The 55,926-nt window shown below is 71.4% G+C and carries 57 protein-coding genes and 1 pseudogene (2 of these 58 running past the window's edge); 37 read left to right on the top strand and 21 right to left on the bottom strand.

What is annotated here, in order from left to right:
• The 3 genes and pseudogenes from C2865_RS40815 to C2865_RS40050 all read right to left on the bottom strand — a co-directional run.
• Nucleotides 1–836, bottom strand: the 5' portion of a protein-coding gene (locus tag C2865_RS40815; protein ID WP_106399690.1) for a hotdog family protein. Its footprint begins 25 nt before the window's first position; the window shows 836 of its 861 coding nt (coding positions 1–836); it begins with the start codon at nt 834–836; its stop codon lies beyond the left edge, outside the window.
• A gap of 47 nt (nt 837–883) precedes the next feature.
• Nucleotides 884–2,038 carry an acyl-CoA dehydrogenase family protein gene (locus tag C2865_RS40055; protein WP_198653455.1) on the bottom strand — a complete coding sequence of 385 codons (1,155 nt, stop codon included), beginning with the start codon at nt 2,036–2,038 and terminating at the stop codon, nt 884–886.
• Between the two features lie 87 nt (nt 2,039–2,125).
• Nucleotides 2,126–3,109, bottom strand: a pseudogene (locus C2865_RS40050) (acyl-CoA dehydrogenase family protein); the annotation flags it as partial.
• Between the two features lie 427 nt (nt 3,110–3,536).
• Between C2865_RS40050 and C2865_RS18255 the strand changes: the two are divergent.
• Both C2865_RS18255 and C2865_RS40810 read left to right on the top strand, forming a co-directional pair.
• Nucleotides 3,537–4,118, top strand: coding sequence for a TetR family transcriptional regulator (locus C2865_RS18255; RefSeq protein ID WP_106399688.1), 582 nt, complete (start codon nt 3,537–3,539; stop codon nt 4,116–4,118).
• 16 nt (nt 4,119–4,134) lie between these two features.
• Entirely contained in the window at nt 4,135–4,422 is a 288-nt protein-coding gene (locus C2865_RS40810) for a DUF397 domain-containing protein (protein WP_232835686.1), read from the top strand.
• A gap of 6 nt (nt 4,423–4,428) precedes the next feature.
• On the opposite strand, the gene C2865_RS18245 is transcribed toward C2865_RS40810, so the two are convergent.
• The 5 genes from C2865_RS18245 to C2865_RS18225 all read right to left on the bottom strand — a co-directional run bounded on the left by C2865_RS18245 (nt 4,429) and on the right by C2865_RS18225 (nt 9,855).
• Nucleotides 4,429–5,358, bottom strand: coding sequence for an NAD-dependent epimerase/dehydratase family protein (locus C2865_RS18245; protein ID WP_106400048.1), 930 nt, complete (start codon nt 5,356–5,358; stop codon nt 4,429–4,431).
• A 67-nt stretch (nt 5,359–5,425) separates the two neighbouring features.
• Nucleotides 5,426–6,913 carry a class I adenylate-forming enzyme family protein gene (locus C2865_RS18240; RefSeq protein WP_106399687.1) on the bottom strand — a complete coding sequence of 496 codons (1,488 nt, stop codon included), beginning with the start codon at nt 6,911–6,913 and terminating at the stop codon, nt 5,426–5,428.
• Entirely contained in the window at nt 6,910–8,064 is a 1,155-nt protein-coding gene (locus tag C2865_RS18235) for a cytochrome P450 (protein ID WP_106399686.1), read from the bottom strand. Before C2865_RS18235 ends, C2865_RS18240 begins: the two co-directional genes overlap by 4 nt.
• Nucleotides 8,061–8,798: a glycosyltransferase family 2 protein gene (locus C2865_RS18230; RefSeq protein WP_269802726.1), complete on the bottom strand. Its 738-nt coding sequence runs from the start codon at nt 8,796–8,798 to the stop codon at nt 8,061–8,063. Before C2865_RS18230 ends, C2865_RS18235 begins: the two co-directional genes overlap by 4 nt.
• Before the next feature lie 73 nt (nt 8,799–8,871).
• A complete protein-coding gene (locus tag C2865_RS18225; protein WP_106399685.1) occupies nt 8,872–9,855 on the bottom strand; it encodes a 3-oxoacyl-ACP synthase III family protein in 984 nt (327 codons plus the stop codon).
• Between the two features lie 148 nt (nt 9,856–10,003).
• Between C2865_RS18225 and C2865_RS18220 the strand changes: the two genes are divergently transcribed.
• The 11 genes from C2865_RS18220 (at nt 10,004) to C2865_RS18170 (ending at nt 21,930) form a co-directional block, all read left to right on the top strand.
• Nucleotides 10,004–11,212 carry a cytochrome P450 gene (locus tag C2865_RS18220; protein ID WP_106399684.1) on the top strand — a complete coding sequence of 403 codons (1,209 nt, stop codon included), beginning with the start codon at nt 10,004–10,006 and terminating at the stop codon, nt 11,210–11,212.
• 49 nt (nt 11,213–11,261) lie between these two features.
• Entirely contained in the window at nt 11,262–12,416 is a 1,155-nt protein-coding gene (locus tag C2865_RS18215) for a steroid 3-ketoacyl-CoA thiolase (protein ID WP_106399683.1), read from the top strand.
• A gap of 136 nt (nt 12,417–12,552) precedes the next feature.
• Nucleotides 12,553–13,491, top strand: a complete 939-nt coding sequence (locus C2865_RS18210; protein ID WP_232835685.1) for an MBL fold metallo-hydrolase — start codon at nt 12,553–12,555, stop codon at nt 13,489–13,491.
• A gap of 225 nt (nt 13,492–13,716) precedes the next feature.
• Complete coding sequence (locus C2865_RS18205) at nt 13,717–14,955, top strand: cytochrome P450 (protein ID WP_106399682.1); 1,239 nt, start codon at nt 13,717–13,719, stop codon at nt 14,953–14,955.
• 218 nt (nt 14,956–15,173) lie between these two features.
• Nucleotides 15,174–16,418 (top strand): glycosyltransferase family 4 protein, encoded by a 1,245-nt coding sequence (locus C2865_RS18200; RefSeq protein ID WP_106399681.1) that lies wholly within the window; start codon nt 15,174–15,176, stop codon nt 16,416–16,418.
• Nucleotides 16,419–16,497: 79 nt separating this feature from the next.
• A complete protein-coding gene (locus tag C2865_RS18195) occupies nt 16,498–17,223 on the top strand; it encodes a class I SAM-dependent methyltransferase (RefSeq protein WP_106399680.1) in 726 nt (241 codons plus the stop codon).
• On the top strand, nt 17,213–18,298 hold the full coding sequence (locus C2865_RS18190) for a YyaL domain-containing protein (RefSeq protein WP_106399679.1): 1,086 nt from the start codon (nt 17,213–17,215) through the stop codon (nt 18,296–18,298). Before C2865_RS18195 ends, C2865_RS18190 begins: the two co-directional genes overlap by 11 nt.
• 161 nt (nt 18,299–18,459) lie before the next feature.
• Nucleotides 18,460–19,083, top strand: a complete 624-nt coding sequence (locus tag C2865_RS18185; protein ID WP_106399678.1) for a DUF998 domain-containing protein — start codon at nt 18,460–18,462, stop codon at nt 19,081–19,083.
• Complete coding sequence (locus C2865_RS18180) at nt 19,080–20,204, top strand: sensor histidine kinase (RefSeq protein ID WP_106399677.1); 1,125 nt, start codon at nt 19,080–19,082, stop codon at nt 20,202–20,204. The genes C2865_RS18185 and C2865_RS18180 overlap by 4 nt, the downstream gene beginning before the upstream one ends.
• Nucleotides 20,201–20,866 (top strand): response regulator, encoded by a 666-nt coding sequence (locus C2865_RS18175; protein ID WP_106399676.1) that lies wholly within the window; start codon nt 20,201–20,203, stop codon nt 20,864–20,866. Before C2865_RS18180 ends, C2865_RS18175 begins: the two co-directional genes overlap by 4 nt.
• 107 nt (nt 20,867–20,973) lie before the next feature.
• Nucleotides 20,974–21,930, top strand: a complete 957-nt coding sequence (locus C2865_RS18170; RefSeq protein WP_106399675.1) for an IS481 family transposase — start codon at nt 20,974–20,976, stop codon at nt 21,928–21,930.
• Here C2865_RS18170 and C2865_RS18165 read toward each other — a convergent pair.
• Entirely contained in the window at nt 21,927–22,595 is a 669-nt protein-coding gene (locus C2865_RS18165) for a class I SAM-dependent methyltransferase (protein ID WP_106399674.1), read from the bottom strand. The genes C2865_RS18170 and C2865_RS18165 overlap by 4 nt on opposite strands.
• Nucleotides 22,596–22,843: 248 nt before the next feature.
• Here C2865_RS18165 and C2865_RS18160 point away from each other — a divergent pair, with 248 nt between their 5' ends.
• Entirely contained in the window at nt 22,844–23,035 is a 192-nt protein-coding gene (locus C2865_RS18160) for a ferredoxin (RefSeq protein WP_106399673.1), read from the top strand.
• Nucleotides 23,036–23,100: 65 nt separating this feature from the next.
• Here the strand turns inward: C2865_RS18160 and C2865_RS18155 are convergent, their stop codons facing one another.
• Nucleotides 23,101–23,883 (bottom strand): enoyl-CoA hydratase/isomerase family protein, encoded by a 783-nt coding sequence (locus C2865_RS18155; RefSeq protein ID WP_106399672.1) that lies wholly within the window; start codon nt 23,881–23,883, stop codon nt 23,101–23,103.
• Between the two features lie 2 nt (nt 23,884–23,885).
• Complete coding sequence (locus C2865_RS18150) at nt 23,886–24,785, bottom strand: SDR family oxidoreductase (protein WP_106399671.1); 900 nt, start codon at nt 24,783–24,785, stop codon at nt 23,886–23,888.
• A 241-nt stretch (nt 24,786–25,026) separates the two neighbouring features.
• On the opposite strand from C2865_RS18150, the gene C2865_RS18145 reads away from it, so the two are divergent.
• From C2865_RS18145 to C2865_RS18135, 3 genes are all read left to right on the top strand, one after another.
• Nucleotides 25,027–26,088 carry an NAD(P)H-dependent amine dehydrogenase family protein gene (locus C2865_RS18145; protein ID WP_106399670.1) on the top strand — a complete coding sequence of 354 codons (1,062 nt, stop codon included), beginning with the start codon at nt 25,027–25,029 and terminating at the stop codon, nt 26,086–26,088.
• Nucleotides 26,089–26,296: 208 nt separating this feature from the next.
• On the top strand, nt 26,297–29,962 hold the full coding sequence (locus C2865_RS18140) for a multifunctional oxoglutarate decarboxylase/oxoglutarate dehydrogenase thiamine pyrophosphate-binding subunit/dihydrolipoyllysine-residue succinyltransferase subunit (protein ID WP_106399669.1): 3,666 nt from the start codon (nt 26,297–26,299) through the stop codon (nt 29,960–29,962).
• Nucleotides 29,963–30,051: 89 nt separating this feature from the next.
• Nucleotides 30,052–30,240, top strand: coding sequence for a DUF6104 family protein (locus C2865_RS18135; RefSeq protein ID WP_106399668.1), 189 nt, complete (start codon nt 30,052–30,054; stop codon nt 30,238–30,240).
• Between the two features lie 86 nt (nt 30,241–30,326).
• On the opposite strand, the gene C2865_RS18130 is transcribed toward C2865_RS18135, so the two are convergent.
• Nucleotides 30,327–31,376 carry a sulfotransferase family protein gene (locus tag C2865_RS18130; protein WP_106399667.1) on the bottom strand — a complete coding sequence of 350 codons (1,050 nt, stop codon included), beginning with the start codon at nt 31,374–31,376 and terminating at the stop codon, nt 30,327–30,329.
• A gap of 253 nt (nt 31,377–31,629) precedes the next feature.
• Between C2865_RS18130 and C2865_RS18125 the strand changes: the two genes are divergently transcribed.
• The 4 genes from C2865_RS18125 to C2865_RS18110 all read left to right on the top strand — a co-directional run bounded on the left by C2865_RS18125 (nt 31,630) and on the right by C2865_RS18110 (nt 35,711).
• Nucleotides 31,630–32,808 (top strand): NAD(P)-dependent malic enzyme, encoded by a 1,179-nt coding sequence (locus C2865_RS18125; RefSeq protein ID WP_232835683.1) that lies wholly within the window; start codon nt 31,630–31,632, stop codon nt 32,806–32,808.
• A 229-nt stretch (nt 32,809–33,037) separates the two neighbouring features.
• The gene (locus tag C2865_RS18120) at nt 33,038–34,114 is read left to right on the top strand and encodes a glycoside hydrolase family 26 protein (RefSeq protein WP_106399666.1); all 1,077 of its coding nucleotides are present in this window, start codon (nt 33,038–33,040) and stop codon (nt 34,112–34,114) included.
• Between the two features lie 27 nt (nt 34,115–34,141).
• Nucleotides 34,142–35,110 (top strand): zinc-binding dehydrogenase, encoded by a 969-nt coding sequence (locus C2865_RS18115; protein WP_106399665.1) that lies wholly within the window; start codon nt 34,142–34,144, stop codon nt 35,108–35,110.
• Nucleotides 35,111–35,204: 94 nt separating this feature from the next.
• On the top strand, nt 35,205–35,711 hold the full coding sequence (locus C2865_RS18110) for a CGNR zinc finger domain-containing protein (RefSeq protein WP_106399664.1): 507 nt from the start codon (nt 35,205–35,207) through the stop codon (nt 35,709–35,711).
• Here C2865_RS18110 and C2865_RS18105 read toward each other — a convergent pair.
• Entirely contained in the window at nt 35,669–36,007 is a 339-nt protein-coding gene (locus C2865_RS18105) for a S24 family peptidase (RefSeq protein ID WP_269802725.1), read from the bottom strand. The two genes, C2865_RS18110 and C2865_RS18105, sit on opposite strands and share 43 nt — an antisense overlap.
• A gap of 33 nt (nt 36,008–36,040) precedes the next feature.
• Here C2865_RS18105 and sodN point away from each other — a divergent pair, with 33 nt between their 5' ends.
• From sodN to C2865_RS18075, 6 genes are all read left to right on the top strand, one after another.
• Nucleotides 36,041–36,475, top strand: coding sequence for a superoxide dismutase, Ni (sodN, locus tag C2865_RS18100; protein WP_106399663.1), 435 nt, complete (start codon nt 36,041–36,043; stop codon nt 36,473–36,475).
• 147 nt (nt 36,476–36,622) lie between these two features.
• Entirely contained in the window at nt 36,623–37,066 is a 444-nt protein-coding gene (locus C2865_RS18095) for an RrF2 family transcriptional regulator (RefSeq protein ID WP_106399662.1), read from the top strand.
• Nucleotides 37,067–37,155: 89 nt separating this feature from the next.
• Entirely contained in the window at nt 37,156–38,346 is a 1,191-nt protein-coding gene (locus C2865_RS18090) for a globin domain-containing protein (protein ID WP_106399661.1), read from the top strand.
• Between the two features lie 43 nt (nt 38,347–38,389).
• Nucleotides 38,390–38,860, top strand: coding sequence for a GNAT family N-acetyltransferase (locus C2865_RS18085; RefSeq protein ID WP_106399660.1), 471 nt, complete (start codon nt 38,390–38,392; stop codon nt 38,858–38,860).
• A 73-nt stretch (nt 38,861–38,933) separates the two neighbouring features.
• The gene (locus C2865_RS18080; protein ID WP_408608322.1) at nt 38,934–39,362 is read left to right on the top strand and encodes an ATP-binding protein; all 429 of its coding nucleotides are present in this window, start codon (nt 38,934–38,936) and stop codon (nt 39,360–39,362) included.
• A gap of 119 nt (nt 39,363–39,481) precedes the next feature.
• Nucleotides 39,482–40,201 carry an RNA polymerase sigma factor SigF gene (locus C2865_RS18075; protein ID WP_232835721.1) on the top strand — a complete coding sequence of 240 codons (720 nt, stop codon included), beginning with the start codon at nt 39,482–39,484 and terminating at the stop codon, nt 40,199–40,201.
• A gap of 28 nt (nt 40,202–40,229) precedes the next feature.
• Here C2865_RS18075 and C2865_RS18070 read toward each other — a convergent pair whose 3' ends face one another.
• Nucleotides 40,230–40,637: a hypothetical protein gene (locus tag C2865_RS18070; protein WP_106399658.1), complete on the bottom strand. Its 408-nt coding sequence runs from the start codon at nt 40,635–40,637 to the stop codon at nt 40,230–40,232.
• Nucleotides 40,638–40,690: 53 nt separating this feature from the next.
• Between C2865_RS18070 and C2865_RS18065 the strand changes: the two genes are divergently transcribed.
• Complete coding sequence (locus tag C2865_RS18065; protein ID WP_332873378.1) at nt 40,691–41,620, top strand: diacylglycerol/lipid kinase family protein; 930 nt, start codon at nt 40,691–40,693, stop codon at nt 41,618–41,620.
• Nucleotides 41,621–41,908: 288 nt separating this feature from the next.
• Entirely contained in the window at nt 41,909–42,175 is a 267-nt protein-coding gene (locus C2865_RS18060) for a WhiB family transcriptional regulator (protein WP_106399656.1), read from the top strand.
• 196 nt (nt 42,176–42,371) lie between these two features.
• Here the strand turns inward: C2865_RS18060 and C2865_RS18055 are convergent, their stop codons facing one another.
• Nucleotides 42,372–43,910 carry a sensor histidine kinase gene (locus C2865_RS18055; protein WP_106399655.1) on the bottom strand — a complete coding sequence of 513 codons (1,539 nt, stop codon included), beginning with the start codon at nt 43,908–43,910 and terminating at the stop codon, nt 42,372–42,374.
• Nucleotides 43,911–43,951: 41 nt separating this feature from the next.
• On the opposite strand from C2865_RS18055, the gene C2865_RS18050 reads away from it, so the two are divergent.
• Nucleotides 43,952–45,100 carry an 8-amino-7-oxononanoate synthase gene (locus C2865_RS18050; RefSeq protein WP_106399654.1) on the top strand — a complete coding sequence of 383 codons (1,149 nt, stop codon included), beginning with the start codon at nt 43,952–43,954 and terminating at the stop codon, nt 45,098–45,100.
• A gap of 133 nt (nt 45,101–45,233) precedes the next feature.
• Nucleotides 45,234–45,956, top strand: coding sequence for a GntR family transcriptional regulator (locus C2865_RS18045; RefSeq protein ID WP_106400042.1), 723 nt, complete (start codon nt 45,234–45,236; stop codon nt 45,954–45,956).
• A gap of 133 nt (nt 45,957–46,089) precedes the next feature.
• On the opposite strand, the gene bioB is transcribed toward C2865_RS18045, so the two are convergent.
• From bioB to C2865_RS18025, 5 genes are all read right to left on the bottom strand, one after another.
• Nucleotides 46,090–47,085, bottom strand: a complete 996-nt coding sequence (gene bioB, locus C2865_RS18040; RefSeq protein WP_106399653.1) for a biotin synthase BioB — start codon at nt 47,083–47,085, stop codon at nt 46,090–46,092.
• Nucleotides 47,082–47,810, bottom strand: a complete 729-nt coding sequence (bioD, locus tag C2865_RS18035) for a dethiobiotin synthase (RefSeq protein WP_106399652.1) — start codon at nt 47,808–47,810, stop codon at nt 47,082–47,084. Before bioD ends, bioB begins: the two co-directional genes overlap by 4 nt.
• A gap of 82 nt (nt 47,811–47,892) precedes the next feature.
• Complete coding sequence (bsaP, locus tag C2865_RS40045; RefSeq protein ID WP_198653411.1) at nt 47,893–48,069, bottom strand: biotin synthase auxiliary protein BsaP; 177 nt, start codon at nt 48,067–48,069, stop codon at nt 47,893–47,895.
• Nucleotides 48,070–48,091: 22 nt separating this feature from the next.
• Nucleotides 48,092–48,304, bottom strand: a complete 213-nt coding sequence (locus C2865_RS18030) for a biotin/lipoyl-binding carrier protein (RefSeq protein ID WP_106399651.1) — start codon at nt 48,302–48,304, stop codon at nt 48,092–48,094.
• 157 nt (nt 48,305–48,461) lie between these two features.
• A complete protein-coding gene (locus C2865_RS18025) occupies nt 48,462–49,229 on the bottom strand; it encodes a class I SAM-dependent methyltransferase (protein WP_106399650.1) in 768 nt (255 codons plus the stop codon).
• Between the two features lie 273 nt (nt 49,230–49,502).
• On the opposite strand from C2865_RS18025, the gene C2865_RS18020 reads away from it, so the two are divergent.
• From C2865_RS18020 to C2865_RS17995, 6 genes are all read left to right on the top strand, one after another.
• Nucleotides 49,503–50,072 (top strand): sigma-70 family RNA polymerase sigma factor, encoded by a 570-nt coding sequence (locus C2865_RS18020; protein WP_232835720.1) that lies wholly within the window; start codon nt 49,503–49,505, stop codon nt 50,070–50,072.
• On the top strand, nt 50,069–50,350 hold the full coding sequence (gene rsrA / locus C2865_RS18015; protein WP_106399648.1) for a mycothiol system anti-sigma-R factor: 282 nt from the start codon (nt 50,069–50,071) through the stop codon (nt 50,348–50,350). Before C2865_RS18020 ends, rsrA begins: the two co-directional genes overlap by 4 nt.
• Nucleotides 50,351–50,360: 10 nt before the next feature.
• Nucleotides 50,361–51,275, top strand: a complete 915-nt coding sequence (locus tag C2865_RS18010) for an NAD-dependent epimerase/dehydratase family protein (protein ID WP_106399647.1) — start codon at nt 50,361–50,363, stop codon at nt 51,273–51,275.
• Nucleotides 51,276–51,555: 280 nt separating this feature from the next.
• Nucleotides 51,556–52,905 carry an HD-GYP domain-containing protein gene (locus C2865_RS18005; RefSeq protein WP_106399646.1) on the top strand — a complete coding sequence of 450 codons (1,350 nt, stop codon included), beginning with the start codon at nt 51,556–51,558 and terminating at the stop codon, nt 52,903–52,905.
• Nucleotides 52,899–54,197, top strand: coding sequence for an HD-GYP domain-containing protein (locus C2865_RS18000; RefSeq protein WP_106399645.1), 1,299 nt, complete (start codon nt 52,899–52,901; stop codon nt 54,195–54,197). Before C2865_RS18005 ends, C2865_RS18000 begins: the two co-directional genes overlap by 7 nt.
• A 138-nt stretch (nt 54,198–54,335) precedes the next feature.
• Nucleotides 54,336–54,986, top strand: coding sequence for a hypothetical protein (locus C2865_RS17995; protein WP_106399644.1), 651 nt, complete (start codon nt 54,336–54,338; stop codon nt 54,984–54,986).
• A 353-nt stretch (nt 54,987–55,339) separates the two neighbouring features.
• On the opposite strand, the gene C2865_RS17990 is transcribed toward C2865_RS17995, so the two are convergent.
• Nucleotides 55,340–55,926 carry the 3' portion of an SOS response-associated peptidase gene (locus C2865_RS17990; RefSeq protein WP_106399643.1) on the bottom strand. The gene runs 157 nt beyond the window's last position, so only the last 587 of its 744 coding nucleotides appear in the window; the start codon falls outside the window, past its right edge; its stop codon occupies nt 55,340–55,342.

Genomic DNA, 55,926 nt, shown 5'->3' with positions numbered 1-55,926 from the left:
ACATGGGTACCGAGACTGACCGTGCCGAGGACCTCGAGGGCGTCGCCGTCACGGGTGGCGGTCAGGGTGAGGGCGTCCCCGGCGTAGGCGGGGACGCCCAGGCGGATCTTGATGCCCGCGAGGACGGCGTCGGGACGGGCCTCGAGGGCGTAGCGCTGGATGAGGCCCATGGTGGTGAGGATGTTGAGGAAGATGTCCTGGGAGCCCTGGGCGCGGGCCAGGGCCACGTCGTGGTGGACGGGGGTGAAGTCGCGGGTGGCGATGGCGGTGGAGATGACGAACGTGGGGGTCAGCGGGATCGTCAGCGGCGGCCAGTCGCTCGCCGGGACGGGCGCGGCGGCGGGCGTCTTCGCCGGGGGGCTCGGCGGAGACGCGGCCGGGCGGAACTTCAGGATCCGGAAGAGCATCTCGGCGACGCGCTCGTCCCCGGCGTACCAGCTCTCGTACCAGGTGACGAAGTAGCCCTCGCCCATCGCGGTGCGCTTGGGGCCGACGACGTCGCCGAGGCGCATGGTCGCGCGCAGGCGCTCCCCGAGCCGGGCGGGGCGGTCGTAGGCGTGCTCGCAGTTGGTGCCGAGCACGCCCGTGTAGCCGCCGGCGTCGAGCAGCCGCAGGACCTCCGCGGCGGGCGAGTCCTTCGCGGCGTCGCTCAGGCCCTGCATGGACCAGACCTGGGCCATGGCGGGCGGCGCCTCGTCGCCCCAGTCGCGGGTGTCGCCGAGCGCCTGCGTCCAGTTCCGGATCATGGCGGCGTTCACCGCGTCCGGGGGCTCGGGCGCGGGCTGCTCTCCCAGGGCGGCGAGGCGCTCGGCCGTCCGTACCAGTTCTTCGTGCATGCGACCCTTCTATCCGCAAGCCCCGCCGTCTCCGGCGGGGCGTCCCGCTACCTGGGAGCGCGGGGCAGGCCCAGGCCCAGCATTCCGATGATCTCGCGCTGGACCTCGTTGACGCCGCCGCCGAAGGTGAGCACCAGCGCGCCCTTCACCAGGTGGTCGATCTGGTCCATCTGGGCGGCGGTCTCCGGGTCGCCGGGGTCGCCGTGGCGGGCCAGGACCTCGGCGACGATGCGGCCCACGTCCTGCATGCGCTCCGAGCCGTAGACCTTGGTGGCCGAGGCGTCGGCGGCGGCCAGCCAGCCCAGGGAGGCGTTGGCGGCGACCTGCCAGTTGAGCAGCTCGTTGACCCGGTAGTAGGCGTAGACGCGGCCGAGCTCGCGGGCCACGCCCGGCTCGTCGAGCATGCCGGTCTCGCGGGCCCAGCGGGCGAACTTCTCGAAGCGGCCGCCGATGTTCCCGGCCGGGCCGAGCGTGACGCGCTCGTGGTTGAGCTGGTCGACGATGAGGTCCCAGCCCCTGCCGACCTGGCCGATGACGTTCTCCACCGGGACGCGGACGTCCTGGAAGTAGGTGGAGTTGGTGTGGTGCCTGCCGTCCATCGTGACGATGGGCGTCCAGGAGTAGCCGGGGTCCTTGCAGTCCACGATGAGCATCGTGATGCCCTTGTGCTTGGAGCCCTCGTCGGACGTGCGCGCGGCCAGCCAGACGTAGTCGGAGGTGTGCGCGCCGGAGGTGAAGATCTTCTGGCCGTTGACGACGTAGTGGTCGCCGTCCAGCACCGCGCTGGTGCGCAGCGACGCCAGGTCCGTGCCGGCGCCCGGCTCGGAGTAGCCGATCGCGAAGTGGCACTCCCCGGCGAGGATCTTGGGCAGGTAGAACGCCTTCTGCTCCTCGGTGCCGTGGTGGATGATGGTCGGCGCGACGGAGTTGAGGGTGATGAGCGGGTAGGTCACCTGGGCGCGGGCGATCTCGTTGGCGAAGATCTGCTGCTCCATCGGCCCGTACCCGCGGCCGCCGTACTCCTCGGGGAACGCGACGCCGAGCATGCCGTCGCGGCCGAGCTTGCGGGTGTGCTCGATGTAGGCCTCGCCGAACGGGTCGGCGTCGATGCGCTCGCGCTCCTCGGCCGTCAGGCAGTTGGTGAAGTACTCGCGCAGCTCGGCGCGCAGTGCCTTCTGCTCGTCGGTGAGGTCGATCAGCAGCCCGTCGGTCTCGGGGGTGCTCTCGTCCTGCGGCGCGGGGTCGCGCACGAGCGCGCCGAGCGCGTCCAGCTGGGACTCGGGGCCGCCCAGGATGTGGCTGCACTGCTTGATCCAGTAGAAGTGGCGGTGCAGCGGGTAGGTGACGTCCAGGCCGATGCCGCCGTGCAGGTGCTGGCAGGTGTACAGCGCCTTCACCACCGGGTCCGTGGCGTTGTAGGCGGCGATCGCCAGCACCTCGTCGGTGTCCGCGCGGTCGTTGGCCAGCCGCCAGGCGGCCGCCAGGACGCTCACCTCCAGGGCCAGCTTGGCGATGTAGACGTCGCTGATCTGCATCGTGACGGCCTGGAACTGGGCCAGCTTGCGCTCGAACTGCTCGCGCGTCTTGATGTACTCGGTGGTCAGCTTCAGCGCGCCCTCGGCGGCGCCCGAGGCGACGGCGACCGCGCCCATGGTGACGTAGCGCCGCAGCGTGGCGGCGGCTCCGGAGCCGACCTTCACGCCCGGGGCACCCGCCAGCTCGACCCGCGAGAGCGGTTCGGCGGACGCCGACGGCTGCGCGGTGACCTTCGCGTCGGCGATCCGCACCAGGTAGGCGTCCTCGCCGACCGGGACGAGGACGCTCTCGGCCTGCTCGGCGAACGGTACGAACGCCGCGACGCCGGTCAGCCTCCCGCCGTCCTCGGTGATCTCGCGCAGGATCCGGGGCGCGACCGTCAGCACCAGGTCCCCCGACGCGAGCGGGGCGAGCGCGGCGATCTGCTCCGCGTCGCCGTGCGCGCCGATGACGGCGGCGGCGGCCAGCGACCCGTACACCGGGATCGGCGCGACCGCCTTGCCCAGTTCGCGCAGCAGCACCGTGTACTCGATCGCGCCGAGCCCCGCGCCGCCCGCGGCCTCCGGCAGGGTGACGCCGAGCAGGCCCGCCTGCGCGAAGGCCCGCCACAGCGCGGGGTCGTAGGGCTCCGGGGACTTCTCGGCGGCCTCCAGCCGCTCCTGGCCCGCTTCCTTGGCCAGCAGCCCCGCCGCCAGTGCCTGAAGTTGCTGCTGGTCCTCATCGAGGGTGAAGTTCATGGCCGTCCTTCCGACTGGAACACGATCTCGGGAGCGGGCGGGGACGGGGTCCTCGTGCGGGCCCGGCGGCCGGTTCCGGCCGGGGGCGCACCGCGCCCTCCCGCCGGGCGGTCCAGGCGGTCCGCGGACGCCTTCGCCCAGCTCCGGACGCGGCCCGTGGCGGCCGGAACTGGCCGGACCCGGCCGGTGCGCGCGGTGGCGACCACGTCCACGCCTCCTCCCCGAGCCCGTCGAAGACAACCCCGAGAGGCAAACTAGAACACATTCTAGTTACTGTCCAGAGAGCGACATATCCGATGGTGGTTGCGGTAGAACTCACTCCCTGAGGCGCCCGCTTCGAGATAACAGGTTCTCGTGAAAGCGCTAGGCTTGGCCCACCACTTCCTGGTCCGGCGGGGCCGGCCAGGCTGACCGGGGACATCACCGAATGACCGCAGAGCAGACCGAATCTCCGACCCGTTCCCGCAGCCAGCACCAGCGCCGCAGGCGCATCGTGCAGGCCGCCGCCGCCCTCGCCTCGCGAGGCGGCGTGGAGGCGATGCAGATGCGCACCGTCGCCGAGCGCGCCGGCGTCGCCCTGGGCACCCTCTACCGCTACTTCCCGTCCAAGATGGACCTGGTCGTCGCGGTGGTCAGCGAGGAGCTCGACCTGCTCGAGAAGAGCATGCAGCGCCGCCCTCCCGCCTCCGCGGGCCCCGCCGTCAGCGCCACCGAGCTGCTGATGCGGGCCACCCGCGGCCTCATGCGCGAGCCGGAGCTGGCCGACGCGCTGACCCGCTCGCTGATCCTCGCGGAGGTCAAGACCGACTTCGGCGCCCGGGTGACCGGCATGATGCTGCGCGTGATGGGCGTGGCGGAGACCGCCACCGAGGAGCAGCGCGACCTGGTGCGCGCCCTGGGCAGCGTCTGGGCGATGGAGATGATCGAGCTGCTGCGCGGGCGCACCACCGCGGAGGAGATCCAGGTCAGGCTGGAAGTGGTGGCGAACCGCCTGCTCGCCGGCTTCTGACGGTTACTCTGGCGAGGTGCGCGAACACTCTCTTCACGAGCAGCCGCAGCGCCGCACCGAGATCTACGGTGACGGCGAGGACGGCGTGATCATCGAGTTCATCCCTGCCGAAGAGGTACCCGACGAGATCCGCAAGGACAACAAGATCTTCCTTCCCGGCGAGCAGGCCATCGTGATGAAGGACGCCAAGGAGCCCGAGGGGCCCGTCCTGTACTTCACGCAGGCCGAGTGGGACGCCTTCGTCCTGGGCGTCAAGGACGGCGAGTTCGACGACCTGCTCGAGGACCTCCCCGAGGACGGCTGAGGACCGCTACCAGGAGGCCGCGCCGGCGAAGGACGTCGGCTCCGGCCGGTAGCCCAGGAACCTGCGGGCCGCCGAGAGGTCCAGGGTGCGCTCCACGGCCAGATGCCCCAGCGCGTACCGGGTGAGCCTCGGCGGCCTCCTGCTTCCCGCCAGCAGGAACGCCCCCTCGACGGTCGCGGCCACCGGCAGCACGGGCCGCAGCGGCAGGTAGACGCGCCGGGCGCGGATCCCGCGCTCGGCCAGGATCATCGCCAGCGCGGCGTCGAGCTCCAGCGGCTCGGCGTCGGCGACGTTGTAGACCCCCGTCACGTCCGACTCGCACGCCAGCAGGCAGGCCTGGACGAGGTTGCCGACGCCGGTCAGGCTGACGAGCTGGCGCCCGGTCCCGACGGCGACCAGCACCGGCCCCCGGACGGACCCCAGGACGCGCGGCAGCAGCGTGGTGTCGCCGGGGCCGTAGACGGCGTGCGGGCGCAGGACGACGCTCTCGGCGCCCGAGTTCAGGACGGCCCGCTCCGCGGCGGCCTTGGACGCGCCGTAGGCGTTGACGTACCGCCGGACGGGCGCCTGGTCCTCGGTGGCCATGACGGTCGGCGTCTCGGGGTCGTAGACGCTCGCGGTGCTCACGTGGACGAAGCGGGCGCCGGGGAACGTCGCCAGGACGCTCTTGGTGCCCTCCAGGTTGACGGCGAAGAACTCGCCGGCCGGCCCCCAGTCGGTGACGGTCCCGGCGCAGTGCACCACCACGTCCACGCGCGGGGCGTCGGCCTGCGGCCCGCTCCTGAGGTCCCAGGAGCGGTAGGCGGCCTTGCCGACGTGCTCGGGGTCGACGGTCTCGCGCCGCCCGTAGGCGTGCACCCGGGCGCCCCGCGCGGACAGCTCCCGGCAGACCGCTCCCCCGACGAAGCCCGACGCGCCCGTCACCGCTACCCGCACCGACTCCACCCTTTCACCCGGAATCCCCCATACATCGCCCTTTAAAGGGCCATCCGGGATTGTCGCACTAAGCCACGAGTCTCCGGAGCAGGGCCCGGTCGAGTTTGCGGCCCCTGCCGGAGAAGGGCAGCTCCGGCAGGTACACGATCCGGTCGGGCAGCGCCTCGGCGTCGAGGACCTCCCCCAGCCTCCGCCTCAGCTCCCCCTCCGGGACGGTCCCGACGACGGCCAGGACGACCTCCTCGTCCCCCGTCTCCGGCTCGGGGACCCCGACGATGGCCGCCTCGCGGACCCCGTCCAGCGCCGTGATGGCCGGTTCGTACAGGCCGGGGTAGAGGTTGAACTTGCCGCGGATCAGCATGTCCTTCTTGCGCCCGAGCAGCACCAGGCGCCCGCCCTCCATCCGGGCCAGGTCGCCCGTGGCCAGTTCGGCGTGGTCGGGGTCGCCCAGGTAGCCCTTGCAGAGGTTGGGACCGCCCAGGAGCAGCTCGCCGTCGTCGGCCACTCGTACCGAGATCCCCGGCAGGGGTTCGCCGAGCAGATCGCCGCCGCCGGTGTGCGCGAGCTTCTCCCGCGCCGAGGCGACGGCCACCGGCACGATCTCGGTCATCGCGTACACCGACAGCACCTCGGCCTCCGGGGCGGCGGCCACGGCGCGGCGCAGGATCCCTGCGGGCGCGGGGGCCGCGCCCAGCAGGACGTGGCGCAGTCCCGGCGGCAGCCCGTCCTCGGCGGCGTCCAGGATCTCGGCGAGGTGGACCGGGACGCAGAACGTGTGGGTGGCCTTCCGTTCCTCCATCTGCTCCAGGAACTCCTCCGGCGGGCAGAACAGCCGCGGCATCGACCAGCACGCCCCCGCGATCAGCGTGGGGAGGCCGAGCATCAACTGGTCGGTGTGCACCACGTCCCCGGGGCCCAGGGGCACCCGCGAACGGAAGAGCTCCAACCCGGCCGCCAGCGAAGCCTGGGTGTGGACGACGGCACGAGGCGCGGAGGTCGTCCCGGAGGTGAAGATGACGACGGCGGGCGCGTCAGGGTCGGACGCGTCCTCCGTGCCCCGGTCCGGTGAGGCTCGGAGCCAGTCCTTCAGGCGGTGCGCGCCGCGCGGTACGCCGGGCAGCCACCGTCCCGTATAGACGTGCTGCAACGGCAGCTCGGAGAGATTCGGCAGCAGCAGCCCCTTGCGCCGGGCGAACGAACGCACGGGGCCGATCCTGCTGGCGGCGTACAGCAGCGATTCGGCCGCCGACCAACGGGGCGCGGCCAGACGCAGCCGCGCCTCGAACATCTCCGGGCCCGCCCCCGGGTCGGCGAAGACCACGACGCCCCGCGCCGCGACCACACCGAGCGCCAGCACAAGCGCCTGCGGGGAGGGACGGACGGAGAACAGCACGCCGTCCCCGGGCGCCAGCCCCGCCGACAGAAACCCGTCGCGGACGGCGAGCACCTGGCTGCGCAGCTCCCCGTAGGTCAGCGCAGTACCGTCGCCCGCGATGAGAGCGGCCTTCTCGGGGGTGCGTTCGGCTTGGTCGAGCAGGCTGGTGACGAGGCTCATGCCGCCTTCTGGATCGTGAGTTCGGCGTAGGTGGGGATCAGCACGCCCCGTGCGGCCCGGCGGGAGACGACCTTCACGGGGGCGTGGCGCAGCACCGTCTCGGCCACGGCCCGTATCTCCGCCAGGGCCAGCGGGTAGCCGATGCAGAAGTGCGGACCCGCGCCGAACCACAACCGCCGCAGTTCGGCCTTGCCGGGGGCACCGTCCAACGCGAACGGGCCGAGCGCGCGGCAGCAGTTGTGCGTGGCGATCAGCACCCGGTCCCCGGGACGGGCCTTCACCGGGCCGATCTCCTTCTCGGCGTGGACGCTGCGCAACATCACGGGGGTGGGGGTGGTGACGCGCATCGCCTCGTCGATCGCCGCGTCCAGCAGGGACGTGTCCGCCGCGACCCGTGCCAGCTCACCGGTGTCGTGCAGCAGCGCGATCAGGCGGGGGACGAGGGTGGCGACGGTCTCGGTACCGGTGAGGAAGAACGCCCCGGCCGCTCCCCTGGCCTCCCCTTCCGACAGCCCGAGCGCGCGCATCCGGCCCATGACGGTCGTCTCGTCGCCGCGGTGGAAGGTGCGCGCGGCCACGTCCCCGATCGGTTCGAGGACCTCGCGGGCGCGGGCGACCTGCGCGGGGTCCAGCGTGCGGGTGCGCAGCTTGACCATCGCGACGATCCGCTCGCCGCTCTCGAACATCTCCCGGCAGGCGGCCTCGTCGATGTCGGGCAGGCCGATGATCTCGCAGATCACCGCGCCCGCCATGACCCGCATGGTCTGGACGAGGTCGACGGCCTCGCCGCGCTCCAGCCGTCCGGCGAGGGTCTTGAGCGGGGCGTCCAGGACCCGGGCGCACAGCGCGGCGGTGGAGGCCGGCGTGAACAGCTCGGTGAGCCTGCGGCGCAGCGCCCGGTGGGGTTCGCCCTCCATGTTGAGCAGCACGGACGGGCCGAGGATCGGCGTCCACAGGTCGCCGGGCGAGCCGGGCCCGTCCTTGCGGAACCCCTCCCCGTCCAGCAGCACCGCGCGGGCGAGCGCGGCGTCGTTGACGACGATCCCCAGGCCGGGCACCCGCACGGCGGGGCCGATCCGGGCCAGGCCGCGCAGCAGCGGGTAGGCGAAGGGATGGGCGGTCAGGTAGAGGCGGCGCTCCCAGTCGCTCATCGGATGTCGACCACCTCGGGGGTGTAGCGGTGGTCGGCGTACCAGCCGAGGGTGCCGACCAGCCCGTAGGCGCGCAGCCGCCGCACCGAACCGTAGACGACCATGTTCCTGCGCAGCCCGTACTCGGCGGTCAGCTTCCGCACCCGGTTGACCAGGGCCCGGTCCTCGTGGACGTCCTCGATGCGGGTGCGCGGGAACCCGCCGGCCTTCTCGTACAGCTCGGCGGTGATGGCCATGTTGCAGCCCGGCATCATCACGTACGGGCCCAGGTAGGCGGCGTCGCGGTTGCCCGGACGGAACCGCCCGAAGGTCGCGGCGATCTGGACGACCGCCGGGAGGAGGCGGCGCTCCCAGAACTTCAGCGGGAACTCGTCCGTGCGGGGCCGCAGCGGCCCGCTGACCATGCGCAGCCCGTCCTGGAAGGCGGCCCGGACGGCCGCCACCCAGGCGTCGTCGGGCAGGCAGTCGGCGTCCGTGCGGGCGATGTGCGTGGCCCCGTTGAGGATGGCGTGGCGGAAGCCCGTGTCGGAGGCTGCCCCCGTGCCCTTCTGCGCCTCGCAGATGAGCCGGACGCCGGGGAAGGAGCGCACGATCTCGGCGGTGCGGTCGGTGCTGTCGTTGTCCACCACCAGCAGCGTGAAGTCGCGATCGGTCTGCTGCGCGAGCCGCTGCAGCGTCGCGCCGATCGACTTCTCCTCGTTGTAGGCGGGGATGACAATCCACAAATTGAACACGCTTCGCGCTGATCGTGGCTGAACGCGCGCTGACGCGCGCTGCACGTTCCAGAGTTTCAATCGGGGCCTTCCTTCAGGACCACTCGGCGAACGCCACGCCGAGGCTGACGCCGCCCGCGAGCCCCACGAAGGCCACCTTGTCGCCGGGCGAGAGCCGTCCTTCGGCGACGGCTGTGGCCAGTTGCAGCGGCATCGACGCCGAGGCGACGTTGCCGTGCTCGGGCAGCGTCACCACGAGCCGGTCGGCGGGGATGCCGAGGACCGCCCGCAGGGTCTCCAGGTAGGGCAGCGTCACCTGGTGGACGAGGACGACCGCGAAGTCCCCCCAGGTGAGCCCGTGCCGGTCCAGGGCGTCCAGCCACAGGTCGGGGCCCTTGCCGAGGAAGGCATCCTTGAGCTTGCGCCCGTCGCCGGAGAAGTAGGAGTACTCGGGGTCGCGGGGGTGCATCGAGCCGCCCGCGGGCAGCGTCCCGATCCGCCAGGCCGCCGAGACCGCGTCGAAGCCGAACTCGAACAGCCCCCCGTCCGGCGCCGCCTCCAGCAGCATCGCCGCGCCGCCGTCCGAGAGCGTGTAGCCGGCGAACGCGTCGACGAACTGCGCGCGGTCGCGCACCTCCCAGCGGGTGGCGCGGGACGGCGTCTCGCCGCTGCACACCAGTGCCCGCCGGTACTGCCCGGTGCGGATGAGCGCGTCGGCGACCTGCATGGCGTTGAGGAAGGAATTGCAGGCGTTCTTCACATCGAAGACCGGGCAGTCGAGTCCGAGTTTCGCCGCGACTATGTGCGCGGTGGCCGGTTCGATGAGATCTTGCGAGGCGGATCCGAAGATCAGGAGATCGGGTTCCACGCCCGTTTCCGCGAGCAGTTTCGCGGCCGCTTCCACCGCGAGATCGGACGCCTGCTGGTCGTCGCGCATCACGTGCCGGCGCCGGATGCCGGTCATGCGCTCGACGATCGTGGGATGGGGCCGGTAGGGGCCGACGCGCGCCTCCACCTCGGCACTCGTCACGGTGTGCTCGGGGAGGTACGCGGAGACCCCCGTGATCCTTGCTCTCATCAGCCCAGCCTGTCTCGTCGTTCCGCGCCCGGCATGAGCTCCGGTACTCAGTCCGACTTAAGGGAAAACACTCATATTCTTCACGAATTGCCGCGCCATCATTACAGACGTCGGGCAATGCCTGTCACCGGAAGCGGAGTAACGATCGATGAACCGCCACGAGGCGCGCCTTCTGCGCCGGGGGAACCCCTGGCTGTACGCGCTGCTGCGCGCCTCCCGCCTGGCTCCCCCGATCAGTCGGCTGCCCCGCGTCGGCTGGCTGGTCACCGATCCGGTGCTGGCCCGGCACGTCCTGGGCGACCACCGGAACTTCAGCATGGCCGGGGAGGGCGGGGTCGGGCACATGTGGGGGCAGCTGTTCGGCCCCGAGATGGCCGGGCTGTTCGACGGCGCCGCCCACACCGAGATCCGGGCCGCCGCCCGCGACCTCTTCACCGAGCGGGCCGCCGCCGACCTGGTCGAACGCGCCCAGGGCGCCCACTACCGGGAGCTGGCCCGCCGCCTGGCCGAGGGGCGGAGCGTGGACCTGGCCGCCGCGACCAGGGTGCTGGCCGGCCGGCTCGTGGCCGACCTCCTCGGCCTGGAACTCGGCACCGAGGACGCCCCCTACGCGGAGCTGTTCGCCACCGGGGAGCGGCTCGCGTCCCTGGCCCTGGGCACCGCCTCCTCCACCGACCTGCCCCGGCACAAGATCGAGGAGGCCGGGGAGCTGGCCGGGCGGCTGACCGCGGCCGTGCCCCGCGCCTACGCCTCGGCCGGAACCGACACCATCCTGGGGCGCTGCCGGGAGAGGGGCTTCAGCCTCGACCTCACCCGCGGCCTGGCCACGCTGCTGGCGATCGCGGGCACCGAGACGGGCGCGTCCGGCACCGCCCGCACCGTCGCCCTGCTGCACGACACCGGACAGCACCGGCTGCTGCTGCAACAGCCCGCGCTGATGCCCAACGCCGTCCGGGAGGGGCTGCGGGTGTCCACCCCCGCCCCGGTGATCGGCCGCCACGTCGCCGGGGACGTGACCGTCGCGGGCAGGCGGCTGCGCGAGGGCGAGAGAGTGATGGTCCTCACATACCGGGCCAACAACGGCGCCGGTGCCTTCGACATCACCCGCGACTACATACCCGAGACCAGGCAGTTGTGGTTCGGCGCGGGACGCCACCTGTGCCTGGGCGCCGCGGTGGCCCGCACGCAGGTGACGCGCATGCTGGCGGCGCTGACGGAGGCCGGGCGGCCCTGGCGGATCACCGCGCGGGAGCCCGCGCGGCGCGTGCTGGTGCCGTCCTACCGCTCGCTCACCGTGCGCCTGGAGGAGGCACCGCCCCGTTTCATCGAGCGGGACGGACCTGTTCCGGACATCTAGAACCCGTTACCTTAATTTTGAATGTGATTCTAGAACTCGAGGAGTCAGCATGGGACGGCCGGTGATCGTGGAGGCGGTGCGCACCCCGCAGGGCAGGCGCGGGGGGTGGCTGGCCGGGATGAAGGCGCAGGCCCTGCTCGGGCACACCCTCAGGGCGCTGGTCGACCGGGCCGGCATCGACCCCGTGGAGGTCGGGCAGGTCTTCGCGGGCTGCGTCACCCAGGCCGGGGAGCAGGGCGGCCACATCGGCCGCTACTCCTGGCTGTACGCGGGCCTGCCCTGGCAGACCGGCGTCACCACGATCGACGCCCAGTGCGGCTCGGCCCAGCAGAGCGTCGGCCTGGCCGCCGCGATGATCCAGGCCGGGGTGGTGGACGTGGCCATCGGCTGCGGCGTCGAGGTGATGAGCCGCGCCCCGCTGGGCAGCAACGTCCACCCGGCCGACCCCCGCCCCGACGACTGGTCGCTGGACATGCCCAACCAGTTCGAGGCGGCCGAGCGCATCGCCGAGCGGCGCGGCTTCACCCGCGAGGACCTCGACGCCTTCGGCCTGCGCTCCCAGCAGCTGGCCGCCAAGGCGTGGGCCGACGGCCGCTTCGACCGCGAGATCGTCCCCGTCCCGGACGTCCCGCAGATCGACAAGGAGGGCGACCCCACCGGGGAGACCCTGACCGTCACCCGCGACCAGGGCCTGCGTGAGACCACCCTGGAGGGCCTGGCCAAGCTCAAGCCGGTGGTGAAGACGCACACCGCGGGCACCAGCTCCCAGATCTCCGACGGCGCCTCGGCCGTCCTGCTCATGTCCGAGGAGAAGGCCGCGCAGCTCGGCCTGCGCCCCCGCGCCGCGATCAGGGCGCAGGCACTGGTCGGCGGCGAGCCCTACTACCACCTGGACGGCCCCGTCCAGTCGACCCAGAAGGTGCTCGACGCCACCGGGATGGGCATCGGCGACCTGGACCTCTTCGAGGTCAACGAGGCCTTCGCCTCCGTCGCCATGTCCTGGGCGTCGGTGCACCGGCCGGACATGGACCGGGTGAACGTCAACGGCGGGGCCATCGCCCTCGGGCACCCGGTCGGCGCGACCGGGGCGAGGCTCATCACCACCGCGCTGCACGAACTGGAGCGGCGGGACGCCGAGACCGCGCTGGTCACCATGTGCTGCGGCGGAGCCCTCTCGACGGCCACCGTCCTGGAACGCGTCTGACGCGTGCCGTCTTCGCCGGGGGCGCCCGCCCCCGGCCCCTTTTTCTGAGTTCGAGGAGTACCGCGTGGCCGACAGGGCCGATGTGGCCGGCAATGCCGGTGTCACCGATCACGGTGGCGGTTTGTGGAGCGTTCCCGTGCCCATTCCGGGCAACCCCCTGGGCAAGACCCTGGTGTACGTCCTGGAGAACGAACGGGGGCCGGTCCTCATCGACGCCGGCTGGGAGCACCCCGAGGCGTGGAAGGCGCTGAAGGCCGGGCTCACCGGCCTCGGCACCGCCATCGAGGACGTGTACGGGGTCGTGGTCACCCACATGCACCCCGACCACGCCGGGCTCGCCGGGCGGATCAGGGAGCGCTCGGGCGCCTGGGTGGCCATGCACCGGGCCGACGCCGAGGTCATCACGCACATGCGCGCCGACCTCGAGAACCCGAACGGCGAGGACCTGGGCGACTGGATCGGCAGGGCCGGCGCCTCCCCCGAGGAGCAGGACGCGATGCGCGCCAACGACGGCCGCCCCGACCCGCCGGCCATGCCGGACCGGCTGCTGGAGGACGGCGACCTCGTCGACCTGCCCGGCCGCACGCTGCGCACCATCTGGACGCCCGGCCACTCCCCCGGCCACATCTGCCTGCACCTGGAGGACCGGGACCTGCTCTTCACCGGCGACCACGTGCTGCCGGAGATCACCCCGCACGTCGGCCTCTACCCCTACGACCGGCCCGAGGTGGACCCGCTGGGCGGCTACCTGGCGTCCCTGGAGCGCACCGCCGCGATGGGCGTCGAGGACGCGATGCCGGCCCACCAGTACTCCTTCACCGGCATCTCGCGCCGGGCCAAGGAGATCATCGAGCACCACGAGGAGCGGCTGGCCGAGGTCCGGGCGCTGCTGGGCGACGAGCCGCAGACCCTGTGGACGCTCGCCACCCGCTGCGTGTGGAGCTACTCCTGGGAGAAGATGCCCCCGATCAGCCACCACCTGGCCGTCGGCGAGACCGCCGCGCACCTGCGCACCCTGGAGAAGCGCGGCCAGGCCCGCCGCACCGGCGGCCACCCGCTGAGCTACGTCCGCTGAGCCCCCTCGCGCCCTCCGCCGCCCTCCGCCGCCCTCGGCCCGCTCCGGGCCGGGGGCGGCGCGTCTTCTCCCGATAAAGGGCGGCACACTCCGACGCACGGCGTGAGACTCTTGACGAGACTGGAGTCTCATTATTGACTGGGAGGGCGGCGGCGCCCCGATCAGGCGCCGGACCGCACCTGCTGTGCCCTCCCTCACCCCGAAGCCAGCGCGAGGAGAACCGGTATGTCCGCCCCTGACATCCCCAAGATCGACATCATCTCCCTCGACCAGTACGAGCAGACCGGCACGCCGCACGAGCAGTTCGCCTGGCTGCGCAAGAACGACCCCGTGCACTGGCACTACGACCCGCAGGAGAGCGTGCCCGGCTTCTGGGCGATCACCCGGCACGAGGACATCGTCTTCGTCTCCCGCCACCCCGAGCTGTTCTCCTCGGCCATCCGGACCTCGATGTTCACCGAGTACTCCGACGAGGAGATCGCGCTCCACCAGCAGATGATGCTGTTCATGGACCCGCCCCAGCACACCCGGCAGCGGTCCTACGTCAACCGCGGCTTCACCCCCCGCATGGTCAACCAGCTGCGCGGGCACATCGAGGACATCACCCACGCGCTGATCGACAAGGTGTGCGAGAAGGGCAAGGCGGAGTTCGTCCGCGACCTGGCCGCGCCGCTGCCGCTGCAGACGATCTGCGAGCTCATGGGCGTGCCGGTCGAGCACGCCGACTTCCTGTTCGAGAAGTCCAACCAGCTCGTCGGGTTCGACGACCCCGAGATGCAGGACGGGCCGCACGTGGCGCAGACCGCCGCGGCCGAGATCTACATGTTCGCCCAGCAGATCGCGGACGAGCGGCGCAAGAACCCGCAGAACGACATCGCCACCAAGCTGCTCCAGCCCGACGACGAGGGGAACCTGCTGACGGACGAGGAGTTCAACCTCTTCATCCTGATGCTGACGATCGCCGGCAACGAGACGACCCGCACGGCCACGGCCGGCGGCATCCTCGCCTTCTTCGACCACCCCGACCAGTGGGCGCGGCTCAAGGAGAACCCGGAGCTGATGCGCAGCGCGGCCGAGGAGATCGTGCGCTGGACCAGCCCGCTCAACCTGTTCCGCCGCACCGCCACCCAGGACGTGGAGCTGGGCGGCAAGACCATCAAGGCGGGCGACAAGGTCGTCATGTTCTACCCGTCGGCCAACCGGGACGAGGAGGTCTTCGCCGACCCGTTCGTCTTCGACATCGGCCGCGAGCAGAACGGCCACATCGGCTTCGGCGGCGGCGGCCCGCACTTCTGCCTGGGCACCCACCTGGCCCGGATGAACCTGTCCATCCTGTTCGGCGCGCTGGCCGAGCGCATGCCCGACATCCACCTCGACGGCGAGGTCCGCCGGCTGCGGTCGAACTTCGTCAACGGCTACAAGGAGATCCCGGTCGCCTTCACGCCGACCCCCCGGCGCGGCTGAGGCGCCCTCCGCCGGCACGACCACGGCGGGCCGCCACCGGCGGCCCGCCCCCCGTCGTGCCCGGACTCCGGCGCCGACACCGACACCTCTGGACATCTCATACAAAAAGCCAAGAGAAGGTAATCGGCCCCCATGTAACCCATGGGTAGCATGAGCAGGCTACAGTCAGACATCCAGTACAACTGGCATCGATCCGGTGCGATTTCTAAGAGGTGGGCGTGAGCGCTGAGGACGGGCGGCAACTGCGGATCGCACTGCTCTCCTACCGGAGCAAACCCCATTGCGGAGGCCAGGGCGTCTACCTGCGCCACCTCAGCCGGGAGCTTGCCGACCTGGGGCACAAGGTGGAGATCTTCTCCGGGCAGCCCTACCCGGTGCTGGACCGCGACGAGATCGCCCTGACCAAGCTCCCCAGCCTCGACCTCTACAACGACGACGACCCCTTCCGGAACCCGCACCCGCGCGAGTTCCGCGACTGGATCGACGTGCTGGAGTGGCTGCACATGCGCACCGGCGGGTTCCCCGAGCCGCTGACCTTCAGCCTCCGGGTGCTGCGGGCGCTGAAGAAGCGCCGCGGCGACTTCGACGTCGTGCACGACAACCAGGTGCTGGGCCTGGGCAACCTCGGCATCCCCAGGCTGTTCCCGCTGGTCACCAGCATCCACCACCCCATCAGCCAGGACCGCAAGATCGAGATCGAGGCGGCCAGGGGCATCAGGCAGCACCTCGGCAAGCGCCGCTGGTACGGGTTCGTGCGGATGCAGGCGTTCGTCTCGGCCCGGATCGGCCGCATCCTCACCGTCTCCGGCTCCTCCAAGCGCGACATCGCCAAGGACTTCCGGACCGACCCGGCGCAGATCCACGTCCTGCCGCTGGGCGTCGAGACCGAGATCTTCCACCCCCGCGGCGAGCGCGTGCCGGGGCGGATCGTGGCGATGGCCAGCGCCGACTCCCCGCTCAAGGGCGTGGACGTGCTGCTGCGCGCGGTCGCCAAGATCGCCACCGAGCGCGAGGTGCACCTGGTGATCGTCAGCAAGCCCAGCAAGGACGGCCCCACCGAGAAGCTCGTCCGGGAGCTCGCCCTGGGGGAGAAGGTCAGGTTCGTCTCCGGCATCTCCGACGAGGAGCTGGGCGAGCTGCTCGCCTCCGCCGAGATCGCCGTCGTGCCGTCCCGCTACGAGGGGTTCTCCCTGCCCGCCGTCGAGCACATGGCCTCGGGCACCCCGCTGGTGGCCAGCGCCGCCGGGGCGCTGCCCGAGGTGGTCGGCGACGCCGCCGCGCTGGTCAAGCCCGGCGACGTCGAGGACCTCGCCGCCACCATCAAGCGCCTGCACGACTCCCCCGAGGAGCGGGCCCGCCTCGGCGAGGCCGGCTACCGCCGGGTCCAGGAGCGCTACACCTGGAAGGCGGTCGCCCTGGCGACCGTCGAGCACTACCGGGCAGCGATCAAGACCGCGCGCTGACCCGCCGACCCGGGGGGCGACCCCCGGGCCCCCCGAGAACAGCGGCCCCGCACAGGCCGCCCGTGGAAGGAGCCCCCCTCTGCTTACCGTTGACTTCCGGCAGCGGTTCCCCATCGCCGTGGGGGAACGCGTCCTCGACATGGGCTGCGGCGGCGGACGGCACGCCTTCGAGCTGTACCGCCGGGGCGCCCGGGTGACCGCGTTCGACATGGACGCCGAGGAGCTCAAGGCCGTCCAGACGATGTTCAACGCGATGGAGCTGGAAGGCGAGGCGCCCGAGGGCTCCTCGGCCGAGACCGTCGTCGGCGACGCGCTGGACCTGCCGTTCGAGGACGGGACCTTCGACAAGATCATCGCCGCCGAGGTGATGGAGCACATCCCCAACGACATGCAGGCGATGAAGGAGCTCTTCCGGGTGCTCAAGCCCGGCGGGCAGGTCGCGGTGACCGTGCCGACCTGGCTGCCCGAGCGCATCTGCTGGCTGCTGTCGGAGGCCTACCACACCTCGCCCGGCGGCCACGTGCGCATCTACACGCGCGCCGAGCTGGAGGCCAAGCTCAAGTCGATGGGCTTCCGGATCGACGGCCACCACCACGCGCACGGCCTGCACTCCGCCTACTGGTGGATCAAGTGCGCGGTGGGCCTGGACGACAACGACCACCCGCTGGTCAAGGCCTACCACCAGGTCCTGGTCTGGGACATCATGAAGCAGCCCCTGGCCACCCGGCTGGCCGAGCAGCTGCTCAACCCGTTCATCGGCAAGAGCGTCGTCGTCTACCTGACCAAGCCCTCCTATGCGGGCTGACGTCATCCTCACCCCCGGGCAGGTCGAGGCGACGGCCCTCTCCATCGTCCGTCAGCAGTACCCCTCGGGCGCCATCCCCTGGTACGCGGCCTTCGACGGCTACCCGGCCGGGAAGGTCGACGCCTGGAACCACATCGAGGCGGCGATGGCGCTGTCGGCCTCCGGCTTCGGCGCGCAGGCCCGGCGCGCCTACGACTGGCTGCGCGACCAGCAGCGGCCGGACGGCTCCTGGCCCGCCAAGTGGGAGGACGAGAAGGTCACCGACACCGGCGGCGAGTCCAACCACGCGGCGTACCTCGCGGTGGGCATGTGGCATGAGCTCCTCGTCACGGGCGACGAGGAGTACGTCGGCTCCCTGTGGCCCGCGGTGCGCGCCGCGATCGACTTCGTGGTGGGCCTGCAGACGCCGCTCGGCGACGTCAAGTGGATCCGCTGGGAGGACGGCTCGGTGGGAGAGGAGTCGCTGCTCACCGGCTGCTCGTCGATCTACCAGGCGCTGCGCTGCGCGGTGGCGCTCGGCGAACGGCTCGGCGAGCCCCAGCCGGACTGGGAACTGGCCGCCGACCGGCTGGGCCACGCCATCGCCCACCACCCGGAGGCGTTCGCCGACAAGTCCCGCTGGTCGATGGACTGGTACTACCCGGTTCTCGGCGGCGCGGTGCGCGGCGAGGCCGCGCGCGAGCTGATCGACAAGTGCTGGGACACCTACATGGTCGCCGGACTCGGCTGCCGCTGCGTGTCCGACCAGCCCTGGGTGACCGGCGCGGAGACCTGCGAGCTGGTCATGGCCCTGGACGCCGCCGGCGACCCCCGGGCCGCCGAGGTGTTCGCCGACATCCAGTTCCTCCGGCACGAGGACGGCTCCTACTGGACCGGCTGGCAGTTCGAGAACCAGCGCCACTTCCCAGGGGACCGCTCCACGTACACCGCCGCGGCCGTCCTCCTGGCGTCGGAGGCTCTCGCGGACGCGTCCCCCGCGGCCCGCATCTTCAAGGAGATCGACGGCCGTCCGCTGGGCCCGTCCCCGACCCCGGCCCCGCCCTCCTGCGGCTGCCCCCAGCCCGCCCGCACCTGACGCCTGTCGTCCTCCCCGGGCCTGTCCGCGGGCCCGGGGGACGGTGCGCCCCGCAGGTGCTCGCGTACTCCCTTCGGTGTACGGGGTACGCGAGCAGAGCAGAACGAAGTGCCTGCTCCCGGACGACGCAGTCAGGAAGCCTGGAAATTAACTTTCCGGACATGACGTACACGATGACGCCGCCGAGCACCTCGGCCGCAGCCCTCCGCAGGACCGCCGGAGCCTGCGCGGCCGCCGCCTTCGCCGCCTTCACCCTCTCGGACCTCGTGCACCCCGGTTACGACCTCGTGGCCGAGCCGGTGAGCAGGTACGTCAACGGAACGCACGGATGGCTGGTGTCCTTCGGCATCGCGGCCTTCGCGCTGGCGACCGCGGCCGTGGCGGCACTCGCCGGGCGCGGGAAGGGACGGAGCCTGCTGGCCGGGGCCGCCGCCGGGTTCGCGGTCGCCGCGGTGTTCCCCGCGGACCCGCCCGGCCGATGGCGGGCCCCCTCGCTCTCGGAGACCGTGCACGGCGCCGCCGCATGGATCGCACTGATCCTCCTGTGCGTCGCCACCCATGTCGTCACCCGGTCGCTGCGGCGCTCGACGGGCCTTCCCCTGCACGCTCTCCGCGCCTGCGCGGCCGCCACGACGACCGGGCTCGTGCTGTTCGCGGTCTGCCTCGCCGACCGGATGGCGCTGACGCACAGCGCGCCGCTGGGCCTCGCCGAACGGCTGCTGCTGGACGCCGGGCTGGCCTGGCTGGCCCTCGCCGCCGCCACGACGCGCAAGGCCGCACGATGAAGCGCCTCACCGCGGCCCGGTTCGGGGTGGACGCGGCGATCGCCCTGCTCACCTTCGCCGCGGTCTGCTTCGCTCCCGCCACCGTGGGCGCGCCCCTCGCCTGGGAGGGGCCGTTCGCCCTGGGCGCCGCACTCGGATCGGCCCTGATGTTCCGGCGGCGCGCCCCCGGAACCGTCCTCGCCCTCTCCGCGCTCGCGCTCTTCGCCTTCCGCACCGCCGGCCTGTACGAGATGGGCTGGATCTGGCCGCTGGCCCCGGCCCTGCTCACCGCCTTCTCGGCGCGTCGCCACGGGGCCGTGGCCTTCACGTCTCTCGGCGCCCTCTCCTATGGCGTCTTCGTCGAGGTCGTCCTCTCCCACGTCGGGGTGTTCGAGGCGTTCTCGCGGCTCGGCGGCGAGGCGCTGTGGCTCAGCCTCCCGCTGGGGATCGCCGTCATCCGGCGGCAGCGCGCCGAAGGGCTGGCCGAGAGGGCGGCCCGCCTGGCGCAGGAGGAGCAGACCCGGGCGGCCGAACACCGGCTGGAGATCGCTCGCGAGGTGCACGACGTCGTCGCGCACACCCTCGCCGTCGTCGGCGTCCACCTCAGCGTCGCGGCGGACGCCCTGGCCGACGACCCGGACGGTCCGGGCGTCGACCTCGACGCGGCGCGCGCGGCCCTGCTGACCGCTCGGGAGGCGCGCCACGCGGCCATGACCGATCTGAAGGCCTTCGTCGGCGACCTGCGGGGCACACCCCAGGCCGGGATCCCCGAGATCGAGTCGCTCCTGGACACCGCCCGCACGGCCGGCCTGAAGGTCGAAACGGACCGGGCGGGGGATCTGGCGGGCGTTCCGGCCGCGCAGAGCATCGCGGCCTACCAGGTCGTCCGCGAGGCCGTCACCAACACGCTCAGGCATTCGGGGGCGTCCCGCCTCTCCGTCCGCCTGGCCGCCGGCGCCGGGGATCTGCGCGTCGAGATCCGCGACGACGGCGGCGCGCCCTCGCCCGTCGTCCCGGGGCACGGGCTGGTCGGGATGCGGGAGCGGGTGACCGCGCTCGGCGGCTCGGTGGACTGGGAGTCGGGCGACGGGTTCACCGTCCGCGCGGTGCTGCCCCGGAGTGTGGGAGGGTCTGCGGCGTGACCGTCACCGTGCTGCTCGCCGACGACCAGGCGCTCGTGCGCGCGGGCTTCCGCAGCCTCCTCTCCCGTGCCAGGGACCTCTCGGTCGTCGGCGAGGCCGCCTCCGGGACCGAGGCCGTCGCGCTGGCCGAGCGCCTCGCCCCGGACGTCGTGCTCATGGACATCCGGATGCCCGGTGTCGACGGCATCGAGGCGACCCGCAGGATCCTCGCCGCCCGCCCGTCGACCAGGGTCGTGGTGCTGACCACCTTCGACACCGACGAGCACGTCTTCGAGGCGCTCGCGGCCGGGGCGAGCGGCTTCCTCACCAAGGAGGTCGAACCCGCCGAGCTGCGCCGGGCGGTGGCGGTCGCGGCGGCCGGGGAGGCGCTGCTGTCCCCCGGAGTCACGCGCCGGGTCGTCGCCCGCTTCGCCGGGGCGGCCTCCCGGCCCCCGGCGAGGCCGGCGCCGCTGGCGGCGCTGACCGCGCGGGAGAACGAGGTGGTCCGCCTGGTCGCACGCGGCCTGTCGAACCAGGAGATCGCCGCCGAGCTGGTGATCAGCCCGCTCACCGCCAAGACGCACGTGACGCGGGCGATCGCCAAGCTCGGGGTGCGCGACCGGGTCCAGCTCGTCATCCTCGCCTACGAGCACGGGCTCGTCTCGCCGGGCGACGGGGGCTAGCTGTAATGATCACGAACGTTGTTGACACGGGCTGAGGGTGCTTGATCAACAGTGAAGACCCCCGATGTGGTGGAGCTGTCTAGGTCCACACCACCTCGGAGGTCTTCGTGTCCCACCGTAACGCCAGGCTGACAGTCCACGGGCGGCGTCTGCTCGTCGAGCGTGTCGCCTCGGGCCGCCCGGTGGCCCATGTGGCCGCGGAGATGGGCGTCTCCCGCCAGACCGCCCACAAATGGGTGGCCCGCTGGCGCACCGAGGGACCCTCAGGCCTGCACGACCGCCCCAGCCGGCCACACCGGGTGCCGCACCGCACCCCGGCCGGGGTGGAAGAGCAGGTCTGTCGCCTGCGCACCGGCCGCAAGCTCGGCCCTGCCCGCATCGGCCCGATCCTGGGCCTGCCCGCCTCGACCGTCCACCGGATCCTGTGCCGCCACGGCCTCAACCGCCTATCCTTCCTGGACCGGCCCACCGGCCAGGTGATCCGCCGCTACGAACGCCGGCGGCCCGGCGAGCTGGTGCACGTGGACGTCAAGAAACTCGGCCGCATCCCCGACGGCGGCGGCTGGCGCGTCCTGGGCCGCGCCGCCTGCCCCGACCGCAGACGCACCACCGGCTTCGACTACGTCCACTCGGCCGTCGACGACCACACCCGCATCGCCTACAGCGAGATCCACCCCGACGAGAAGGCCGCCACCTGCGCCGCCTTCCTGCACCGGGCCGCCGCCCACTTCGCCGACCTGGGCATCACCCGCATCGAGCGGGTCCTGACCGACAACGCCTGGACCTACCGCAAATCCACCGCCTGGCAGCACGCCCTGGCCGACCTGGGCGCCACCGGCAAACGCACCCGCCCCTACCGCCCCCAGACCAACGGCAAAGTCGAACGCTTCAACCGCACCCTCCTGGACGAATGGGCCTACATCCGCCCCTATGCCAGCAACAACGAACGAACCGCAGCCCTAGCCGACTTCCTGCACACCTACAACCACCACCGATGCCACACCGCCCTCGGCGGCGCGGCACCCATCACCCGCGTCAACAACCCTGCAGGTCAATACAGCTAGCCCGCGGCGGTCAGCGGGTCGGTGCCGGAGGTGCGCTCCAGGACGCGCAGGGAGCCCTCCACGCGGCGCTCCTCGAAGGCGCCGGAGGCCAGGGCGCGGAGGTAGACCCGGTAGGGGGCCTGGCCGCCGTCCGCGGGGTCGGGGAAGACGTCGTGGATCGCCAGGGCCCCGCCGACCTTGATCTTGGCGGCCCAGTTCTCGTAGTCGGCGTTGGCGAAGTGCTCGCTGTGGCCGCCGTCGATGAACAGCAGGCCCAGCTCGGTGCTCCACAACCTCGAGACGGTGTCGGAGGTGCCGATGACGGCGACGACCACGTCCTCCAGGCCCGCCCGCTCGATGTTCCTGCGGAAGGTCGGCAGGGTGTCCATGCGGCCCGTCAGGGGGTCGACCAGCGTCGGGTCGTGGTGCTCCCAGCCGGCCTGGTTCTCCTCCGAGCCGTGGTGGTGGTCGACGGTCACCAGCACGGTGCCGGCCTCGCGGGCGGCGGCGCCGAAGTAGATCGCCGACTTGCCGCAGTAGGTGCCCACCTCCAGCAGCGGTCCGATCCGGCCGTAGTCCAGCGCGGTCTCGTACAGGGCGGCGCCCTCGGCGGGGGGCATGAAGCCCTTGGCCGCCTCGGCCGCGCGGACCAGCTCGGGGGACATGGGGGGCGGTGTTCCGGTCATCTGATCAACCTCCGCCGGGAACTGTACCGTTCCGTCGCTGAACGTCCATGTACGTCCCCTCCCGGATGCCCGGACCCGCCGGTATATGGCATGTAGAACGTGTTCTCGTTAGGCTCGGGGGAGGACGCCGGCGGCCACCGCCGGAGCAGGGGGCCGCCCCGGGCCCCGCAACAAAACCGAATATGATTCGGCTTGTTGGCCGCGGCCGCCCCATCGCGGCCGGACACCGATCCGAAAGGAACGCGCCCATGAAGGTGATCGTCGACTACCTCGTCTGCGAGGCCAACGCCGTCTGCGTGGGGCTCGCCCCCGACGTCTTCGACCTGGACGACGAGGACAACCTTCACGTCCTGCTCCCGGACGTCCCCGCCGACCAGCAGGACAAGGTCCGGCACGCCGTGCGCTCCTGCCCCAAGGCCGCTCTGTCCGTCACCGAGTGACGACGTGACAGGGGCGCCCCCGCGGGGGCGCCCCTTTCGTTCGCGCTCCTGCGCTCCGCGGGTCCTCAGCGGTTGCGGAACCGCGGCTCCCGCTTCTCCATGGTCGCCGCGAAGCCCTCCTTGAGGTCCTCGGTGAGGAACGCCATGGTCTGCGTGCGGTTCTCCGTGGCCAGGTGCGTGCGCAGCCCCGGCGCGTCCATCGCCAGGTTGAGCAGCTCCTTGGTGTGCCGCAGCCCGAACGGCGAGCGCGTCATCAGCTCCGCCGCCAGGGCCTGGGCGCCCGCCAGGTCGTCCTCGGCGATCTCGGTGACCAGCCCCAGCTCCAGGGCGCGCTCGGCGCCGACCGTCTGGGCCCGGTAGAAGATCTCCCCCGCCCGGGCGGTGCCGATCAGCCTCGGCAGCATCCAGGACAGGCCGAGGTCGCCCGCCGAGAAGCCCAGCTTCAGGAACGGCGAGACGAACTTCGCCGTCGGCGAGGCCACCCGCAGGTCGCAGGCGAGCGCCATGGAGAAGGCCATGCCGACCACCGGCCCGTGCAGCGCCGCGACGACCGGCTGCGGGATCTCCCGCAGGCCCAGCACCAGCTCCCCGGCCCGGACCATGTTGCGGTAGATCCGCTGGACGCGGCCCTCGTCGGTCTGCTCCTCGTCGCCCTGCTGGATGTCCATGCCGGCGCAGAACGCCCGGCCCTCCCCGGTCAGGACGACGACCCTGGTCGCGGTGTCGTCCTTGAGCTCGGTGAGGATCCGGAGCAGGTCCACGGTGTCGGCGTAGGTGACGGCGTTGAGGCGCTCCGGCCGGGACAGGGTGATCGTCGCCACCCCGTCCCGCCTGTCGAAGAGGACCATCCCTACTGCAGGGCCTGGAAGGTGGCCGCGGTCTGCTCGTGGATGCCGGCGAACACCGCCATCGGGTCCTGCGCGGAGATCTCCTCCCAGTTGTCGCGGATGTCCTCGACGGAGAGGCCGTCCTTCTTGGTGAAGCCGGGGCCCTCGCCCACGAAGATCTTCGCGATGCGGCCGCCGCCGACGGTGAAGACCTGGCCGCTGTCCGCCACGCTCTCGTGCGCCAGGTAGGCCACCAGCGGGGTGACCAGCTCGACGCCGAGCTTGTCGGCGAACTCCGCCGGGAACAGGTCCGCGGTCATCCGGGTGTAGGCCACCGGGGCGATCGCGTTGGCCCTGACGCCCTTCTTGGCGCCCTCGGCCGCCATGGTCTTGGTGAAGCCCACCAGGCCCATCTTGGCGGTGGAGTAGTTGGCCTGGCCGAAGTTGCCGAACAGGCCGGCCGGGGAGGAGGTGTTGACGATCCGGCCCGCGCCGGACTCCACCAGGTGCGGCCAGGCGGCCTTGGTGACCAGGTAGGCGCCGCGCAGGTGCACGGCGATGACCGCGTCCCACTCGGCGACGGTCATGTTCTTGAAGGACTTGTCGCGCAGGATGCCCGCGTTGTTGATGAGGATGTCGACGCGTCCGAACGTGTCGATCGCGGTCTGGACGATGGAGGCCGCGCCCTCCTCGGTGGCGACGTTGCCGCCGTTGGCGACCGCCTCGCCGCCGTTCTTGACGATCTCGTTCACGACCTCCTGGGCCGGGCCCGCGGAGGATCCGTCGCCGTGGAGGTCGCCGCCGAGGTCGTTCACGACGACCTTGGCGCCGCGCGCGGCCAGTTCCAGTGCGTGCTGGCGGCCGAGGCCGTGCCCGGCGCCCGTGATGATGGCGACCTTGCCGTCGTACCGCAGTTCACTCATGAGTGCGCTCCTGATGTCCGGGCCATTGGGCCGATCAAACTGGTGGGGTGGACTCGTTCGCTGCCGGTCGACCACCCGGGAATACCCATTGGTAGCAGCAAACCGAATCCTGCTCTAATGCGGCCCCGAAGGAAAGTGCCCGGTTCGGGTCCAAGGTCCTTTCCGTCTCTCATGTTGAGACAACTTTGGATCTCTTGGGATAAGGTCCGAGACCTCCCCCACCCCAGGAGAAACACCTTCCATGGAAGCAGCACCGCTGCGGGTCGTGCAGTGGGGCAGCGGCGCCATCGGCCGCAGCGTCCTGCGCGGCCTGCTCGACCGCCCGGAGTTCCGCCTCGCGGGCCTGCGGGTCTACGACCCCGCCAAGCGGGGCGCGGACGCCGGGACGCTGGTCGGCCGTGCTCCGGCGGGCGTCCTCGCCACCGACGACCCGGACGAGATCCTCGCCCTGGACGCGGACTGCGTGGTCTACGCGCCCCTGCCCGGCCGCCTCTACGGGGGCGACGACCTCGACACGGTCTGCCGGCTGCTCGCGTCGGGCAAGAACGTGGTCTCGCTGACCGGTTTCGTCTACCCGCCCGCCCGCGGCCCCGAGTTCACGGGCGCCCTGGAGGACGCCTGCGCCAAGGGCCGCACGTCCGTCCACGGCACCGGCATCAACCCCGGCTTCACCGGCGAGAAGCTCCCGCTGGTGCTGAGCGGGCTGGCCCGCCGGGTGGACCACCTCTACGTCCGCGACTGCTACGACCTCGCCGGGCACCCCTCCCGCCGGATCGTCCACGAGCTGAGCGGGTTCGGCAAGACCGAGGAGGAGTACACCGCCGCCCTCCCCCAGGGCAGGAGCCTGATGCGCGGCCTGTACACCGAGAGCCTGCACCTGCTGGCCGCCGCGCTGGGGGTGGAGCTGGACGACGTCGACCTCGACCACGAGTACCTGCACGCCCGCGAGGACTTCGCCGTCGCCGCCGGCCCCGTCCCCCGCGGCACCGTCGCCGCCGACCGCTGGACCCTCACCGGCCGGGCGGGCGGGTTCCCGCTGATCACCCTGGAGATCGCCCGCAAGGCCGACGCCCGCCGCATCGGCGACTGGTACGAGCCGGGTTACGCGCTGCGCGTCCAGGGCACCCCCTCGATGTCCCTGACCCTGGGCGAGGACTGGATCGGCAACGGCGTCACGGCCGCGGCCGGCCACGCGCTGAACTCCATCGCCGCGGTGTGCGCCGCCCCTCCCGGCGTCCGCACCCTGCTCGACCTGCCCCTGCTCCCCGGACGGTTCGGCGGGGGCATCCGAAATCGCGGGTAGGTTGAAGGTGTCCTCCGTCACGCCCCCGCTCGCGGGAGAAGTCCCGTCGTGATCGCTTCGACGCGCGTTTTATCCGCCTTCTCTCGCCCGGAGGGATGTCCGTATTCCCCTGCGCAGTGGAAACGACGCCGCACACGCTCGTTGAGGCGAGTAGCCTTATGAACGTTTAGAACCCACCTGCGAGCTGCGGAAGAGGGCGATCTCCGCCGTGTCGAGCGAGTCGCACACCCCTGCCGGTCTTAGTGATTTCGGCGCCAACGAGTGGTTGGTCGATGAGCTCTACCAGAAGTACTTGGAAGACCCTGAGAAGGTTGACAAGGCCTGGTGGAGCTTCTTCGCGGACTACCAACCGGGCTCAAAGCCCAACGTACCCGTGAACGGCGCCACGCCAGCGGCGCCGTCCCAGGCCCCCCAGAAGGCCGCCCAGGCCCCGGCGGCCCCCAAGGCCGCCGCCCCCCAGGCCCCCGCACCGGCCGCGCCCAAGGCGGCGCAGCCCCCCGCCCCGGTGGCGGTAGGCGCCGAGGAGGTGAAACTGCGCGGGGTCGCGGCGCGGACCGTGACCAACATGGAGAACAGCCTGGCGGTCCCCACCGCCACGAGTGTGCGCGCCGTCCCGGCCAAGCTGCTGATCGACAACCGCATTGTGATCAACAACCACCTGAAGCGCGGGCGCGGCGGCAAGATCTCCTTCACCCACTTGATCGGCTACGCGGTCGTCCAGGCGCTCAAGTCGATGCCCGAGATGAACTCCTACTACACCGAGGTGGACGGCAAGCCCACCCTGGTGCGGCCGGAGCACGTGAACTTCGGCCTGGCGATCGACCTGAAGAAGTCCGACGGCCAGCGCCAGCTGGTGGTGCCCTCGGTCAAGTCGGCCGAGACGCTGGACTTCCGCCAGTTCTGGGCCGCCTACGAGGAGATCGTCCGCAAGGCGCGGGCCAACAAGCTCACCCTGGAGGACTTCCAGGGCACCACGATCAGCCTGACCAACCCCGGCACCATCGGCACCGTGCACTCGGTGCCGCGCCTCATGCCGGGACAGGGCACGATCATCGGCATCGGCGCCATGGAGTACCCGGCGGAGTTCTCCGGCTCCTCGGTGGAGACCCTGGCGCGCGCCGCGATCAGCAAGATCATGACGATCACGTCGACCTACGACCACCGCATCATCCAGGGTGCGCAGTCGGGCGACTTCCTGCGCCGCATCCACCAGCTGCTGCTGGGCGAGGACGGCTTCTACGACGAGATCTTCGAGTCGCTGCGGATCCCCTACGAGCCGGTCCGCTGGGTCCAGGACATCTCCGCGAGCCACGAGAACGACATCGCGAAGGTCGCGCGGGTCCACGAGCTGATCCACGCCTACCGGGTCCGCGGCCACCTCATGGCCGACACCGACCCGCTGGAGTACCGCCAGCGCCGCCACCCCGACCTGGACATCCTCCAGCACGGGCTGACCCTGTGGGACCTGGAGCGGGAGTTCGCCACCGGCGGCTTCGGCGGCAGGCCCACCATGAAGCTGCGCGACATCCTGGGCGTGGTGCGCGACTCCTACTGCCGCACCATCGGCATCGAGTACATGCACATCCAGGACCCGGAGGAGCGCGCCTGGATCCAGGAGCGCGTCGAGGTCCCCTTCGACCCGCCCACCCGCGAGGAGCAGCTGCACATCCTGCGGCGGCTCAACTCCGCCGAGGCGTTCGAGACCTTCCTGCAGACCAAGTTCGTCGGCCAGAAGCGCTTCTCGCTGGAGGGCGGCGAGTCGCTGATCCCGCTGCTGGACGCGGTGATCTCGGCGGCGGCCAAGGCCCGCCTGGAAGAGGCCGTCATCGGCATGGCCCACCGCGGCCGCCTCAACGTGCTGGCCAACATCGTCGGCAAGTCCTACTCGCAGATCTTCGGCGAGTTCGAGGGCAACCTCGACCCGCGCTCGGCGCAGGGCTCCGGCGACGTGAAGTACCACCTGGGCGCGGCCGGGGAGTTCCACTCCTGGGACGGGCACGACATCCAGACCTCGCTGGTGGCCAACCCCTCCCACCTGGAGGCGGTCGACCCGGTCCTGGAGGGCGTCGTGCGCGCCAAGCAGGACGTCATCGACACCGGCGAGGCCGGCTTCTCGGTGCTGCCGATCCTCATCCACGGCGACGCAGCGTTCGCCGGGCAGGGCGTGGTCGCCGAGACCCTCAACCTGTCCCAGCTGCGCGGCTACCGCACCGGCGGCACCGTGCACATCGTGGTCAACAACCAGGTCGGCTTCACCACCGCGCCCGAGTACTCCCGCTCCTCGGTGTACTCCACCGACGTGGCGCGGATGATCCAGGCGCCGATCTTCCATGTCAACGGCGACGACCCCGAGGCCTGCGCCCGGGTCGCCAGGCTGGCCTTCGAGTACCGGCAGGCGTTCAAGAAGGACGTCGTCATCGACATGATCTGCTACCGGCGCCGTGGCCACAACGAGTCGGACAACCCCTCGTTCACCCAGCCGCTGATGTACGACCTGATCGACGCCAAGCGCTCGGTGCGCAAGCTCTACACCGAGGCGCTCATCGGCCGCGGCGACATCACCGTCGAGGAGGCCGAGCAGGCGCTGCAGGACTACCAGCAGCAGCTCGAGCGCGCCTTCGCCGAGGTGCGCGAGGCCACCGGCCAGCCCAACGTGCCCGGCTCGGTGGTGCGCCCGCCGGACGAGGACCGCATCCCGATCGACCACGGGGCGGTCGGCTCGGCGATCCCGCTGGAGACGGTCAAGGAGATCATCAACACCCAGGTGGAGCTGCCCGAGGGCTTCACCGTGCACCCGCGGCTCCAGCCGATCCTGGACCGCCGGGTCAAGATGATCGACGACAACGCCGTCGACTGGGCCACCGGCGAGCTGCTGGCCTTCGGCTCCCTGCTGATGGACGGCCACCCGGTGCGCCTGGTGGGCCAGGACGTCCAGCGCGGCACCTTCGGCCAGCGCCACTCCGTGCTGGTCGACCGCAAGACCGGCGAGACCCACGTCCCGCTGTCGAAGTTCTTCCAGGGCACCACGAAGTTCTACGTGCACGACTCGCTGCTCAGCGAGTTCGCGGCGATGGGCTTCGAGTACGGCTACTCGCTGCAGCGGCCGGACGCCCTGGTGCTGTGGGAGGCCCAGTTCGGCGACTTCGCCAACGGCGCCCAGTCGATCGTGGACGAGTTCATCTCCTCCGGCGAGCAGAAGTGGGGCCAGCGCTCCTCGGTGACCCTGCTGCTGCCGCACGGTTACGAGGGCCAGGGCCCGGACCACAGCTCCGCCCGCATCGAGCGGTACCTGCAGCTGTGCGCCCAGGACAACATGACGGTCGTCTACCCGACCTCGTCGGCGAACTACTTCCACATGCTGCGCTGGCACGCGCTGTCGGGCCGCAACAAGCCGCTGATCGTCTTCACGCCCAAGTCGCTCCTGCGCTCCAAGGCGGCGTCCTCGCCGGTCGAGGAGTTCACCGGCGGCGCGTTCCAGCCGGTCATCAGCGACCCCAAGGCCGACCCGGCCAAGGTCAGGCGGGTGCTGTTCACCACCGGCAAGATCTACTACGACGTGGTCGCCGCCCGCGACAAGAAGGGCGCCGACGACACCGCGGTGATCCGGATCGAGCGGCTCTACCCGTCGCCGATCGACGAGATCAAGGCCGAGCTGGCCAAGTACCCGCAGGACGTGGAGATCACCTACGTCCAGGACGAGCCGAAGAACATGGGCGCCTGGCCCTTCTTCGCCCTGGTCCTGTGGAACTACCTGGACGGCCGGAAGCTGAACCTGGTCTCCCGCCCCGCCTCGTCCTCCCCCGCGGTGGGCTCGGCGAAGCGGCACCAGGCCGAGCAGGAGGCGATGCTCGCGCGCCTGTTCCCCGGCGACTGACCCGTGCACACACCAGAAGGCCCCGGCTCCGCCGGGGCCTTCTGGCTCTCACCGCGTCCTGGCGGACGCGGCCGGAAGGAGGAAGCACCGTGTACTTCACCGACCGCGGCATCGAGGAGCTGGCGGCCCGACGCGGCGAGGAGGAGGTCTCCCTGGCCTGGGTCGCCGAGCGGCTCCGCGAGTTCGTCGACCTCAACCCGGATTTCGAGATCCCGGTCGAGCGGCTGGCCACCTGGCTGGCCCGGCTCGACGACGATGACGACGACGGGGACGGCTGAGCCGCCGCGAAACGCCGCAGAACGGCGAGAGGCCGGTGCGGGGGTCGTCGGGGCCCCGGCACCGGCCTCAGCGCTTCGCGGGACGTTCAGGATCCGCCGCGGGTCTGGTCGGCGGACGGCCGCCGGTAGGTGACCATGCGCTTGACCTCGACCAGCTGGCGCTTGCGCACCTGCTTGCTGCGGCTGGAGCGGATCCGCCGGAACGCCTTCATCCGCTCCTTGGGGACCGGGACGCGCGTGCCGGTCGGCTCGTAGCCGTGCCGGCGCATCTCCTCGCCCACCACCTCCTCGATCAGCGCCACGTCGGTGCCGGACAGCTGGGACTCCCAGGAGTGCATGGACTCGGTGGTGACCGGCTTGGAGATCTCCTTGAAGGGGGTGCCGGTGGGGCGCTCGGGGTCCTGGTGGTACTCCAGCATGGAGTCGATCCCGGCGGGGTCCAGGCCCAGGAAGGCGCAGACCCGGCCCAGGACCGTCCGCGGGTCGCGCACCAGCTCCTCGTAGTAGACGTCGAGGTACTGCTCCCGGGGCAGCTTGCGGCGCCATGCCTCCGCCGAGACGATCGCCCGCTGCCACATCTCGGTCGCCGACTCCACCCCGCCCCAGCTCCAGCCGACCCGGTTCATGGAGGCCGCGCAGGCGCGCGGGTCGCGGATCACGTTGACGTACTGCGCGTCGGGGAAGAGGTCGAATATCGCGTTGAGGTTCCAGGCGTGCGAGGGCCGCTTGTCCCCCCAGCGGGGCTTGCCGTGGTTGCGGGCGTTCAACGCGAAGCAGGCGGCAAGGATGGAACCGAGTGTCGGAGGCGACTGCAGGGCCGCCTCGACGAGCTCCTCGGGCGTCGCCTTGAGCCGCTCGTTCCGGGACTTCTTGTCCTTCACGATCCATTCGGCGACCTTGCGGCGGTTGTCGGGGTCCGCAAGATCACCGAACGAATCCCGCTTGCGGTACAGCGGAACGATGAAGGCCGTCTCGTGCGGCACCGCCAGATGGGGATGGCTGTTGAGCATGCTCCGGAGCAATGTCGTCCCCGAACGAGGGCAACCGCCGACGATGACCGGGGGTCCCGAGCCGTCGCTGGAGCCGGACACATCAGCCCCCGGCTGGGTTGCATCATGTGACGAATATTTCTCCATGCTGCGGCAGCTTAACGGGAGACGGTCACCCTCGCAGGTCACGAAAACCTCACAACCGAACCGGACAGACGTGACATATTCCACACCCGCCCCCCAAAGTTTGAACTCACGCGGCCGTGTGCCACAATCGCTTGACGGGTGACCCCCGTGTACGTCGAGAGGCGAGCGCCCACACACCCCCCACACACCGCGTGGCCGGGTGTCTGTCCGGTACCCGCCCGAACTTCCGAAACTTTGTCTGAGTGGGGTCGCTGTGGCTACTGACCTTCCCGATTACTCCAATGATCCGGCCTTCGCCATCCACGTCGGCGGCAAGCTCGAGGTCCGCTCCACCATCCCGGTCCGGGACAAGGACGATCTCTCCCTTGCCTACACCCCCGGCGTGGCCCGCGTCTGCACGGCGATCGCGGACCACCCCGAGCTGGCCCACGAGTACACCTGGACCTCCAAGGTCGTCGCCGTCGTGACCGACGGCACCGCCGTCCTGGGCCTGGGCGACATCGGGCCCGCCGCCTCCATGCCGGTCATGGAGGGCAAGTCCCTATTGTTCAAGGAGTTCGCCGGCGTCGACTCGGTGCCCATCGCGCTGGCCACCACCGACGTCGACGAGATCGTCGACACCGTCATCCGCATGGCGCCGTCCTTCGGCGGCATCAACCTCGAGGACATCAGCGCTCCGCGCTGCTTCGAGATCGAGGACCGGCTGCGCGCCGCCCTGGACATCCCGGTCTTCCACGACGACCAGCACGGCACCGCGATCGTGTCGCTGGCCGCGTTGAAGAACGCCTCCCGGCTGATCGGCAAGCCGCTGTCGCAGATGCGCGGCGTGATCGCCGGCGCGGGCGCGTCCGGTGTCGCGGTCTGCCGCATCCTGCTCAACGCCGGGGTCGGCGACATCGCCGTCTCCGACAGCAAGGGCCTGATCTACCAGGGACGCGACGGACTCAACAGCGTCAAGAGCGCCCTGGCGGAGGACACCAACAAGGCGGGCCTGACCGGCTCGACCGAGGAGGCCCTGCGCGGAGCCGACTTCTTCATCGGGCTGTCCGGATCCACCGTCGCCGAGTCCGCCATCGCCACGATGGCCCAGGACGCGATCGTCTTCGCCCTGTCGAACCCGACCCCCGAGGTCGAGCCCGACGTGGCTGCCAAGTACGCCAGGGTCGTGGCCACCGGCCGCAGCGACCACCCCAACCAGATCAACAACGTGCTCGCCTTCCCCGGCATCTTCAAGGGCGCCTTCGACGTCCGCGCCCACTCGATCACCGAGGGCATGAAGGTCGCCGCGGCCGAGGCGCTGGCCGCCGTCGTGACCGACGGGGAGCTGGCCGCCGACTACATCATCCCCAGCCCGTTCGACCCGCGGGTCGCCCCGGCCGTCGTGGCCGCGGTGTCCGCCCAGGCCCGTGCGGAGGGCGTCAACCGGATCTGACCGCTCCGTGCCGCCGATCATCGGTGCCGTGCCCGTCCGTCGCCCCGGACGGGCACGGCACCGATGTTTTTTCACAGGGTCTCACCAGACACATCTGGATCTTTAACGTTGCATCGAATTTGGTCACGTTAAGATAACAGACCCCCCTAAACAAGATCGAGTTTCTTTTGCGCTGGTAGCGTGCCGAACCTCCCCATAAGCCCTCACTCCGTCTGGAGCGACTCAGCGTATGAAGAAGGCCCTGCACCGTCTCGCCGTCCTGTCCCTTCCGCTGGCCCTCGCCGCCGGTGTCCTACCCGCGCAAAGCGTCTCCGCGGCGGTCGACAAGACCGCCAAGCACAACGCCAAGGCGCCGAAGGGCTTCAAGCGGAAGAACGCCAAGGGCGTCGTCAACGTGAACAAGTACCTCTACCCGCGCCGCGACTACGTCGGCGTGTTCACGCAGTACGACAACCGGACCCCCGTCGCCGGAGCCAGGTACTTCGGCGGCCTGGTCGGCAAGAAGAAGCCCAACGTCATCAAGGGGTTCGCCAACTGGGGCGCGCCCTTCGACAAGGCATGGGCCCAGAGCATCTGGAAGGCCGGCGCCATCCCGCAGTGGGAACTGGAGGCCCACCCGGTCGACTGGAACGGCGAGATCACCATCAAGAAGATCGCCAACGGGGGCGCGGACGCCTACATCAGGCAGCTGGCCAAGGACGTACGGGCAGCCAAGATGCCGGTGGCCATCAGCTTCGCCCACGAGTTCAACGGCGACTGGTACGAGTGGGGCTACTGCAGCCGGCCGAACAACGCCCAGCCCGCCACCGCGTGCAAGTACAAGAACAAGCCTTCCGACTTCAAGAAGGCCTGGAAGCGCATGCACGGCATCTTCACCAAGGCGGGCGCGACCAACGCCATCTGGATGTGGTCGCCCAACGAGACCGGCCCCCGCGCCGAGGTCGGGCTCAAGCAGTTCTACCCCGGCAACGCCTATGTCGACTGGATCGGGCTGATCGGCTACTACCGCAGCACCTCCAGCACCTACGCGAAGGTCTTCACGCCCAGCGTCAAGCAGCTGCGCAAGTTCACCAAGAAGCCGATCATCATCGGCGAGGTCAGCACCCTGCCCGGCAAGAGCCGCCCGCGCCAGATCAGGGACTTCCTGAAGAACGTCGCGGCCGACCGCAACGTCATCGGCTTCATCTGGTTCAACAAGGACCAGAGCAAGAACGAGGGGCCCAACGGCGACTACCGGGTGGAGCGGAGCAAGGCCGGGATCAACGCCTTCAAGACCGGCCTGAAGAAGGGGTACTTCGGCCGCTAGCGAGGGGCTGCGGCTAGGGTCGGGGGCATGTTCGCTGTCACCGCGGCGCGTATCGACGCCGAGCAACCGTTGAACGGGCTGGAGCTGGGCGAGCGCCCCGACCCCGTGGCCCCCGAGGGCTGGACCACCGTCACCGTCAGGGCCGCGGCGCTCAACCACCACGACCTGTGGACGCTGCGCGGGGTGGGGATCCGCCCCGAGCAGCTGCCCCTCGTGCTGGGCTGCGACGCCGCCGGGGTGGACGAGGACGGCAACGAGGTCATCGTCCACTCCGTCATCGGCGACCCCGCCCGCGGGCAGGGCGACGAGACCCTCGACCCCCGGCGCTCGCTGCTGTCGGAGGTGCACGACGGCACCCTCGCCGAGCGGGTCGCCGTGCCCCGGCGCAACCTCGTCCCCAAGCCCCCGGCCCTGTCCTTCGAGGAGGCCGCCTGCCTGCCCACGGCCTGGCTGACCGCCTACCGGATGCTGTTCGACAAGTCCGGGGTCCAGCCGGGGTCCACCGTCCTGGTGCAGGGAGCGGGCGGCGGGGTGGCCACCGCGCTGATCGCGCTCGGCGCCGCCGCGGGCTACCGCGTGTGGGCCACCAGCCGCAGCGAGGCCAAGCGCAAGCGGGCGCTGGAGCTGGGCGCGGACGCGGTCTTCGAGAGCGGGGCCCGGCTGCCGGCCCGGGTCGACGCGGTCATGGAGACCGTCGGCCAGGCCACCTGGGCGCACTCGGTGAAGTCGCTGCGCCCCGGCGGGCGCATCGTCGTCTCCGGCGCCACCAGCGGGCCGATGCCCCCGGCGGAGCTGACCCGGGTGTTCTTCCTGCAGCTGCAGGTGGTGGGGTCCACCATGGGCACCCGCGAGCAGCTGGTCCGGCTGGCGTCCTTCCTGGAGACCACCGGGCTGCGCCCGCCCGTCGACCGGGTGCTGCCGCTGGCCCGCGCCCGTGAGGGGTTCGCCGCCATGGCGGAGGGCGAAGTGTTCGGCAAGATTGTTTTCACCATCTGAAGTCGAAAGCAGATTCGACCACCGGATCGCGTGTCATACTCCCCGCAGGGAAACCGCATATCCTTCCATCGGTCCTCACCGGCGAGGAGCGGAAGTGGACCTCGTTTCATACGCGGATCTGGTGGTCGAACTGGTCAACACCCAGGATCCCGCCGAAGACGCGCTGCACGATCTGGACTCCCTGCGGGCGCTGCTGACGCCGCGCCCCCACCTGCTGGGCCGGCTCACCTACCGTGACCTGGAGGCGATGCGCGAGCTGCGCCAGGAGCTGCGCGCCATCGTCGAGGCCGCCGTCACGGGCGAGGGCGACCGTGCCGCCGAGGGGCTCAACGCGCTGCTGATCCGCCATCCGGTGCGGCCCGCGCTGTCCGACCACGACGGCCACCCCTGGCATCTGCACCTGGCCGAGGACGGCTCGGTCCCCGACCGCTACGCCGCCGGCGCGGCGATGGGACTGGCCGTGCTCATCGGCGAGAAAGGGCTGGCGGCATTGGCCCTGTGCGCCGCACCGGACTGCCGGAACATCTTTTTCCACAAGGGTTCCGACAGGAGTCAGCGTCATTGTTCCGGCCGTTGCGCCAAACGGGACGGCGGCCAATAGCGCAACACCACCCGGCCCAGGACGTCGGCGTCGGGAACGGCGCCGAAATCCCAGCTGTCCCGCCGTCCCGGGGCGCGCTGGTTGTCGCTCTCCAGCCACCAGCCGCCGTCCTGGCGGAAGACCGCCCGCTTGACGAGCATCAGCTCCCCGCGGCGCGCCACCACGACGTCGCCCTCGCGCACCGGGCCCTCGCGCACCAGGAGCCGGTCGCCGGGGCCCAGGGTCGGCGCCATCGACTCCCCCACCACCCGGACCACCCGCCAGCGCACGCCATCCGCCCCCTCTCGCGCCTGCAAGCCCCGTCCTCGGAGTAATGTCTGATCCACAGCATGATCCGAGTCCGCCCTCTCACGAAGGGAACCACAACGGTGAGCCTTCTTCGACCGAACACGGTCGTCTCCGCGCACTGCGACCTGCCCTGCGGCGTCTACGACCCCGCTCAGGCGCGCATCGAGGCCGAGTCCGTCAAGGCCGTCATGGAGAAGTACGCGGCCAACGAGGACCCGGCGTTCCGCGCCCGGGCCGTCCTCATCAAGGAAGAGCGGTCCGACCTGGTCAAGCACCACCTGTGGGTGCTGTGGACCGACTACTTCAAGCCGCCGCACTTCGAGAAGTACCCGCAGCTCCACGAGCTGTTCAACGAGGCGACCAAGCTCGCCGGCGCCGGTGGCACCAAGGGCACCTTCGACGTGAAGGTGGCCGACCGGCTGCTGGAGAAGATCGCGGAGATCGACACGATCTTCTGGGAGACCAAGAAGGCCTGAGCCTCGCCTCCCGCACAACCGAGGATGCCCGGTCCCCTGGGACCGGGCATCCTCGTTTCCGCAGCCCCGCGCGACCGGTGAGATATCCCACATGACCTGGGCGGAGCTAAATACGCATTCTTGATGCGTATTTGCTACCTTCAGGGTGTGCGCCTGACGAAGTTCACCGACCTGGCCCTGCGGGCCGTGATGCACCTGGCGGTCGCGACCGAGGGAGAGCCCATGACCACCCGCCAGGTGGCCGAGGCGGTGGACGTCCCCTACGCGCACATGGCCAAGGCGGTCAGCCGCCTCCAGCACCTCGGGGTACTGGAGGCCCGGCGGGGCCGCGGCGGCGGGCTCGGGCTGACCGTGCTCGGCCGGCGCGCCTCCGTGGGCTGGCTGGTGCGGGAACTGGAAGGCGAAGGCGAGGTGGTGGCCTGTGAGGGCGACGCTCCGTGCCCCCTGCGGGGGGACTGCCGGCTGCGGCGGGCGCTGCGCGACGCGCAGGACGCCTTCTACGCCTCGCTCGACCGGCTGACCGTGGCCGACCTGGTCGCCTCCCCCCGCGGCCCGGTGCCGGTGGGGCTGTCCGTCCGACCGCCCGGCTGAACCCGACCCTCCTCGAGATCTTTGCGCAGCCGGACATGGGGTACCCCCATGCCTGAATACGAAGATCATTTACCAATTAAGGAGTCCCCATGCTGTCCGAGAAGTCGGTCCCCGTCGTCCGCGCCACCCTCCCCGCCGTCGGCGGCGCCATCGGGGACATCACCCCGCTCTTCTACAAGAAGATGTTCGCCGCCCGCCCCGAACTGCTGCGGGACCTGTTCAACCGCGGCAACCAGGCCATCGGGGAGCAGCAGCGGGCGCTGGCCGGGTCGATCGCCGCCTTCGCCACCATGCTGCTGGAGCGCCCCGACGAGCGGCCCGACGCGCTGCTCGGCCGCATCGCCCACAAGCACGCCTCGCTCGGCATCACCTCCGACCAGTACACGATCGTGCACGAGCACCTCTTCGCCGCGATCGCCGACGTGCTGGGCGAGGCGGTCACCCCCGAGGTCGCCGCCGCCTGGGACGAGGTCTACTGGCTCATGGCGGGCGCCCTGATCGCCGCCGAGGCCGAGCTCTACCAGAAGGCGGGCGTCCCCGGCGGAGCCGTCTGGCGGGAGCTGGAGATCGCCGACCGGCACGAGGTGGCTCCCGACGTCGCCGCCTTCCTGCTGCGCTCCCCCGACGGCTCCCCGCTGCCGGACTTCCGCCCCGGGCAGTACGTGAGCGTCCAGGTCGAGCTGCCCGACGGCGCGCGGCAGATCCGCCAGTACAGCCTGTCCAGCGCGCCCGGCCGCCCCGAGTGGCGGATCACCGTCAAGCGGGTGCGGGCCGCCGGCGCCCCCGAGGGCGAGGTCTCCTCCCGGCTGCACGAGCACGCCCTGCCCGGCGACCGGCTGCGGGTCTCGACGCCCTTCGGCGACCTGTCCCTGCCCGAGGGCGACGGGCCGCTGCTGCTGGTCTCGGCCGGCATCGGCGGCACCCCCATGCTGTCCATGCTCGACCACCTGGCCGCCACCGGCGCCACCCGCCGGGTCGTCGTGGTCCACGCCGACCGCTCCGCCGCCGCCCACGCCCACCGGGACGAGCTGCGCTCCCTGGTGGAGGCGCTGCCGAACGGCGAGCTGCACCTGTGGTACGAGGAGGCCGGCGCGCCCGAGGCCCGGGTGGGCCGGGCCGACCTGGGCGTCCTGAGCCTGCCCGAGGGCGCCACCGCCTACCTGTGCGGCTCCCTGCCCTTCATGCGGGCGGTGCGCGGCGACCTGCTGGGGCTCGGCGTCCCCGCCCGCAAGGTGCACTACGAGGTCTTCGGCCCCGACCTGTGGCTCGGCCGGGACTGACCGGCCGGTCCGGCGGGTGCGGATCGCTGGTTAGGCTGGAAGCATGATCCGCCCCGCCGTTCCCGAAGACGTCACGACCGTCCTGCGCTTCGTCCGCGAACTCGCCGAGTACGAGCGCGAACTGGACCAGGTCGAGGCGACGGAGGAAGACCTGAAGCGGGCCCTCTTCGGGCCCTCTCCCGCCGTTTTCGCCCACATCGCCGAGGACGAGGAGGGCGAGCCGGTCGGCTTCGCCCTGTGGTTCCTCAACTTCTCCACCTGGACCGGGCGGCACGGCATCTACCTGGAGGACCTCTACGTCACACCCGAGGCCCGCGGCGGCGGGTACGGCAAGGCCCTGCTGGCCGAGCTCGCCCGCATCGCCGTGGAACGGGGGTACGCCCGTTACGAATGGGCCTGCCTGGACTGGAACGAACCGTCCATCCGGTTCTACAAGTCCCTCGGCGCCGAGGCCATGACCGCATGGACGGGCTACCGGCTCAGCGGCCGCGCCCTCCAGGCGATCACCAGGTGAGCGTGGCTTCACCCGGGAGTGCGCGGGGCAGGGTAGTTTCAAGGGAGCGGGACAACCCCGAAGAGGGAGATACGTGACTGAGGAAACCGCCGCCATGACGGCAGGTACCAGACTCACCACGCGCGACGTGGTGACCGTGAAGCTGCCTGCTGCGAGTGCCTATCTGTCGGTGCTGCGCACCGCGACGGCCGGGCTCGCGGTCAGGCTCGACTTCACCATCGACGAGATCGAGGATCTGCGGATCGCCGTCGACGAGGCGTGCGCGATGCTGCTCGCCCAGGCCGTCCCGGGAACGGACCTGGTCTGCGAGTTCGAGCTGGCCGGGGACACGATGCGCATCGCCGTGACGGTGCTCACCGTGGACGGGCGCACGCCCAGCCGCGACACCTTCGCCTGGACCGTGCTGTCCTCGCTCGCGGGCGAGGTGGACGCCACCGCCGGGCCGGACGACCGGGTGACCGTCACGCTGCAGAAGCGGCGGGGCGCGGGTGGAGCTCCGTGACGTCCCCCGAGCGCACTTCCGAGGGAGAGGGCGTCCTGGCCGAGGAGGCCGTGGTGCCCGAGCCGCAGCGTGCCACAGCAGTTCCGGACCGGTCCCGGGCCAAGGAACTGTTCCACCGGATGCAGAACCTGCCCGAGGGCGACCCCGAACGGCAGCGCATCAGGGACCAGCTGGTGGAGATGCACCTCCCGCTGGTGGAGTACCTGGCCCGCCGCTTCCGCAACCGCGGCGAGTGGCTGGACGACCTGGTCCAGGTGGCCACCATCGGGCTGATCAAGTCGATCGACCGCTTCGACCTGGAGCGGGGCGTGGAGTTCTCCACCTACGCCACCCCGACCATCGTCGGCGAGATCAAGCGCCACTTCCGTGACAAGGGCTGGGCCGTGCGCGTGCCGCGCCGGCTGCAGGAGCTCAAGCTCAGCCTGACCAAGGCGATCAGCGAGCTGGCCCAGAAGGAGGGCCGCGCGCCCACCGTCGCGGAGCTGGCGGCCCACCTGCAGATGACCGAGGAGGAGGTGCTGGAGGGCCTGGAGTCCGCCAACGCCTATTCCACGGTCTCGCTGGACGCCCCCGACTCCGGGGACGAGGACGCGCCCGCGGTCGCCGACTCGCTCGGCATGATCGACGAGTCGCTCGAGGGCGTGGAGTACCGCGAGTCGCTCAAGCCGCTGCTGGAGAAGCTCCCGCCCCGCGAGAAGAAGATCCTGCTGCTGCGCTTCTTCGGCAACATGACCCAGTCCCAGATCGCCACCGAGCTGGGCATCAGTCAGATGCACGTCTCCCGCCTGCTGGCCAGGACCCTGGCTCAGCTGCGCGAGGGGCTGACCGCCGAGGACTGAGCACACCGGGCGGAGGAGCGGAACCGGATCAGTCCGGCCGCTCCTCCTCCTTTTCGGGCGACCCGTACAGGGCGAGCCCGGTCGGCCTGCTGAACAGCGCGACGAGCGCGCACACGGCGAGGACCACCAGCGGGTAGCCCAGCTGCGGCCGGTCGCTCTGCACCAGCGTCACGGCCACCGGCAGCAGGAACAGCTGCGTCAGCACCGCGGGCGAGCGGCTCCAGCTCGCCGCCCCGTACAGCCCGTGCGCGACCTTGAGGATCAGGGCGCCGCCGCCGATCGCCATCGCCGCCACCGCCAGCGCGGTCGTGGTGTTCCGCGGATCCCCCACCACGGTCTCGACGGCGGTGAAGAGCCCGCCCCCGACGGCGATCAGGCCCACGAGGCCTTCCAGGGCGGCCGCCAGCAACAGGGTGAAAGGTGGACGGTTCGGCACGCCCGCCAGCCTACCGCCGGGCCCGCGTGAAATACCCTGGCGCCGTGCGCGCCATGCTCATCGCCAATCCGAAGGCCACCTCCACCACGCTGCGGGCCCGGGAACTGCTCACCCGGGCGTTCGCCGGCGACCTGGAGGTGGAGACCGCAGAGACCCGCCATCGCGGCCACGCGACGGAGCTGGGTGCTCTGGCCGCCGCCAAGGGGTACGACTTCGTCATCGCCCTCGGCGGCGACGGCACCGTCAACGAGACGGTCAACGGGCTGATGGCCTGCGGCCGGGAGGCCGGTGACCTGCCCGCCCTGGCCATCCTGCCCGGCGGCAACGCCAACGTGCTGGCCCGCGCGCTGGGGCTGCCCAACGACCCGCTGCGCTCGATCGCGGCGATTCTGGACGCGCTGCGCACCGGCCGCACCCGCACGATCGGGCTGGGGCACGTCTCCACCGGCGTGGAGGACCGCTACTTCACCTTCACCACCGGGCTCGGCCTGGACGCCGAGGTGGTGCGGGCGGTCGAGGGGCTGCGGGGCGGCGGCAAGGCCTCGAACGCGATGTACGTGCGGGGCGGCCTGCAGCAGTTCTTCTCCGGCACCGACCGGCGGCGTCCCGCGCTGGAGGTGCGCGACGACCGGGGGCGGGTGGCGCGCGGCCTCTACCTGGCCTTCGTCTCCAACGCCTCGCCGTGGACGTACCTGGGGCCGCGCCCGGTCGTCCCGAGCCCGCGGGCGGGGTTCGGCACCGGCCTCGACCTGTTCGGCATGCGCAGCCTGGGCGTCCTGCCGGTGCTGTCCGCGCTGGCGCAGATGATGGTCCCGGCGACCGGCGGTCCCCGGGGGAGGCACGTGGTGGAATTGCACGACGTGCCGGAACTGACGATCAAGGCCGACCGGCCCATGGCTTTGCAGGTAGACGGGGATTACCTGGGGCTACGTGATCATTTGGTGTTCCGCAGCGTGCCCAAAGCAATACGAGTGGTCATCTGAGATGAAACTCTCATTACCCTTATCTGCGTCGACGTGCCTGCACAACCACCTGCCCGACTAATGTGACAACCACGTTCCAGCGGTGTGACACATACGACATCCATACCTTGAGAAACGTTTCTCAAAGTACTTGCGCCGTCCATTGCCCCCCTGACACGCTCAAAGTGCGCCATCAGACAGGGCAGTTGATCTGAGCTGTGACCGGCGTATCCCGAGGCCATCTTGTGGCTCGGATCACATCCCGCATCGTGAAACGCACCGAGTTTCATTTCGAGAAGGAGTGGACGCATGGACTGGCGCCACCGCGCAGCCTGCCGTGACGTGGACCCCGAGCTGTTCTTCCCCATCGGAAACACCGGCCCGGCCCTGCTGCAGATCGAGGAGGCCAAGCAGGTCTGCCGTAAGTGCGACGAGTCCGAGGCCTGCCTGCGCTGGGCGCTGGAGTCCGGCCAGGACGCCGGCGTGTGGGGCGGCCTGAGCGAGGACGAGCGCCGCGCCCTCAAGCGCCGCGCCGCCCGGGCCCGCGCCCGTGCCAACATGAACGCCTCCGTCTAGCTTCAGGCAGAACTGCTTTTCGTGGAGTAGGACGTATCCGGTGCCATTCCGGTTCACCTCTCCGCACTTCTTTCGCGGGATTTCCTTAAGGGGCCTGGAACCTCCGGTACCCCGCCCGCGGATTCCGGGGCCGCCCCGGGCGAGGAGTGATGGTCGACGCGTCCGCAGGGTCACGGCCCCGGGCGCGTTCGGGCTGTCAGGGGTTCTCCCGGGCCTGGGGGAGCCCCGCGAGCGGCAGGTCGAGGGCGACCTCGGTGCCGCCGCCGGGCCGCTCGCCGAACTCCAGGCTGCCGCCCAGCTCGCTCTCGGTGAGCGTCCGGACGATCTGCAGGCCGAGGCTGTCGGCGTTCTCCGGGTCGAAGTCCGGCGGCAGGCCCACCCCGTCGTCGGAGACCACCAGCCGCAACCGGCCCTCGGTCCGGGTCGCCAGCACCTCCAGGACGCCGCCCCGCCGCGCCAGGCCGTGCTCCAGCGCGTTCTGCAGCAGCTCGGTGAGGATCATCGCGATCGGGCTGGCGATGGCCGCGGGCAGCACCCCGAAGTTGCCGCGCCGCTTGGGGTGCACCCGGGTCTCCACCGCCATCACCTCCCCCGACATGGCGATCACCCGGTCGGCGATGTCGTCGAAGTCGATCAGCTCGTCGGGGGTGTGCGAGAGGGTCTCGTGCACGATGGCGATCGAGCCGACCCGGCGCACCGCCTCCTCCAGCGCCGCCCTGCCCTCGGGGATGCGCAGCCGCCGCGCCTGCAGCCGCAGCAGCGCCGCGACCGTCTGCAGGTTGTTCTTCACCCGGTGGTGGATCTCCCGGATGGTGGCGTCCTTGCTCATCAGCTCGCGGTCGCGCCAGCGCAGCTCGGTGACGTCGCGCATGAGCGCGATCGAGCCGATGCGCTCGTCCGAGATGATGATCGGGATCACCCGCAGCTGCACCACCGAGCCGTTGGCCTCGATCTCGACCTCGCGGTCGGCCTTGCCGCTGAGCACGCCGACCAGCGACTCGTCCACCGGCGCGCCGTCGTCGGCCAGGCGGGCCGCGGTCTCCCCCAGGTGCACGCCGACCAGGTCGGTGGCCAGGCCGAGCCGGCGGAACGCCGACAGCGCGTTGGGGCTGGCGTAGCCGACCCGGCCGGCCAGGTCCACCCGCAGCAGCCCGTCGCCGACCCGCGGCGAGCGGATGAGGTTGGGCTCGGCGTCGGGCACCGGGAACCGGCCCTCGGAGATCATCTGGGCCAGGTCGCTGGCGCTCTGCAGGTAGGTCAGCTCCAGCCGGGAGGGGGTGCGCGCGGAGCTGAGGTTGGTGCTGCGCTGGATCACCCCGATCATCTTGCTGCCGTCCTGCCTGCGGGCCAGGATCGGGATCGACTCCTCCCGCACCGGGATGCCGCTGCCCCACTCCGGGTCGCCCTCCCGCACGATGCGGCGCTCCCGCCAGGCCACGTCGATGAGCCCGCGCCTGCCCGTCCGCACGATCTTGCCGACGAGGTCGTCCGGGTAGGCGGTCGGGCCGGTGGTGGGCCGCATCTGCGCCACGCACACCCAGCCCTCCACCGAGCGGGGCGGCCACTCGCCGGGCCCCGCGGGACGGCTCGGGTCGCGCTGCGGCACCCACAGCACGAGGTCGGCGAAGGACAGGTCCGCCAGCAGCTGCCAGTCCGAGACCAGCGAGTGCAGCCACTCCAGGTCCCGCTGGTCGAGGTCGGTCTGGCCGCGGACGAGATCGGACAGGGTAGGCACCTGCCCATCATCGCAGCAGGGGCGCCTGGGAGGATGGGCAGGTGAACCCCTTGGACAGACTGCGCGAGGCCACCGAGCGGCGGGAGGCGGCCGGACTGCGGCGGCGGCTGCGGCCGCGTACCGCCGACCACGACGGGCTGATCGACCTCGCCTCCAACGACTACCTCGGGTTGTCCCGCGACCCGCGGCTGATCGAGGGCGCCGTGCGCGCCGTGCGCGAGTACGGCACCGGCTCCACCGGATCGCGCCTGGTCACCGGCACCACGCGCCTGCACGCCGAGCTCGACGAGCGCCTGGCCGCCTTCTGCGGGGCCGCGGCGGGGCTGACCTTCTCCTCGGGTTACCTGGCCAATCTGGGGGCCGTGGCGGCGCTCTCCGGGCCGGGCTCGCTGGTGGTGTCCGACCAGGTCAACCACGCCTCGATCGTGGACGCCTGCCGGTTGTCGCGCGCCCGGGTGCACATCTCCCCCCACCGCGACACCGCCGCCGTCGAGGCCGCCCTGCGGGACCGCTCCGAGGAGCACGCGCTGGTCGTCACCGACGCGGTCTTCTCGGTGGACGGCGACCTGGCCCCGCTGGCCGAGCTGCACCGGCTGGCCCGCCGGTACGGCGCGCTGCTGGTGGTCGACGAGGCGCACGCCCTGGGCGTCGTCGGCGAGTACGGCAGGGGCGCGGCCCGCGCGGCCGGGCTGGCCGGCGAGCCCGACGTGGTGCTGACCCTGACCCTGTCCAAGTCGCTCGCCTCCCAGGGCGGGGCGGTCCTGGGCGCCCCCGAGGTGATCGAGACCCTGGTCGACACCGGCCGGACGATGATCTTCGACACCGGGCTGAACCCGGCGGCGCTGGGGGCGGCGCTGGCCGCGCTGGACGTCATCGAGTCGGCGCCGGAGCTGCCGGCGCGGGCCCGCGCCAACGCCCGCGCCATCGTCAAGATCGCCGAGTCGGCCGGGCTGGAGAGCTCGACGCCCGACGCGGCGGTCGTCCCGGTCTTCCTCGGCCGGGCGCGGGCGGCGCTGCGCGGCGCCGAGACCTGCCTGGAGAACGGCCTGAAGGTTGGCTGCTTCCGGCCACCCTCGGTGCCGGCGGGCCGCGCGTGCCTGAGGATCACGGCGAGGGCCAGCCTCGACGAGGCGGAACTCACAGCCCTCGAGCTGGGACTGCGCGCCGTCGCCCGGTCGGTGGCACCGTAATCTGCTCGCGTAGCATCGAGCCGAACCGGCGGTGAACAAGGGGAAACAAGGAGACTCGTTGACAGCCGAACACGCCCTTGGTGATTTCGGGCTCGGCCCGCTCGCGGGCAGGCCGCAGAGCCCGGGCTCGCCTCTGGCGAGCGCGCCGCGGGTCCCCAAGTACTACCGCCTCAAGGAACTGCTCATCGAGCTGATCACCTCGCTGCCGCCGGGCAGCCCGCTGCCGCCCGAGCGCACCCTGGCCGAACGGTACGGCACCTCGCGCACCACGGTGCGCCAGGCGCTGGCCGAGCTGGTGGTCGAGGGGCGGCTGCAGCGCATCCAGGGCAAGGGCACCTTCGTGGCCAAGCCCAAGGTGCCCCACCAGCTCCAGCTGGTCGGCTACACCGAGGACATGCGCCACCACGGCCTCCGCCCGGAGACCAAGATCCTGGACGTGGCGTACCTGACCGCCGACGAACGGCTCGCCACGCTGCTGGGCATCCGGCCCGGCGGCCGGGTGCTGCGCATCCACCGGCTGCGGCTGGCCGACGGCGACCCGATGTCGATCGACTACACGCACCTGCCCGCGCGCCGCTTCCCCGGCCTGCGCAAGGAGCTGTCCCGCAACCTGTCGCTGTACGAGACGCTCGCCGCCGCCTACGACGTGCACCTGGCCGAGGCCGAGGAGACGATCGAGACGGTGCTGGCCACCCCGTACGACGCGCAGGTGCTCGGCGTCGACGTCGGGCTGCCGCTGATGCTGATCTCGCGGCAGTCCTTCGACACCGCGGGCGAGCCCGTCGAATGGGCCCAGTCGTTCTACCGGGGCGACCGCTACAAGTTCGTCACCCGGCTGCGCCGCCCCGGCGCGTGACCGCCCGGGGGGCGACCCCCGGGAGGCGGCAACCGATCCTCGCTTCGCTGCGGTCGTCCGACCTGGGGCCGTGGGTCGCCCTGGCGGGCTTTCGAGGAAAAAGGGGGCGGCCCCTGGGGGGCCGCCCGGGGCCCTACAGGGTCTGGCTGAGGGCCTTGATCGGCATCTGGAGCTCGGTGAGCAGGTCCAGGTCCTTGTCGGCGTTGCGGCCCAGGGTCGTCAGGTAGTTGCCGACGATCATGGCGTTGATGCCGCCGAGCAGGCCGTCCTTGGTGCCCAGGTCGCCCAGGGTCAGCTCGCGGCCGCCGGCGTAGCGCAGGATGGTGCGCGGCAGCGTCAGCCGGAAGGTGGCGATGGTCTTCAGCGCCTCGGCGCCCTCCACCAGCGGGAACTCCTCGAAGGGGGTGCCCGGACGGGGGTTGAGGAAGTTCAGCGGCACCTCGTGCGGGTCGAGCTCGGCGAGCTGGGCGGCGAACTCGGCGCGCTGCTCCAGGGTCTCGCCCATGCCGATGAGGCCGCCGCAGCAGACCTCCATGCCGGCCTCGCGCACCATCTGGAGGGTGTCCCAGCGCTCCTCCCAGGTGTGGGTGGTGACCACCTTGGGGAAGTGCGACCTGGCGGTCTCCAGGTTGTGGTTGTAGCGGTGCACGCCCCAGGAGGACAGCGCGTCGACCTGCTCCTGGGTGAGCATGCCCAGCGAGCAGGCGATCTGGATCTCCACCTCGGCGTTGATCGCCTCGATGCCCTTCTTCACCTGGTCCATCAGCCGCTGGTCGGGCCCGCGCACCGCGGCCACGATGCAGAACTCGGTGGCGCCGGTCTTGGCCGTCTCCCTGGCCGCCTCGACCAGCGAGGGGATGTCCAGCCAGGCGGCCCGCACCGGGGAGGAGAACTGCCCGGACTGCGAGCAGAAGTGGCAGTCCTCGGGGCAGCCGCCGGTCTTGACCGAGATGATGCCCTCGACCTCGACCTCAGGGCCGCACCAGCGCATGCGCACCTCGTGGGCCAGGGCGAGCAGCTCCTCCAGCCGCTCGTCGGGGAGCGAGAGACACTCCAGGGCCTGCGCCTGGTCGAGTCCCCGGCCCTCCTCCAGCACCTGCTGCCTGGCGATCGTCAGGATGTCAGTCACGGGGTTGTGCCTTTCTGGTGGGTCTCACGGAAAGTACCAGCGTCGAAGATCCCGCCGAAGGCCGGGGACAACCCGGCGCGGGCGGCGAGCAGGAACTCGGGCGCCGTCAGGGCGCCCGCCCCCGCCGGCAGCGCGCCCGCCAGCGGCCGGGCGGCCAGGGTCTCCAGGTCGCGGAGGTTGCAGCGCTGCGCCAGGTCGGGCTCGTCTGGCCAGGACCCGACGACCACGCCCGCGAGCTGCACGCCGCGGTGCGCCAGCGCCTCCAGGGTCAGCGCGGTGTGGTTGAGGGTGCCCAGGTCCGCCCGGGCGACGACCACCACCGCCGCGCCCAGCCAGCGCGCCAGGTCGGCGATGGTGTTGCCCTCCTCGTCGAAGCGCACCAGCAGCCCTCCGGCGCCCTCGACCAGCACGAGGTCGCGGCCGTGGGCGAGCTCGCCCACCAGGCCCGCCGTCCTGGGCAGCTGCACCGGGGGCAGGCCGCTGACCCGCGCCGCGGCGGCGGGCGACAGCGGGTCGGGGAAGCGGGCGCCCTCGTGGAGGTCGACCACCCCGGCCAGGCGTCCGATATCTTGCACGTCGCCCGGTTCGTCCGGGCCTACTCCGGTCTGGGCCGGCTTCACCACCGCGACGGACGACCCGCGGGCCGCCGCCAAAGCGGCCAGCGCGGCCGTCACCACGGTCTTGCCGACACCGGTGTCGGTGCCGGTGACGATCAGCACACTCACGGCCCCGACCCTAGACCCCGGGCCCCGCCGCCCTCCTCGCGGGATCCCACAGAAAACCGGGTCCCGGCTTGTACCGGGGCGTTCAGGCCGAGGTCAGGGTGCCGTGCTCCGCGCAGCGGGCGGTCCAGCCCCGCGGGGTGACCTGCACCACCATGCGGCGGCGGCAGCGGGCGCAGAAGCGGGGCGGCTCCAGCCGCAGGGCGCGCAGGCAGGCGGCGTGCTCCCCGGCCTCGCCGCAGTGTTCGCAGTACTTCTCCATGGGCGCACAACCTACTGGACTGCTACTCGATCACCGCGATGAGATCACCCTCCTGGATGACGTCGCCCTCCGCGACCGCCACCCGGGTGACGGTGCCGCCCTCCTCGGCCAGCACCGGGATCTCCATCTTCATCGACTCCAGGATGACCAGGGCGTCGCCCTCGGCCACCGCCGTCCCCTGGGGGACCAGGACCTTCCAGACGTTGGAGACCAGTTCCGCACGGACCTCGGCCACGACGGCTCCCTTCGCTCAGCACCCCCGGCCTGCCCGCGGCGCCGGCGGCCCGTCCGCGATCCACGGATTCCCCGAACCTACCCAGGCGGGCGCGCCGCGGGTGGCGGTCGAACCGACAAACGGCGCCCGCGAAATTTGTGGCGGGCGTCACTCCGCGTCACCAGGACTTGATCGCGCTCGCCAGGAGGTGGATGCCGACCGACTCGTCCTCGACCCGGCAGTCGTAGGGGGTCTGCAGCTCGGTGCGCACCAGCTGGTCCAGGGCCCGGGGGTCCTGGCCGAGCAGGTGCTCGGCGGTGGAGGGCGACACCACGGTGCGCGGCCTGATCCACTCCGTCTCCAGGCCCGCCTCGGCCAGGAACTCCCGCACCTGGGCCGACCAGAAGCAGCGGGTGATCGTCCCGTCCGGCCAGGGCACCAGGACGACCTCGGCGCGCGGCACGTCCGACAGGTGCGGCCACAGGTTCTGCTCGGCCAGCACCGCCAGGCCCAGGGTGAGGGAGTCCACGCACAGCAGCACCCGGCCGCCGGGCCGCAGCACCCGGGCGATCTCCTGGACCGTCTCCTCGGTGGCCAGGCAGCGCGAGAGCACCCCGTCCTCGGCGATCACCGCGTCCATGCTGCCGTCGACCAGGAAGTCCAGGGTGGACGGGTCCGCCACGATCCGCTGCCGGCCGTCCGCGGCGGCGTCCGGCCCGTCACCGGGCCCCGCGACCACCTCCAGCACGTGGTGCCCCGCCGCCGCGGCCTGCCGGGCGGACCGGCTCTCCCCACCCGAGACGTCCAGGACCACCGAACTGCGCCGGGGCAGCCAGCGCGCCAGCTGGGCGGCGGCCACGGCGTGGTAGAACCTCCAGTAGCCCGACAGCTCGTCGTTGTCGTGATCCTGATTGAGCGCGGGGGATCTGCCCGGTAGCGGCAGCAAAAGGGGGACTCCTGTCTACGTGTACGGGTCATCCTTCCCCGTACCGGCCGTCACGTCACCCCTCGGCGCCGGAGGGAAGGGTTGTCTTACCGGGAATGAGCACCTGCCTTCCGATGTTGCCTCGAAGGTACAACGTGTGAGGGGTGGTCCATGCCGGTCCTAGCAGGGGTCCGTGACGGTGGTGGTCAGGACGTACGGCTATTGTCGTATGTGCAAGATCGTGCATCGGTTCCTTCCCAGGGGGTGGGTACAGTACCGGGCTCCACCGAGACGATGGCCCAGCGCAGCGAGCGTTTCCAGCGCGATGTGCTGCCCTTCCTCGACCAGCTCTATCCGGCCGCGCTGCGGATGACCCGCAACCCCGCGGACGCCGAAGACCTCGTCCAGGAGACCTTCGCCAAGGCCTTCGCCTCCTTCCACCAGTTCAAGGAGGGCACCAACCTCAAGGCCTGGCTCTACCGGATCCTCACCAACACGTTCATCAACAGCTACCGCAAGAAACAGCGGGAGCCGAAGAACACCGGCACCGAGAACATCGAGGACTGGCAGCTGGCCCGCGCCGAGTCGCACACCTCGACGGGGTTGAAGTCCGCGGAGACCGAGGCGCTGGACCACCTGCCCGACTCCGATGTCAAGAAGGCGCTGCAGGACCTTCCCGAGGACTTCCGCATCGCCGTCTACCTCGCCGACGTCGAGGGTTTCTCCTACAAGGAGATAGCCGACATCATGAACACCCCCATCGGTACGGTGATGTCGCGGCTGCACCGGGGCAGACGGCAGCTGCGCTCCATGCTGGAGGACTACGCCGTGGAACGAGGCCTCACTCGGGAGGGTTCACAATGAGCTGCGGAAACGAGCACGACACGCCCTGCAGCGAGGTACTCGCCCGGGTCTACACCTACATCGACGGCGAGCTCGAGGACGTGGGCTGCGCCGAGATCCAGCAGCACCTCGACGAATGCGGCCCCTGCCTGCGCGAGTACGGGCTGGAGGAGTCGGTGAAGAAGCTGGTCGGCAAGGCCTGCGGCTGCGATCCCGTGCCCACCGACCTGAAGTCCAAGGTGCTCGGCCGGATAGAACAGCTGCTGGCCTCACCCCCGCAGGCCGAGGCCGACCAGTAGGCTTGCGCGGGTGCGCATCCTCGTCACCGGCGCGGCCGGGTTCATCGGCTCGCATCTCGTGGACAGGCTCCTGTCCGACGGACACGACGTCATCGCGGTCGACAACCTCGCCTCCGGGCGCAGGGACAACCTCGGCGGCGACGCGGAGTTCCACGACCTCGACATCGCCGATCCGGCACTGACCGAACTGGCCGCCGCCCGCTCCCCCGAGGTCGTCTGCCATCTGGCGGCCCAGGTGAGCGTCCGCCTCAGCGTCTCCGACCCGCTGCTGGACGCCCGCACCAACGTCATGGGCACCATCAACGTGCTGGAGGCCGCCCGGGCCGCGGGCGCCCGCAAGACGGTGTTCACCTCCAGCTGCGCGGTGTACGGCGTGCCCGACACGCTGCCCGTCGGCGCGGACGCCGAACTGCGCCCCAAGTCCCCCTACGCCGCGTCCAAGACGACCGGCGAGATCTACATGCGGGCCTACCGCGAGCTGCACGGCCTGGACTACACGACGCTGGCGCTGGCCAACGTGTACGGCCCCCGCCAGACCCCCGAGGGCGAGGCCGGCGTCATCTCCATCTTCACCGCCGCGCTGCTGGAGGGCCGACCCACCATCGTGTACGGCGACGGCGGCAACACCCGCGACTACGTGTACGTCGCCGACGTGGTCGACGCCTACGCCAAGGCGCTGGAGACGGGCTCGGGCGAGCGCTTCAACATCGGCACCGGGGTGCAGACCACCGACCGGCGGCTGCACGCCCTCGTCGCCGAGGCCGCGGGCGCCCCGGACGAGCCGGGCACCGCGCCGTTCCGGCTCGGCGACCTGCCCGCGATGGCGCTCGACCCCGCCCCCGCGCTGGCCGGACTCGGCTGGAAGCCCCGCACCTCCCTGGAGGAAGGGCTGGCCGCCACCGTCGCCTGGGCGCGCGGCCGGTAGGTCGTCCAACATTGCGTGACGTTCTGTTCACGCTTTGCTCTCGATTTTCCGTGTTGCTGTGGGAGCAACGTCACGTTGGTTAGTCTTGGGCTGAACCGGCCAGTGGCGGGGAGCAAGGTACCAGATCCGGGGGAATTCCCCGGATTTCTTCGGGGGGAGAAAAACCATGCTCAGGTACGTGACGTTCGTCGTGCTCCAAGCGGCGGCGGTCGCCGTGGTGCTACTGACCGAGCCCATGGGTGTTTCCTGGGTCTGAGAGCGAGTCCCGAGAGGCGGCGGCATGCGTGAACGTCCCGGCCTTCCCCCCGTCGCCTGGAGCTATGTCGCCGCGGTGGTCGCCGGCGCGGTCTTCGTGCTCGCCACGGCCTCCTACGAGGGCTTCAAGCCGCAGACCTTCGTCGTCCTGGCCGCGCTGTTCCTCATCTGCGACTCCACGCCCGCCCTGCTCAACCTGGAGCGGGCGCGGGTGTCTCTCAGCTTCTCGGCCTGCCTGGCCTCGGTCGTCCTGCTCGATCCCGAGGGCGCCGCGCTCGTCGGCGCGTGCGCCCTCGCCGCCTTCCAGCGCGTCGCCCTGGTCAAGCGGGTGTACAACGCCGCGCAGTTCGCGCTGTGCGGGTACATCGCGGGCACCGTCCACGAGCTGCTCCGGCCGGTGGGCCCGCACGCCCGCTGGCGGCCTGCCGTCGACCTGGAACTGCTGCCGTTCGCCGGCGCGCTCTTCGCCTACGTCGCCTGCAACCTGATGATGGTCGGCGGCATCCTGCTGCTGAGCAGGCAGGCCACCGTGCGCGCGCTCATCGACGAGATCCGGCTGCTCACCCCGGGACTGCTGGGCTACGGGTCGTTCGGGCTGCTCATCGCCGGGGTCTACCAGGCCGTCGGCCTGTTCGCCCCGGTGCTGGTGCTGCTGCCTCTGTTCGTGGCGCGCTGGGCCTTCGCCCAGACCCGCGCCCAGCAGCGCGCCCACGAGGCCACGCTCGCCGCGCTGTGCCAGGCGGTGGAGACCAAGGACTACTACACCCGCGGGCACAGCGAGCGGGTCTCGCGCGGCGCGGTGATGATCGCCGAGGAGATCGGCATGAGCCCCGCCCGGCTGGAGGCCATCCGGTTCGCCGGCATGCTGCACGACGTCGGCAAGCTCGGCGTCCCCACCAAGGTGCTGCAGAAGGACGGGCCGCTGTCGGAGGCGGAGTTCGCGGCGATCCAGCTCCACCCGATGCGCGGGCTCGAGATCATCCGGGAGATCGGCTTCCTGGACGAGGCGCTCACCGGGATCATGCACCACCACGAGAAGCTCAACGGGCGCGGCTACCCCATGGGGCTGGCCGGGGAGGAGATCCCGGAGTTCGCCCGCATCATCGGCGTGGCCGACGCGTTCGACGCGATGACCTCCACCCGCTCCTACCGGCCGGCCCGCTCGGTCGCCGAGGGCGTCGCCGAGCTGCGCAAGTGCAGCGGCACCGACTTCGACCCGCAGATGGTCGAGGCGTTCCTGCGCGCGCTGGAGAAGACCGAGTGGGATCCGCCGCGGCAGGTCGTGGTGCCCGAGGGCGAGCACGTCCAGACCACCCGGCAGGACCACGACGACCCGAGCACGCCGATCAAGGTGATGGGCGAGGGGCCATGGTGACGGGCAGCCGCCTGCAGGTGGCGCGCGAGAGACCCGCCTGGCAGCACCTGGACTCCGCGCAGCTGGTGCTGCTGGGCGCGGCCGCGGCGCTGACCGTCGCGGCGGCCGTCTCGCTGGCCGCGGCGGGCACGGTGGACGAGCCCAAGCCGGCGATCATCTTCGGCGCGCTCATCGCGCTGGGCGAGCTCTTCCGGATGAACATGCCGGGCGGGCGCGAGGTCGCGCCGATCAGCACCGCCGGGGCGCTCGGCTACGGGATGCTGCTGAGCGTCGGCGGCGAGCCGGTCACCTACTCGGCGCTGCAGGTGGTGGCCGTGACCGCGGCCGGGATGTTCGCCGGCACCCTGCCGCACATCGCGGTCGGCCGCCTGCCGCAGCTCGACGCGATGGCCCGCAGGCTGGTCGTGGCCGCGGTGGTGGCGTTCCTGTTCCGCCCGCTGACGGGCGTGCTGTTCGACGAGCGGCTGTCGCTCGGCGAGTGGTGGACGGCGCTGGGCCTGATGGCGCTCATCTCGTGCACGGCGGGCTGCTCCGACATGGTGGTCGCCGGGGCGATCCGGGCGGAGGCCGTGCGGGTGCGGTTCGGCATCGCCTTCCTCGACGAGGTCCGCGCGGGCGTGCTGCTGTGCGCGGCCAAGACCGCGACGGGCATGCTCATCGCGGTCGCCACGTCCGTGATGGGGCTGGCGGCGCTGCTGCTGTTCACCGCGCCGATCCTCACCACCCAGTTCGCCTTCCGCCGCTACGCGGCCGTGCGCATCACCTACCTGCAGACGGTCCGCGCGCTCTCCCGGGTCACCGAGGTGGGCGGGTACGTCGAGACGGGGCACTCGCGCCGGGTCAGCAGGCTGGCCGTGGCGATGGGCCGCGAGCTGGGCATGACCGAGGCGCAGTCGCTGGAGCTGGAGTACGCGGCGCTCATGCACGACATCGGCCAGCTGTCGCTGCCCGACCCCATCCCGGGCGGGGCGACCGTGCTGGCCTCCCCCGCCGAGCAGCGCCGGATCGCCGAGCTGGGCGCCAACGTCATCGAGCAGACCGGCGTGCTGGACAGGGTCGCCCACATCGTGCGCTGCCAGTCCGCCCCCTACTCCGCCTCACCCGCCCCCCCGCTGGCCAGCCGCATCATCAGGGTGGCCAACGCCTACGACGACCTGGTCGGCGACTCCACCGACCGGGACCGCGCCGCCGCCGTCCTGGACCGGCTGCGCCTGGACTCCGCCTCCGAGTACGACCCCACCGTGGTGGAGTCGCTGGGCACCGTCCTGGAGCGCCGCACCTACCGCTGGTGACCGCGGCCGCCCCGGGAGAATCTCACTCCCCCGGCCTCTCCGGTGTGTGACGATTTATCACCCTGGGTAATCTTCTGTCATCAGCTCGACGGACGACCGGCCCGCACCGACGTGGTCGTGCCCCCCAGGGAGCGAACCATGCACCAGTCCCACGACGCCGCCCGCACCTTCACCCGCAGGCTCCTCCTGGGCTGCCTCGCCCTGACCGTCGTCCTCCTGCTGCTCACCTTGGGCGCCTGGCTGAAGTCCTTCACCCTCCCCCAGACCCCGCCGCGCCCGCCCGACCCGGTCGCCGCCCCGCCCCCCGCGACGGTCACCGTGACCGTCACCCCGTCCGGCGCGTCGAACGAGACGCCCGCACGGCGCGACCGGAGCAGGCGCGCCTCCGCGGCCGCCTCCCTGCCGGCCGGGACCGACGGCGCCGCCCAGGCCGCGTGCGGCGCCCGCGCCCAGGCCGCCGCCCTGCGCGAGGCCGGCCGCCGCGCCGAGGCCGCCGTCCAGGCCAAGGCCGCCGAAGAGGCGGCCCTCGCCTCCACCGTCCCCGCCCTGCGGGACCTGAAGAAGCTCCGGACGAAGGAGATCGTGTCCCGCCTGGACGCCTGGTGCTCCAGTCACTTCACCGACCTGAAGCCCCGCCCGCTGCCCTCGTCCCCCCGCCCGACCACGTCCGGCCCCCGCGGCACGCACACCGTCACCCCCGTCTGCCGCACCCCGAACCCCTACGACCGCGGCCTCGGCCCCGGGCTCGACGACCACAACCCCGACGACCCCCGCTGCGCCCGCCACTGAACCCGACGAACCGAGAACCAGCCGTCCACCTGCCGAAGCCCCGGCTCAGCAGGCACCGGCCCCGCACACGCGGGGACGGCTCCAGCATCAACGTCGGCCGCACCCCGGACGCGGGATCTCCCCGCACACGCGGGGACGGCTCGGGGGCCTTCGAGGGCGGCTCTGATGCGGCCCTGCTCACCCCGCACAGGCGGGGGCGGCCCGCGCGACAGGTGCGCAGCGTTGCATGGCGGACTATCGGCCCGCATATGCGGGGATGATCCGGATCACGGGATCCTGCCCCTGGCCGGTCTCTCCTCGGCCCCGCACGCGCGGGGGTGCTTCTCCGCGATCCGGCAGGGAGCCCTGTTCGGTCAGAACAGGGTTTCCTCACCGCCTTCGGCTTTCAGGGGTTCGATGAGGGACGGGCCGTTGTTGCGCACGTTTCCCACGGCCTTGGAGACGGGAACGGCCTCCAGCTCGCCTGACATGGCCGGGACCCGGAGGGAGCCCGGGTCCTGGGTGGCGGGGTCCAGCCAGGCGTCCTCGTCGGTGACGGTCATGGGCATGCGGTCGTGGATGTGGCCGACGGCGTCGACGGCCTGGGTGGTCAAGATCGTGAACGTCCAGAGCCAGTCACCGTCCTCCGGCTTCCACAGCTCGTAGAGGCCGGCCAGGGACAGGATGTCGTGATTTTTCGGGGCGATGAAGAAGGGCTGCTTCTTCGTCTTCCCCGTCTTCTCGTCCTTGCTGGTGTACCACTCGTAGTAGCCGTCGGCGGGCAGCAGGCAGCGGCGCTTGGCGAAGGCGCGGCGGAAGGACGGCTTCTCGGCGACGGTCTCGACGCGGGCGTTGATCATCCGGTTGCCGATGGCGGGGTCCTTGGCCCAGGACGGGACCAGGCCCCAGCGGAGCATCTTCAGCCGGCGGACGGGGACGGCCTCCTCGGCCGTCGGGTCCG

The organism is Actinocorallia populi (genome assembly GCF_002995495.1).
Taxonomy (GTDB): domain Bacteria; phylum Actinomycetota; class Actinomycetes; order Streptosporangiales; family Streptosporangiaceae; genus Actinocorallia; species Actinocorallia populi.
The sequence above is the reverse complement of the archived record's forward strand: the minus strand, read 5'-3'. Positions and strand labels throughout refer to the sequence as shown.

Bases quoted from the DNA above. Each gene is read 5' to 3' on its own strand.
- C2865_RS18255 (WP_106399688.1), top strand. From the start codon at position 3,537: ATGACCGCAGAGCAGACCGAATCTCCGACCCGTTCCCGCAGCCAGCAC.
- C2865_RS18160 (WP_106399673.1), top strand. From the start codon at position 22,844: ATGAAGGTGATCGTCGACTACCTCGTCTGCGAGGCCAACGCCGTCTGC.
- C2865_RS18090 (WP_106399661.1), top strand. From the start codon at position 37,156: ATGCTGTCCGAGAAGTCGGTCCCCGTCGTCCGCGCCACCCTCCCCGCC.
- C2865_RS18240 (WP_106399687.1), bottom strand. From the start codon at position 6,913: ATGAGCCTCGTCACCAGCCTGCTCGACCAAGCCGAACGCACCCCCGAG.
- C2865_RS18215 (WP_106399683.1), top strand. From the start codon at position 11,262: ATGGGACGGCCGGTGATCGTGGAGGCGGTGCGCACCCCGCAGGGCAGG.
- C2865_RS18205 (WP_106399682.1), top strand. From the start codon at position 13,717: ATGTCCGCCCCTGACATCCCCAAGATCGACATCATCTCCCTCGACCAG.
- rsrA (WP_106399648.1), top strand. From the start codon at position 50,069: ATGAGCTGCGGAAACGAGCACGACACGCCCTGCAGCGAGGTACTCGCC.
- C2865_RS18220 (WP_106399684.1), top strand. From the start codon at position 10,004: ATGAACCGCCACGAGGCGCGCCTTCTGCGCCGGGGGAACCCCTGGCTG.
- C2865_RS18065 (WP_332873378.1), top strand. From the start codon at position 40,691: ATGCTCATCGCCAATCCGAAGGCCACCTCCACCACGCTGCGGGCCCGG.
- C2865_RS18165 (WP_106399674.1), bottom strand. From the start codon at position 22,595: ATGACCGGAACACCGCCCCCCATGTCCCCCGAGCTGGTCCGCGCGGCC.
- C2865_RS18185 (WP_106399678.1), top strand. From the start codon at position 18,460: ATGACGTACACGATGACGCCGCCGAGCACCTCGGCCGCAGCCCTCCGC.
- C2865_RS18005 (WP_106399646.1), top strand. From the start codon at position 51,556: ATGCGTGAACGTCCCGGCCTTCCCCCCGTCGCCTGGAGCTATGTCGCC.
- C2865_RS18145 (WP_106399670.1), top strand. From the start codon at position 25,027: ATGGAAGCAGCACCGCTGCGGGTCGTGCAGTGGGGCAGCGGCGCCATC.
- sodN (WP_106399663.1), top strand. From the start codon at position 36,041: ATGATCCGAGTCCGCCCTCTCACGAAGGGAACCACAACGGTGAGCCTT.
- C2865_RS18085 (WP_106399660.1), top strand. From the start codon at position 38,390: ATGATCCGCCCCGCCGTTCCCGAAGACGTCACGACCGTCCTGCGCTTC.
- C2865_RS18075 (WP_232835721.1), top strand. From the start codon at position 39,482: ATGCAGAACCTGCCCGAGGGCGACCCCGAACGGCAGCGCATCAGGGAC.
- C2865_RS18235 (WP_106399686.1), bottom strand. From the start codon at position 8,064: ATGAGCGACTGGGAGCGCCGCCTCTACCTGACCGCCCATCCCTTCGCC.
- C2865_RS18020 (WP_232835720.1), top strand. From the start codon at position 49,503: ATGGCCCAGCGCAGCGAGCGTTTCCAGCGCGATGTGCTGCCCTTCCTC.
- C2865_RS18060 (WP_106399656.1), top strand. From the start codon at position 41,909: ATGGACTGGCGCCACCGCGCAGCCTGCCGTGACGTGGACCCCGAGCTG.
- C2865_RS18225 (WP_106399685.1), bottom strand. From the start codon at position 9,855: ATGAGAGCAAGGATCACGGGGGTCTCCGCGTACCTCCCCGAGCACACC.
- C2865_RS17995 (WP_106399644.1), top strand. From the start codon at position 54,336: ATGCACCAGTCCCACGACGCCGCCCGCACCTTCACCCGCAGGCTCCTC.
- C2865_RS18190 (WP_106399679.1), top strand. From the start codon at position 17,213: ATGCGGGCTGACGTCATCCTCACCCCCGGGCAGGTCGAGGCGACGGCC.
- C2865_RS18130 (WP_106399667.1), bottom strand. From the start codon at position 31,376: ATGGAGAAATATTCGTCACATGATGCAACCCAGCCGGGGGCTGATGTG.
- C2865_RS18150 (WP_106399671.1), bottom strand. From the start codon at position 24,785: ATGAGTGAACTGCGGTACGACGGCAAGGTCGCCATCATCACGGGCGCC.
- C2865_RS18180 (WP_106399677.1), top strand. From the start codon at position 19,080: ATGAAGCGCCTCACCGCGGCCCGGTTCGGGGTGGACGCGGCGATCGCC.
- C2865_RS18120 (WP_106399666.1), top strand. From the start codon at position 33,038: ATGAAGAAGGCCCTGCACCGTCTCGCCGTCCTGTCCCTTCCGCTGGCC.
- C2865_RS18000 (WP_106399645.1), top strand. From the start codon at position 52,899: ATGGTGACGGGCAGCCGCCTGCAGGTGGCGCGCGAGAGACCCGCCTGG.
- C2865_RS18115 (WP_106399665.1), top strand. From the start codon at position 34,142: ATGTTCGCTGTCACCGCGGCGCGTATCGACGCCGAGCAACCGTTGAAC.
- bsaP (WP_198653411.1), bottom strand. From the start codon at position 48,069: ATGGAGAAGTACTGCGAACACTGCGGCGAGGCCGGGGAGCACGCCGCC.
- C2865_RS18155 (WP_106399672.1), bottom strand. From the start codon at position 23,883: ATGGTCCTCTTCGACAGGCGGGACGGGGTGGCGACGATCACCCTGTCC.